The organism is Pseudooceanicola endophyticus (assembly GCF_018760365.1).
In the GTDB taxonomy this organism is placed as follows: Bacteria; Pseudomonadota; Alphaproteobacteria; order Rhodobacterales; family Rhodobacteraceae; genus Pseudooceanicola; species Pseudooceanicola endophyticus.
Genome location: NZ_JAHIAB010000004.1, coordinates 111,428 through 166,652 on the forward strand (window position 1 = coordinate 111,428; position 55,225 = coordinate 166,652).

At 67.2% G+C, this 55,225-nt stretch carries 54 protein-coding genes (2 of these 54 cut by a window edge); 26 read left to right on the top strand and 28 right to left on the bottom strand.

Annotated features, from left to right (window positions below):
* The 3 genes in view from KM176_RS08850 to KM176_RS08860 are tightly spaced (at most 10 nt apart) and all read right to left on the bottom strand, a layout consistent with a single transcriptional unit that may run on beyond the window.
* Positions 1–732, bottom strand: partial view of an enoyl-CoA hydratase/isomerase family protein gene (locus KM176_RS08850; RefSeq protein ID WP_160891147.1) — the 5' portion only. Its footprint begins 78 nt before the window's first position; the window shows 732 of its 810 coding nt (coding positions 1–732); its start codon is at positions 730–732; the stop codon falls past the left edge of the window.
* A 10-nt stretch (positions 733–742) separates the two neighbouring features.
* Positions 743–1,654 (bottom strand): pseudouridine-5'-phosphate glycosidase, encoded by a 912-nt coding sequence (locus KM176_RS08855; RefSeq protein ID WP_160891146.1) that lies wholly within the window; start codon positions 1,652–1,654, stop codon positions 743–745.
* Positions 1,655–1,660: 6 nt separating this feature from the next.
* Positions 1,661–2,794 carry a carbohydrate kinase gene (locus KM176_RS08860; RefSeq protein WP_160891145.1) on the bottom strand — a complete coding sequence of 378 codons (1,134 nt, stop codon included), beginning with the start codon at positions 2,792–2,794 and terminating at the stop codon, positions 1,661–1,663.
* Between the two features lie 160 nt (positions 2,795–2,954).
* On the opposite strand from KM176_RS08860, the gene KM176_RS08865 reads away from it, so the two are divergent.
* The 7 genes from KM176_RS08865 (at position 2,955) to serA (ending at position 10,846) form a co-directional block, all read left to right on the top strand.
* Positions 2,955–3,899: an isopenicillin N synthase family dioxygenase gene (locus KM176_RS08865; RefSeq protein ID WP_202397675.1), complete on the top strand. Its 945-nt coding sequence runs from the start codon at positions 2,955–2,957 to the stop codon at positions 3,897–3,899.
* Between the two features lie 141 nt (positions 3,900–4,040).
* Positions 4,041–5,078: an ABC transporter substrate-binding protein gene (locus KM176_RS08870; RefSeq protein WP_160891144.1), complete on the top strand. Its 1,038-nt coding sequence runs from the start codon at positions 4,041–4,043 to the stop codon at positions 5,076–5,078.
* A gap of 82 nt (positions 5,079–5,160) precedes the next feature.
* The gene (locus KM176_RS08875; protein ID WP_160891143.1) at positions 5,161–6,213 is read left to right on the top strand and encodes an ABC transporter ATP-binding protein; all 1,053 of its coding nucleotides are present in this window, start codon (positions 5,161–5,163) and stop codon (positions 6,211–6,213) included.
* Between the two features lies 1 nt (position 6,214).
* Entirely contained in the window at positions 6,215–7,057 is an 843-nt protein-coding gene (locus KM176_RS08880; protein WP_160891142.1) for an ABC transporter permease, read from the top strand.
* Positions 7,057–7,839: an ABC transporter permease gene (locus KM176_RS08885; RefSeq protein ID WP_160891141.1), complete on the top strand. Its 783-nt coding sequence runs from the start codon at positions 7,057–7,059 to the stop codon at positions 7,837–7,839. Before KM176_RS08880 ends, KM176_RS08885 begins: the two co-directional genes overlap by 1 nt.
* A gap of 184 nt (positions 7,840–8,023) precedes the next feature.
* Positions 8,024–9,178, top strand: a complete 1,155-nt coding sequence (locus KM176_RS08890) for a phosphoserine transaminase (protein ID WP_160891140.1) — start codon at positions 8,024–8,026, stop codon at positions 9,176–9,178.
* Positions 9,179–9,250: 72 nt separating this feature from the next.
* The gene (serA, locus tag KM176_RS08895; RefSeq protein WP_160891139.1) at positions 9,251–10,846 is read left to right on the top strand and encodes a phosphoglycerate dehydrogenase; all 1,596 of its coding nucleotides are present in this window, start codon (positions 9,251–9,253) and stop codon (positions 10,844–10,846) included.
* Between the two features lie 59 nt (positions 10,847–10,905).
* Here serA and KM176_RS08900 read toward each other — a convergent pair whose 3' ends face one another.
* Positions 10,906–11,277, bottom strand: coding sequence for a hypothetical protein (locus KM176_RS08900; RefSeq protein ID WP_160891138.1), 372 nt, complete (start codon positions 11,275–11,277; stop codon positions 10,906–10,908).
* Positions 11,278–11,535: 258 nt separating this feature from the next.
* On the opposite strand from KM176_RS08900, the gene KM176_RS08905 reads away from it, so the two are divergent.
* Positions 11,536–12,291: a metallophosphoesterase family protein gene (locus KM176_RS08905; protein ID WP_160891137.1), complete on the top strand. Its 756-nt coding sequence runs from the start codon at positions 11,536–11,538 to the stop codon at positions 12,289–12,291.
* A 141-nt stretch (positions 12,292–12,432) separates the two neighbouring features.
* Here KM176_RS08905 and KM176_RS08910 read toward each other — a convergent pair whose 3' ends face one another.
* From KM176_RS08910 to puuE, 4 genes are read right to left on the bottom strand one after another with little or no spacing between them, the layout of a single operon-like run.
* Complete coding sequence (locus KM176_RS08910; protein WP_160891136.1) at positions 12,433–13,788, bottom strand: uracil-xanthine permease family protein; 1,356 nt, start codon at positions 13,786–13,788, stop codon at positions 12,433–12,435.
* A gap of 54 nt (positions 13,789–13,842) precedes the next feature.
* Positions 13,843–14,331, bottom strand: a complete 489-nt coding sequence (locus KM176_RS08915) for an ureidoglycolate lyase (RefSeq protein WP_160891135.1) — start codon at positions 14,329–14,331, stop codon at positions 13,843–13,845.
* Entirely contained in the window at positions 14,328–15,158 is an 831-nt protein-coding gene (locus KM176_RS08920) for a bifunctional allantoicase/(S)-ureidoglycine aminohydrolase (RefSeq protein WP_160891134.1), read from the bottom strand. The genes KM176_RS08915 and KM176_RS08920 overlap by 4 nt, the downstream gene beginning before the upstream one ends.
* Positions 15,155–16,570: an allantoinase PuuE gene (gene puuE, locus KM176_RS08925; RefSeq protein WP_160891133.1), complete on the bottom strand. Its 1,416-nt coding sequence runs from the start codon at positions 16,568–16,570 to the stop codon at positions 15,155–15,157. The genes KM176_RS08920 and puuE overlap by 4 nt, the downstream gene beginning before the upstream one ends.
* A gap of 86 nt (positions 16,571–16,656) precedes the next feature.
* Here puuE and uraH point away from each other — a divergent pair, with 86 nt between their 5' ends.
* The gene (gene uraH / locus KM176_RS08930) at positions 16,657–17,016 is read left to right on the top strand and encodes a hydroxyisourate hydrolase (protein ID WP_160891132.1); all 360 of its coding nucleotides are present in this window, start codon (positions 16,657–16,659) and stop codon (positions 17,014–17,016) included.
* Between the two features lie 137 nt (positions 17,017–17,153).
* On the opposite strand, the gene KM176_RS08935 is transcribed toward uraH, so the two are convergent.
* From KM176_RS08935 to KM176_RS08945, 3 genes are all read right to left on the bottom strand, one after another.
* Positions 17,154–17,804 (bottom strand): OmpA family protein, encoded by a 651-nt coding sequence (locus KM176_RS08935; protein ID WP_160891304.1) that lies wholly within the window; start codon positions 17,802–17,804, stop codon positions 17,154–17,156.
* 122 nt (positions 17,805–17,926) lie between these two features.
* Positions 17,927–18,778 (bottom strand): methylated-DNA--[protein]-cysteine S-methyltransferase, encoded by an 852-nt coding sequence (locus KM176_RS08940; protein WP_160891131.1) that lies wholly within the window; start codon positions 18,776–18,778, stop codon positions 17,927–17,929.
* Between the two features lie 86 nt (positions 18,779–18,864).
* Entirely contained in the window at positions 18,865–19,485 is a 621-nt protein-coding gene (locus KM176_RS08945; protein ID WP_160891130.1) for a Hint domain-containing protein, read from the bottom strand.
* A gap of 91 nt (positions 19,486–19,576) precedes the next feature.
* Between KM176_RS08945 and nth the strand changes: the two genes are divergently transcribed.
* Both nth and KM176_RS08955 read left to right on the top strand, forming a co-directional pair.
* Positions 19,577–20,221 (top strand): endonuclease III, encoded by a 645-nt coding sequence (gene nth / locus KM176_RS08950; protein WP_160891129.1) that lies wholly within the window; start codon positions 19,577–19,579, stop codon positions 20,219–20,221.
* A complete protein-coding gene (locus KM176_RS08955; protein WP_160891128.1) occupies positions 20,218–21,204 on the top strand; it encodes an adenosine kinase in 987 nt (328 codons plus the stop codon). Before nth ends, KM176_RS08955 begins: the two co-directional genes overlap by 4 nt.
* Before the next feature lie 103 nt (positions 21,205–21,307).
* Here KM176_RS08955 and lpxK read toward each other — a convergent pair whose 3' ends face one another.
* The 5 genes from lpxK to KM176_RS08980 all read right to left on the bottom strand — a co-directional run bounded on the left by lpxK (position 21,308) and on the right by KM176_RS08980 (position 26,111).
* Positions 21,308–22,300 (bottom strand): tetraacyldisaccharide 4'-kinase, encoded by a 993-nt coding sequence (gene lpxK, locus KM176_RS08960; RefSeq protein WP_202397674.1) that lies wholly within the window; start codon positions 22,298–22,300, stop codon positions 21,308–21,310.
* Positions 22,300–23,463, bottom strand: a complete 1,164-nt coding sequence (locus KM176_RS08965) for a 3-deoxy-D-manno-octulosonic acid transferase (protein ID WP_160891126.1) — start codon at positions 23,461–23,463, stop codon at positions 22,300–22,302. The genes lpxK and KM176_RS08965 overlap by 1 nt, the downstream gene beginning before the upstream one ends.
* A 121-nt stretch (positions 23,464–23,584) precedes the next feature.
* The gene (locus tag KM176_RS08970) at positions 23,585–23,815 is read right to left on the bottom strand and encodes a DUF4170 domain-containing protein (RefSeq protein WP_160891125.1); all 231 of its coding nucleotides are present in this window, start codon (positions 23,813–23,815) and stop codon (positions 23,585–23,587) included.
* 129 nt (positions 23,816–23,944) lie between these two features.
* Positions 23,945–24,766, bottom strand: a complete 822-nt coding sequence (locus KM176_RS08975; protein ID WP_236045234.1) for a 3'(2'),5'-bisphosphate nucleotidase CysQ — start codon at positions 24,764–24,766, stop codon at positions 23,945–23,947.
* On the bottom strand, positions 24,753–26,111 hold the full coding sequence (locus KM176_RS08980; protein WP_160891124.1) for a TldD/PmbA family protein: 1,359 nt from the start codon (positions 26,109–26,111) through the stop codon (positions 24,753–24,755). Before KM176_RS08980 ends, KM176_RS08975 begins: the two co-directional genes overlap by 14 nt.
* Positions 26,112–26,321: 210 nt before the next feature.
* Between KM176_RS08980 and KM176_RS08985 the strand changes: the two genes are divergently transcribed.
* Both KM176_RS08985 and KM176_RS08990 read left to right on the top strand, forming a co-directional pair.
* Entirely contained in the window at positions 26,322–27,071 is a 750-nt protein-coding gene (locus KM176_RS08985) for an SDR family oxidoreductase (RefSeq protein ID WP_160891300.1), read from the top strand.
* A gap of 451 nt (positions 27,072–27,522) precedes the next feature.
* Positions 27,523–28,695 (top strand): TIGR03862 family flavoprotein, encoded by a 1,173-nt coding sequence (locus KM176_RS08990; protein ID WP_160891123.1) that lies wholly within the window; start codon positions 27,523–27,525, stop codon positions 28,693–28,695.
* A gap of 21 nt (positions 28,696–28,716) precedes the next feature.
* Here KM176_RS08990 and holA read toward each other — a convergent pair whose 3' ends face one another.
* From holA to leuS, 3 genes are read right to left on the bottom strand one after another with little or no spacing between them, the layout of a single operon-like run.
* Positions 28,717–29,733: a DNA polymerase III subunit delta gene (gene holA, locus KM176_RS08995; protein WP_160891122.1), complete on the bottom strand. Its 1,017-nt coding sequence runs from the start codon at positions 29,731–29,733 to the stop codon at positions 28,717–28,719.
* Entirely contained in the window at positions 29,730–30,218 is a 489-nt protein-coding gene (locus KM176_RS09000; protein ID WP_160891121.1) for an LPS assembly lipoprotein LptE, read from the bottom strand. Before KM176_RS09000 ends, holA begins: the two co-directional genes overlap by 4 nt.
* On the bottom strand, positions 30,205–32,757 hold the full coding sequence (leuS, locus tag KM176_RS09005) for a leucine--tRNA ligase (protein WP_160891120.1): 2,553 nt from the start codon (positions 32,755–32,757) through the stop codon (positions 30,205–30,207). The genes KM176_RS09000 and leuS overlap by 14 nt, the downstream gene beginning before the upstream one ends.
* Before the next feature lie 170 nt (positions 32,758–32,927).
* Between leuS and KM176_RS09010 the strand changes: the two genes are divergently transcribed.
* Positions 32,928–34,148: a glycosyltransferase gene (locus KM176_RS09010; protein ID WP_160891119.1), complete on the top strand. Its 1,221-nt coding sequence runs from the start codon at positions 32,928–32,930 to the stop codon at positions 34,146–34,148.
* 71 nt (positions 34,149–34,219) lie between these two features.
* Here KM176_RS09010 and KM176_RS09015 read toward each other — a convergent pair whose 3' ends face one another.
* Positions 34,220–34,711: a DUF3576 domain-containing protein gene (locus tag KM176_RS09015; protein WP_160891118.1), complete on the bottom strand. Its 492-nt coding sequence runs from the start codon at positions 34,709–34,711 to the stop codon at positions 34,220–34,222.
* Between the two features lie 297 nt (positions 34,712–35,008).
* On the opposite strand from KM176_RS09015, the gene KM176_RS09020 reads away from it, so the two are divergent.
* Together KM176_RS09020 and KM176_RS09025 are read left to right on the top strand one after the other, a co-directional pair.
* Complete coding sequence (locus KM176_RS09020) at positions 35,009–35,878, top strand: porin (protein ID WP_160891117.1); 870 nt, start codon at positions 35,009–35,011, stop codon at positions 35,876–35,878.
* A gap of 132 nt (positions 35,879–36,010) precedes the next feature.
* Entirely contained in the window at positions 36,011–36,664 is a 654-nt protein-coding gene (locus tag KM176_RS09025; protein ID WP_160891116.1) for a YggS family pyridoxal phosphate-dependent enzyme, read from the top strand.
* Positions 36,665–36,670: 6 nt separating this feature from the next.
* Here KM176_RS09025 and KM176_RS09030 read toward each other — a convergent pair whose 3' ends face one another.
* Positions 36,671–39,256 (bottom strand): ATP-binding protein, encoded by a 2,586-nt coding sequence (locus KM176_RS09030; protein WP_160891115.1) that lies wholly within the window; start codon positions 39,254–39,256, stop codon positions 36,671–36,673.
* Positions 39,257–39,729: 473 nt separating this feature from the next.
* Between KM176_RS09030 and KM176_RS09035 the strand changes: the two genes are divergently transcribed.
* Positions 39,730–40,344 carry a response regulator transcription factor gene (locus KM176_RS09035; RefSeq protein ID WP_160891114.1) on the top strand — a complete coding sequence of 205 codons (615 nt, stop codon included), beginning with the start codon at positions 39,730–39,732 and terminating at the stop codon, positions 40,342–40,344.
* Between the two features lie 12 nt (positions 40,345–40,356).
* On the opposite strand, the gene KM176_RS09040 is transcribed toward KM176_RS09035, so the two are convergent.
* Positions 40,357–41,295 carry a formylglycine-generating enzyme family protein gene (locus tag KM176_RS09040; protein WP_160891113.1) on the bottom strand — a complete coding sequence of 313 codons (939 nt, stop codon included), beginning with the start codon at positions 41,293–41,295 and terminating at the stop codon, positions 40,357–40,359.
* A 108-nt stretch (positions 41,296–41,403) separates the two neighbouring features.
* Positions 41,404–42,078, bottom strand: coding sequence for a TetR/AcrR family transcriptional regulator (locus tag KM176_RS09045; protein WP_160891112.1), 675 nt, complete (start codon positions 42,076–42,078; stop codon positions 41,404–41,406).
* 414 nt (positions 42,079–42,492) lie between these two features.
* Between KM176_RS09045 and KM176_RS09050 the strand changes: the two genes are divergently transcribed.
* From KM176_RS09050 to KM176_RS09065, 4 genes are all read left to right on the top strand, one after another.
* A complete protein-coding gene (locus tag KM176_RS09050; protein WP_160891111.1) occupies positions 42,493–43,596 on the top strand; it encodes an ABC transporter ATP-binding protein in 1,104 nt (367 codons plus the stop codon).
* 118 nt (positions 43,597–43,714) lie between these two features.
* Positions 43,715–44,797 (top strand): extracellular solute-binding protein, encoded by a 1,083-nt coding sequence (locus KM176_RS09055; protein ID WP_160891110.1) that lies wholly within the window; start codon positions 43,715–43,717, stop codon positions 44,795–44,797.
* Between the two features lie 119 nt (positions 44,798–44,916).
* Positions 44,917–46,614: an ABC transporter permease gene (locus KM176_RS09060; protein WP_236045235.1), complete on the top strand. Its 1,698-nt coding sequence runs from the start codon at positions 44,917–44,919 to the stop codon at positions 46,612–46,614.
* Positions 46,615–46,624: 10 nt separating this feature from the next.
* On the top strand, positions 46,625–47,803 hold the full coding sequence (locus tag KM176_RS09065) for an ABC transporter permease (RefSeq protein ID WP_160891109.1): 1,179 nt from the start codon (positions 46,625–46,627) through the stop codon (positions 47,801–47,803).
* A gap of 103 nt (positions 47,804–47,906) precedes the next feature.
* On the opposite strand, the gene KM176_RS09070 is transcribed toward KM176_RS09065, so the two are convergent.
* Genes KM176_RS09070 through KM176_RS09080 form a run of 3 tightly spaced genes read right to left on the bottom strand, consistent with a single transcriptional unit; the run spans position 47,907 to position 49,700 of the window.
* Positions 47,907–48,668 (bottom strand): LamB/YcsF family protein, encoded by a 762-nt coding sequence (locus tag KM176_RS09070; RefSeq protein ID WP_160891108.1) that lies wholly within the window; start codon positions 48,666–48,668, stop codon positions 47,907–47,909.
* Between the two features lie 56 nt (positions 48,669–48,724).
* Positions 48,725–49,426 carry a hypothetical protein gene (locus KM176_RS09075; protein WP_160891107.1) on the bottom strand — a complete coding sequence of 234 codons (702 nt, stop codon included), beginning with the start codon at positions 49,424–49,426 and terminating at the stop codon, positions 48,725–48,727.
* Positions 49,398–49,700, bottom strand: coding sequence for a hypothetical protein (locus KM176_RS09080; RefSeq protein ID WP_160891106.1), 303 nt, complete (start codon positions 49,698–49,700; stop codon positions 49,398–49,400). Before KM176_RS09080 ends, KM176_RS09075 begins: the two co-directional genes overlap by 29 nt.
* A 239-nt stretch (positions 49,701–49,939) precedes the next feature.
* On the opposite strand from KM176_RS09080, the gene KM176_RS09085 reads away from it, so the two are divergent.
* From KM176_RS09085 to KM176_RS09095, 3 genes are all read left to right on the top strand, one after another.
* A complete protein-coding gene (locus KM176_RS09085) occupies positions 49,940–50,350 on the top strand; it encodes a hypothetical protein (RefSeq protein ID WP_160891105.1) in 411 nt (136 codons plus the stop codon).
* A 154-nt stretch (positions 50,351–50,504) separates the two neighbouring features.
* Entirely contained in the window at positions 50,505–51,137 is a 633-nt protein-coding gene (locus KM176_RS09090) for a ribonuclease HII (protein WP_160891104.1), read from the top strand.
* A gap of 103 nt (positions 51,138–51,240) precedes the next feature.
* Positions 51,241–52,341, top strand: coding sequence for a site-specific DNA-methyltransferase (locus KM176_RS09095; RefSeq protein ID WP_202397671.1), 1,101 nt, complete (start codon positions 51,241–51,243; stop codon positions 52,339–52,341).
* A 121-nt stretch (positions 52,342–52,462) separates the two neighbouring features.
* Here KM176_RS09095 and KM176_RS09100 read toward each other — a convergent pair whose 3' ends face one another.
* Entirely contained in the window at positions 52,463–52,771 is a 309-nt protein-coding gene (locus tag KM176_RS09100; RefSeq protein WP_160891103.1) for a darcynin family protein, read from the bottom strand.
* 170 nt (positions 52,772–52,941) lie between these two features.
* Here KM176_RS09100 and KM176_RS09105 point away from each other — a divergent pair, with 170 nt between their 5' ends.
* Entirely contained in the window at positions 52,942–53,463 is a 522-nt protein-coding gene (locus tag KM176_RS09105; RefSeq protein WP_160891102.1) for a TetR/AcrR family transcriptional regulator, read from the top strand.
* A gap of 1 nt (position 53,464) precedes the next feature.
* Here the strand turns inward: KM176_RS09105 and KM176_RS09110 are convergent, their stop codons facing one another.
* Positions 53,465–54,283, bottom strand: a complete 819-nt coding sequence (locus tag KM176_RS09110; RefSeq protein WP_160891294.1) for a sulfotransferase family protein — start codon at positions 54,281–54,283, stop codon at positions 53,465–53,467.
* A 134-nt stretch (positions 54,284–54,417) separates the two neighbouring features.
* Here KM176_RS09110 and KM176_RS09115 point away from each other — a divergent pair, with 134 nt between their 5' ends.
* Positions 54,418–55,225, top strand: partial view of a DUF5928 domain-containing protein gene (locus tag KM176_RS09115; protein WP_160891101.1) — the 5' portion only. 770 nt of this gene lie beyond the right edge of the window; only the first 808 of its 1,578 coding nucleotides appear in the window; the start codon lies at positions 54,418–54,420; its stop codon lies off the right edge, out of view.

The window sequence follows — 55,225 nt, forward strand, 5'->3', positions numbered from 1 at the left end:
TTCCTCGCCCTCGGTCGTGACGTGCAGACCGGCGATCGAGGTGATGTTGTAGTCGAAGGACGCCTGAAGACCGGCCACCAGCTGCTGGTTGTTGATCGACTTCTTGGTGTACTTCAGCGCAGGCGTCGGCATCCGCGCCATCTTGCGCGCCAGGTTTTCCGAACGCAGCTTCAGCTCGTCCGCGGGGACGACCTTGTTCACCAGCCGCATCTTGTCGGCCTCCTGGGCGTCGATGATATCGCCGGTGAACATCAGGTAGCGCACGTCGCGGGTGTGCAGCAGCCAGGGCATCATCAGCGCCGGCGGGCCGGAGTTGTGGCGCACTTCGGGTTCGCCGAACTTGGCGTTGTCGGCGGCGATGGCAAGGTCGCAGGACATCATCAGCTCAAGCGCGCCGGCCAGGCAGTAGCCGTTGACGGCGGCGATCACGGGGATCGGCGCCTTCCAGATGTTCAGCAGCGCAGTGGCGTTCTCGGTCATGTCCTCGACCCAGAAGTCGAAGTCCACGACGAAGTCGCCGCCCTGCAGGTCATAGCCCGAAGAGAACGCCCGGCCCGCGCCGGTGATGATCAGCGCGTTCACGTCCGGGTCGGCGACGGCGGCGGCAACCGCCGCGTCGATTTCCCGGATGCAGTCCTTGTTCATCGCGTTCAGCTTGTCGGGACGGTTCAGCGTGATGGTCGCGAACTTGTCGTGTTCGTCCTTGGTGTAAAGGATCGTCTCGTAGGTCATCTTTCGGTCCTCAGGCGGCCAGCGCGACGGCGATGTCGGCGGCAAGGCGGGCGTTGTTCAGCACCAGCGCGATATTGGCCTTGAGGCTGCGCCCCTCGGAGGCCTGGTTGATCGCCGACAGCAGGAAGGGCGTCAGGGCCTTGCGGCCGATGCCCTTTTCGGCGGCTTCGGCGACGGCGGCGTCGATGATGCCGTCGATCTCGGTCGGGCTCAGCGCGTCGGCCTCGGGGACGGGGTTGGCGACCAGGATGCCGGTGCCGGCCTTGATCTCGGCATGGGCCTTGATCATCGCGGCGATGTCGGCGGCGGCGTCCAGGCGGTGATCGGCCATCATGCCGCTTTCACGGGCGAAGAAGGCGGGGAAGTGGTCGGTGCCGTAGGCGACAACCGGAACCCGCTGGGTTTCCAGCACTTCCAGGGTCTTCGGGATGTCCAGCAGGGATTTCACGCCGGCGCAGACCACGGCGACCTCGGTGCGGCCCAGTTCGGTCAGGTCGGCGGAGATGTCGAAGGTCTCTTCGGCGCCACGGTGCACGCCGCCGACGCCGCCGGTGGCGAAGACGCGGATGCCGGCCAGCTCGGCGATGCGCATGGTGCAGGAAACGGTCGTGCCGGCCCACTGCTTCTTGACCATGGCCACGGCGAGGTCACGGGAGGAGGCCTTCACCACGTCCTTGGCCTGGGCCAGGATGTCCAGCTCTTCGCCGGTCAGGCCCACCTTGATGCGGCCCTCGATGACGGCGATGGTCGCGGGGGTCGCGCCCTTGGCGCGGATCTCGCCCTCGACGGCCTTCGCGGTCTCCAGGTTGGCGGGATAGGGCATCCCGTGGGTGATGATGGTCGACTCCAGCGCGACGATGGCGGTGCCGGCCTTCAGGGCGGCATCGACTTCGGGCGAGAGTTCGAGGAGGAGGGCGGTCATGCAGGTTTACTCCGCTGCTGGGTGCAGCTCTGCCGGGGAAAGGCGGTGCTGGCTGGTTTCGAGAAGCTGCGCGCTGAGGTCGGCGCGCACGGTCGTTGCGGTTTCCACGGTCAGCGCGGCCAAAAGGCTGCCGGTGCGGGCGGCTTCGGCCAGGGGGGCGCCGCCCATCAGGGCGTGGAGGGTTCCGGCGATCATGCCATCGCCCGCGCCGGTCACCTCGACCGGGTGGGAGGGCACGGCGGGGATGAAGGCGCGGGTCTCGTCTTCGGAGACGGCCATGCCGCGCACGCCGACGCTGATCACGCAGCCGCCCGCGCCCCGGGCACGCAGCGCGTCGCATGCCGCCAGCGCGCCCTCGCGGGTGTTGGGCAGGGCGGTGCCGAGGTAGCCGTTGGCCTCGTCCACGTTCATGAAAAGCAGGTCGATGCCGGACAGGTCCTGCGGCAGCTTGCGTGCCTTGTGGGTCGAGACCGGGTCGATCGCCAGGCGGAAGCGGCTGGCCTTACGGCGTTCGATCAGGGCCAGGATCGTCTCCAGCGGCGGGTTGCAGTCCGAGAACACCATCGAGGCGCTGGCGATGTGCGACCAGGCGCGGTCGAGCCGTTCGGGCCCCAGCTCCTCGAAGATCTCCATGTCGGCGATTCCCAGCTCCAGTTCGCCCTCGGGCGAGAGAATCGCACAATATTCCGCCGTCGAGCGCCGGTTGGAGGTGCCGACCTGGCTCACGTCGACGCCGCGGTCGCGCAGGTGGCCCAGCAGGTGGCGGCCGGTCTCGTCCTCTCCGACGACGGAGAGGAAGCTGGTGGAATGGCCCAGCAGGGCGAGGTTTTCGACCACGTTGCGGGCGACGCCGCCGAAGGAATGAAAGCCCTCGACCGGGTTCGAGGTGCCGCGCTGAAGCCCCTGTTTTGCCCGGTATTTCCGGTCCAGGACACCGCCGCCCACGCAGACCACCCGCTTGGCCGCCGGCAGCACGTAGCCGCGGCCCAGGATGTAGCCCTTGCGCGTCAGCGACACGATATGCGCGGCGACGGTCGAACGGGCGATGCCCAGCTGATCGGCCGTTTCCTGCTGCCCTGCAAAGGGATTGTGCGTGATGTGCCTGAGGATTGCTGCCTCAAGCGGCGAAAGCTCGTCCATGCGGCGCCTTTCCTTTCCGGAGATGTGATTTTTCTAGACAACAACAGTTTTGCTCGTCAACAATTGTTTTGTATGGGGCCGCGGGACCGACCTCGGCTCTTGAAAACAAAGAACTTTACGAATTCCGCATGGGGCTTCCCCATGGCTGAGGGGGTGCGCTGTGGCGACTGACACAATCGACATGATCCCGGTGGTGGACATTTCCGCCTTCATTTCGGGCGGTACCGGTGCCGCTGACGTGGTCCGCCAGATCGAGGCCGCGGCGACCCAATCGGGCTTTTTCCTGGTCACCGGCCATGGTGTCGATCCGGCGGTGACCAAGCGCCTCTACGACCTGGCGCATGACTTCTTCGATGAACCGCAGGACTGGAAGGCGACCATCGGGCGCGGACGCGGCGTGACCGGCGGCATCGCCTTCGCACCGATGAAGGAAGAGGCGCTGGCGGGCACGCTGGGCATGAAGACCCCGGGCGATCTGAAGGAAAGCCTGAACTTCGGCCCGCTGCTGGCCGGCGACACCTGGCCCGACCGCCCCGAGGGGATCGAGGCCGCCTTCCGCGCCTATTTTGCCGAGATGGAGACACTGGCGAAGCACCTGCGCGCGATATTCTGCTCGGCCATCGGGCTGGCGCCCGACCATTTCGAACCCGCGTTCGAAAACCACCTCTCGGCGCTGCGGGTCATCAACTACCCCGAACAGCCCGAGGCCCCCGAGCCCGGCCAGCTGCGCGCGGGCGAACATACCGACTACGGCTTCATGACCATCCTGCGCTCCGAGGCTTCGGCGGGCGGGCTTCAGGTGCAGCGCCGCGACGGGGTCTGGCTGGACGCGCCCAATATCGAGGGCGCCTATGTGGTCAATATCGGCGATGCCTTCATGCGCTGGTCCAACGACGAATGGGTCAGCACCCCGCACCGCGTCGCCAACCCGCCCTCGGGCTTCAAGGGCACGGCGCGGCGCCAGTCGATCCCGTTCTTCCTGAACCCTTCGGCGGAAACCATGATCGAATGCCTGCCGCCCTTCGCTGGTGACGGCGCGAAATACGACCCCATCAGCTTTGCCGATTACATCGCGCTGAAGACCAGCCAGGCCTTCGGCGGCTGACCCCTGCGACCGGCCCGAAAGGGCCGGAGCCGCAGTCAAGATCAAGGGCGGCGCAGATCGCCCGTCCTGTCCCGCGCGGGGCAGGGAACCGGGGCCGCAACGACGGTCCGACCCAACGACCCGACCAACTTGGAGAACCAGATGACCATCACCAGACGGCAAGCCCTGGGCGCCATGGGGGCCATGGGCCTCGGCGCCATGCTGCCCCGCTACGCCTTTGCCCAGGATGCCGAAACCCTTGTCGTGCCGACCCTCGGCGGCGTTTGGGAACAGTTCTGGCGCGACAACATCGCCCCCGCCTTCGAGAAGAAGACCGGTGCCAAGGTCACGCTTGATGTCGGCAACGGCCGCGTCTTCGGTGCCAACCTGCGCGCCGCCGGTATCGAGAACCCGCCCTATTCCATCGTGATGACCAACGAGGTCTTCGCCCAGGGCCTGCGCAAGGAGGGCTATTTCGAAAAGCTCGATCTGGCGAAGATCCCGAACTACGCCGACCTCTACCCGATCGCCAAGACCGATGACGGCGCCGCGCTGGTCGCCTGCTATTCGCCCATCGGCATCGGCTACCGCTCTGACATTCTGGCGAAAAAGCCCACCGGCTGGCGCGATTTCTGGGACAACCCGGATGTGAAGGGCCAGATCGGCCTTTACAACTTCGCCAACTCCGCCGGGAAGATGGAGCTGCTGCTGTTCTCCAAGATCTTCGGCAAGGACCAGTACGACACCGACGCGGGCTTTGCCGCGCTGAAGAAGCTGGGCAGCACCATTCAGGTCGACATCAACCTGTCCACCGCGCTTGCCCAGGGCGAGATCGTCATCGCGCCCTTCGACTTTGCCGAGATCGCGCGCCTGAAGAAGCAGGGCCTGCCGGTGGATTACATCATCCCCGAAGAGGGCCTGATCGCCTTCGACCAGACGATGAACATCTGCGCCCATGCCCCCCACAAGGATCTGGCCTATGCCTACATCGATTTCCTGATCTCGCCCGAGATCCAGGAGATGATGATGAAGCAGTTCTACATCTCGCCGACCAACTCCAAGGTCGTGGTGCCGGACGACCTGAAGGAACAGGTCCCCGTGTCGGGCAAGGAGATGGACAAGATCCTGCAATGGGACTGGGCCTTCGTGAACGAGAACCAGGACAAGCTCTCCGAGCAATGGGCCAAGGAAGTGGGCTGAGGCCCGTTCCGGCACCGACCGGGGTCGCGTTCCGCGCGGCCCCGTTTTGCACTTCTGAACGTACCCCAAGGCAGGCAAGCAGATGACCGAAGTTAGGTTGGACGGGCTGACCAAGATCTATTCAGGCCACAAACCGGCGGTAGATGCGATTTCACTGACGATCCCTTCAGGGCAGTTCGTCTCGCTTCTCGGGCCTTCGGGCTGCGGCAAGACCACGACACTGAAGATGCTGGCCGGCTTCGAGGATGTCTCGAGCGGCGCGATCACCTTCGATGGTCAGGACGTGGTGCGCGTGCCCGCCGAGGACCGCGACATCGGCATGGTGTTCCAGAACTATGCGCTGTTCCCGCACATGACGGTGTTCCAGAACCTCGCCTTCGGGCTGGAGATGCGCAAGATCGGCAAGGCCGAGATCAAGCGCCGCGTCCAGGCCACGCTGGAGATGGTGCAGCTGGATCACCTGGCAGACCGTTACCCGGCGCAGCTTTCGGGCGGCCAGCAGCAGCGCGTCGCCATCGGCCGCGCCCTGGTGATCGAGCCCCGCATCCTGCTGCTGGACGAACCGCTTGCCAACCTCGACGCCAAGCTGCGCGAGGAGATGCGGGTCTTCATCCGCGCCCTGCAAAAGCGCGTCGGCATCACCACGGTCTATGTCACCCATGATCAGGCCGAGGCGATGACCATGTCCGATCTGGTGGTGGTGATGTTCGATGGCACCATCGCCCAGGCCGGCGCCCCGAGCGAGATCTACGAACAGCCCCGTTCCGCCACCGTGGCGGGCTTCGTCGGTCAGGTGAACCTGATCCCCGCCGTGGTCGAAGCGCATCGCCCCGATCACGTCGACACGCCGTTCGGAGAGATCCCGCTGCCCTTCCCGGCGCAGCCCGGTGCAAAGGTCACGCTGGTCCTGCGCCCCGAGGCGGTGGACCTGCATCGCGCCGATGCCGGGCAGGGCGTGCCCGCCAAGGTGATCAGCCTGCAATATTCCGGCGCCATCGTGGATTACGTTCTGGAGTTCGCCGACGGCACCCGCATGGACGTCAAGACCATCCCGCGCCATCGCGTCATGGTCGGGGACGAGGTGCGCCTGTCGGTCGACCCGTCGCGGTTCTGGATGCTGGACGGGGAGGGCTGAGATGCGCCAGCGCACCGCCATCCTTCTTCTGCTGCCGGCGGCGATCCTGCTGACGGTCTTCCTGGCCGTGCCCTATGTCACGGTCATCACCTCGGCCTTCCGCACGCCGGGCGAGGGCACCCCCTTCGGTGAGGGTTACACCCTTGGCAACTTCGGGCGCATCTTCTCGCAGTGGTACTACATCGGCCAGGCGCTGAACACGATGCTGATCGGGGCGATCACCACGCTGGTGACGCTGCTGATCGCGCTGCCGGTGGCCTTCCAGCTGGCTCGGCCCAAGCTGTTCCTGCGGGGGCTGGCCTATGGCATCGTGCTCTCGCCGCTGCTGGTGGGCATCGTCATCCGCAGCTACGGCTGGACGATCCTGCTGGGCAACAACGGCGTCATCAACCGGACCCTGCGGGACTGGGGGCTGATCGACCACCCGCTGCCGCTGATGTACAACACGCTGGGCATCATCATCGCGCTGACCCATGTCTTCCTGCCCTTCATGATCCTGCCCATCATGAGCGCGGTGCAGGGCATCGACCCTTCGGTGCCCGCCGCGGCGCGCTCGCTTGGCGCCAAGCGCTTCACGGTGATCCGCCGGGTGCTGCTGCCGCTGGCGATGCCCGGCATCCAGTCCGGCTGCATTCTGGTCTTCGTGCTCTCGCTGTCGTCCTACGTGACGCCCGCCCTGATCGGCGGCTTCCGGGTCAAGACCACCGCCGTCACCGTGGTCGATGCCATGCTCGACACCTTCCAGTGGCCCTTCGGCGCGGCCCTTGCCCTGACCCTTGCGGTGGTCGGCGGCGGCACCGTGCTGATCTTCGCCCGCCTCACCCGGATCAAGTGGAAAACCTGATGTCGCGCTGGACTCTCAATATCTTCTGCCTGCTGGTCTACATCTTCCTGATGGCGCCGATCATCGTCGTCATCGGGGCCTCGCTGAACGCGGGGGCCTTCCTGACCTTCCCGCCGCAGGGCCTGTCGCTGCGCTGGTACGTGACCTTCTTCCACAACGACGTGTTCCTGCGCGCCATCGGCACCTCGCTCTGGGTGGCGGCGATCGCCACCTTCTTCTCGGTGATCATCGGCACCATGGCGGCGCTCTACTACGTGCATTTCGCCGGCAAGCGGAAGGAATGGCTGCGCGTCGCGCTGATCTCTCCGCTGCTGCTGCCCGAGATCCTGACGGCGGTGGCGCTGCTGTTCTTCCTCTACGGGGTGGGAATCGGCACCAAGACCATGTTCGGGATGCTGGTCGGCCACGTGCTGATGACGCTGCCCTTCGTCTTCATGAACGTCTCGGCCAGCCTTGAAAGCTACGATACCGACTGGACCATGGCCGCGCGTTCGCTGGGGGCGAAACCCTGGGTGCGCTTCCGCCGCATCGTGTTGCCGCTGATCAAGCCCGGCCTGATCGGGGGCACGCTGTTCTCCTTCGTGATCTCCTTCGACATCTACACGATCTCGCTGCTGCTCAAGAGCATCGGCACCGCGACGCTGCCGATCCAGCTCTTTGATTACCTCAAGACCAACTACACGCCGGAAGCGGCAGCGGTCTCCTCGGTGTCGATTCTGGCGACCCTGGCGGTGGTGATCTTCGTCGAGAAGGTCGTGGGCCTGAAGGTCCACAAGTTCTGATCCCGCAGACTGTACCCCGGGGCCGTTTTCATCAGGAAAAACAGCGGCACCGGGGCGCAGTGCCCAAAAGCGGCACTTCGCGCGCGGGATGCGAAATTCCTTGCGCGCCCCGGGGGAACCCTCTATAGCCAGCGACGGGACACCCTTCCCCAACGAAGGGCGTATATCTGTAAGGATACCAGAAATGGCTATCGAAGCTCCGGCCACGCGTCCGGCAAATCCGCGTTTCTCCTCTGGCCCCTGTGCCAAGATCCCCTCCTACACGCTCGACATGCTTGCTGACGCCCCGCTGGGCCGCAGTCACCGTGCCGCCATCGGCAAGGAAAAGCTGAAAGCCGCGATCGAAGAGACGCGCGAGATTCTGGGCGTGCCCGCCGACTACAAGATCGGCATCGTTCCCGCTTCCGACACCGGCGCCGTCGAAATGGCGATGTGGTCGCTGCTGGGCGCCCGCAAGGCCACCATGCTGGCCTGGGAATCCTTCGGCGCAGGCTGGGTCACCGATGTCGTCAAGCAGCTGAAGCTGGATGCCGAGGTCAAGACCGCCGACTACGGTCAGATCGTCGACCTGGCGACCGTCGATTTCAACACCGATGTCGTCTTCACCTGGAACGGCACCACCTCGGGCGTGCGCGTGCCGAACGGTGACGCGATCCCCGCCGACCGCGAAGGCCTGACCATCTGCGATGCGACCTCGGCCGCCTTCGCGCAGGACCTGCCCTGGGACAAGCTCGATGTCGTGACCTTCTCCTGGCAGAAGGTGATGGGCGGCGAAGCAGCCCACGGCATGCTGATCCTGTCCCCGCGCGCCGTCGCGCGTCTGGAAAGCTACACCCCCGCATGGCCGATGCCGAAGATCTTCCGCATGACCAAGGGTGGCAAGCTGAACGAAGGCATCTTCAAGGGCGAAACCATCAACACCCCCTCCATGCTGGCGGTCGAGGATTACCTCGTGGCCCTCGCATGGGGTCGTGAGGTGGGCGGCTTCGCAGGTCTGAAGGCCCGCGCCGACGCCAATGCCAAGACCATCTGGGACTTCTGCGAAGCCCGGGACTGGATCGCGAACCTGGCCGAAGATGAGGCCACCCGTTCGAACACCTCGGTCTGCCTGAAGTTCACCGACGATCGCATCAAGGACGGCGCCGCCTTCGCCAAGGCCGTCGCCAAGCGGCTGGAAAAAGAGGGCGTTGCCCTCGACGTGGGGGCCTATCGTGACGCCCCCGCCGGCCTGCGCATCTGGTGCGGTGCCACGGTCGAGCAGGCCGACATTGCCGCCCTGCTGCCCTGGATCGAATACGCCTTCGAGGCCGAGATCGCCGCACAGACCGAAGCGGCCTGATCCCTACATCCTGACGTGAAAGGGGCGCCCCCGGGCGCCCCACAGGACCCTTATATCCAAGGAGCCCCAGACATGGCGCCCAAAGTCCTCATTTCCGACAAGCTGTCCGCCGCTGCCGTCCAGATCTTCAAGGATCGCGGCATCGAGGTCGACTTCCAGCCCGACCTTGGCAAGGACAAGGACAAGCTGGCCGAAGTCATCGGCAACTACGATGGCCTGGCCATCCGTTCGGCCACCAAGGTGACCGAGGCGATCCTTGAAAAGGCCACCAACCTCAAGGTCATCGGCCGCGCCGGCATCGGTGTCGACAACGTCGACAAGGAAGCCGCCTCCAAGAAGGGCGTGATCGTCATGAACACGCCGTTCGGCAACATGATCACGACCGCCGAACATGCGATCGCGATGATGTTCGCCGTCGCCCGCCAGATCCCCGAGGCCTCTGCCTCTACCCACGCCGGCAAGTGGGAAAAGTCCAAGTTCATGGGCGTTGAGCTGACCGGCAAGACCCTGGGCGTGATCGGCGCCGGCAACATCGGCGGCATCGTGTGCAACCGCGCGCAGGGCCTGAAGATGAAGGTCGTGGCCTACGACCCGTTCCTGGGCGAGGAAAAGGCCAAGAAGATGGGCGTCGAGAAGGTCGAGCTGGAAGAGCTGCTGACCCGCGCCGACTTCATCACCCTGCACGTGCCGCTGACCGAGCAGACCAAGAACATCCTGTCGGCCGAGAATCTGGCCAAGACCAAGAAGGGCGTGCGCATCATTAACTGTGCCCGCGGTGGTCTGGTCGATGAAGCGGCCCTGGCCGAGCTGCTGAAATCCGGCCATGTCGCGGGCGCCGCCTTCGACGTGTTCTCGGAAGAGCCCGCCAAGGAAAACCCGCTGTTCAACCTGCCGAACGTGGTCTGCACCCCGCACCTGGGCGCCGCCACCACCGAGGCACAGGAAAACGTCGCCCTCCAGGTTGCCGAGCAGATGTCGAACTACCTGCTGGACGGCGCCGTCGAGAACGCGCTGAACATGCCCTCGATGTCCGCCGAGGAAGCCAAGGTCATGGGGCCCTGGGTCTCTCTGGCCGGCCATATCGGCAACTTCATCGGCCAGCTGACCGACGAGCCGATCAACGCGATCAACATCCTCTACGATGGCACCGCCTCGGGGATGAACCTGGCCGCGCTGAACTGCTCGGTGATCGCCGGCATCCTGAAGAAGGCCAACCCGGACGTGAACCTGGTTTCGGCGCCGGTCGTCGCCAAGGAACGCGGCATCCAGATCTCGACCACCAGCCAGGAGAAATCCGGCACCTTCGACGGCTACATCAAGGTGACGATCTCCACGCCCGAGCGTGAACGCTCCTGCGCCGGCACGGTGTTCTCGGATGGCAAGCCGCGCTTCATCCAGATCAAGGGCATCAACATCGACGCCGAAGTGGGCGAGCACATGCTCTACACCACCAACAACGACGTGCCGGGCATCATCGGCACGCTGGGGGGCGTGCTGGGCAAGCATGGCATGAACATTGCCAACTTCACCCTGGGCCGCGCCGGTGCCGGTGGTCAGGCGATCGCCATCGCCTACCTGGACGAGAAGGCCAATGCCGAAGCCATGGCCGAGCTGCGTGATTCGGGTCTGTTCGAGCAGATCCGCCCGCTGGAATTCACCCTGGCCTGAGGCCCGGTGACTTTGCCGTGACACCGACGGGCCGCCCCTCGGGGCGGCCCGTTCCCAATTCAGCGGGCCCGGCCCCTGGTGAAGACCACGATCACGAAGACCAGCATCGACAGGATGCTCAGCACCGAGCCGATCTTGGCCAGGGCCTCGCCCTGCTGGCCGATGGCCAGGTAGATGCCCGGCACGATGGTGATGACGCCCAGCAGCGCCAGCCCCAGGTGGATCTTGGCCAGCAGCCCCTCGGCGGCCTGCGGGACCAGATGGTAGAACAGGCCGAACAGCGCCAGCGTGACCCAGCCCAGCAGGTTCAGGTGGGCATGGGCCGGGGCCATCGTGTGATCCCCCGAGGCCGACATGTGGATGCCCCAGCCCATACCCAGCAGGGCACAGATCGTGGCGGTGGCGAAAAAGACGAACGCGATGCCTTTCATGGCTTCCCTCCCATGGTTGCGGCGCGTACTCGTTCCGGTGGTGCACGCCCTGATGCCATATTACGTCAGGTCGAAACATTGACCATGTGGAATGTCATGCCGGCTGTCGCCCCGTGCCCGCGCCCGTGAAGGCCCCGTGATCCAGCTGTCATCCTCCCGTCACGGGGCGGGGGCAAAGCGGCAGGGACGGGTTCGCCGCACCGGCTCTGGCCTTCCGGCGCCGGGCGTGGTGATCTCTCGGCAACGCAGGAGGCACCCATGACGATCTATGCAATCGGTGACATTCACGGCCAGCTCGGCATGTTGGAGGCGGCGCTGGCGCGGGTCGCGGCCGATGGTGCCGGCCCCGGGGACGAGGTGATCTTCCTGGGCGACCTGGTCGATCGCGGCCCGCAGTCCCGCGCCGTGCTGGATCTGCTGATCGCGGGGCGTGCGGCGGGGCGCAACTGGACGATCCTGCGCGGCAACCACGATGAGATGTTCCGCGCCGCCCTCGACGAGGGGCAGCTGCACCACCCTGCGATCAAGAGCGGCCGCAGCTGGTTCGACCCGGCGCTCGGCGGTCCGGAAACCCTGAAAAGCTACGGCGTCGACATGTCCGAGGGCCGCAGCATCGCAGAGATTCTGGCCGAGGCCCGCGCCCGCGTGCCCGAGAGCCACCGCACTTTCCTGCGCGCCACCCCGCTCTGGGCCGAACGCGCCGACGTGCTCTTCGTCCATGCCGGGCTGCGCCCCGGCGTCGCGCTGAGCGATCAGGTGATCGCCGACCTGACCTGGATCCGGGAGCCCTTCTATGCCGTCACCGAGCCCTTCCCCTGGCTGATCGTGCACGGCCATACCGTCGTCGATGTCCCCAGCCATTTCGGCAACCGCATCGACCTCGACACCGGCGCCGGCGCCCGCCCGGCGCCGCGCCACCTGACGGTCGCCGCCTTCGAGGGCCGCGACTGCTTCATCCTGACCGACCAGGGCCGCCAGCCCCTGCTGCCCGACCGGGCGCACGAACGGGCGTGACCGGCCTCCCTGTCATCTGGCCCTAAATATCCCCGCCGGAGGCAAAAGGCGCGGCCGAAGCCGCGCCTTTTCCATTTCGCCTTCGGCGAGCATATTTGGGGAAAGATGAAAGACCTTTCTCCGGTCCCTCATCCCTGTCCCTCAGTCCAGGTCTTCCGGCAGCAACAGGTTCAGGATCACCGACAGTGCGGCGGCGGGCAGCAGGCCCGAGGTCAGCAGGATCTTCGCCATCGAGGGCAGGTGCTGCAGCGCCGCGGGTTCCAGCTGCAGGCCAAAGCCCATCGATAGCGAAACCGCGAAGATCACCATGTTGCGGCGGTTCCAGGTGACCTCGGAGAGCATGTTGATCCCCGCCGAGGCGACCATGCCGAACATCACGATCACCGCGCCGCCCAGCACATTGGTGGGTACGGTGGCGACGATGGCGCCGAATTTCGGCACCAGGCCGCAGATGATCAGGAAGATCGCGCCGATGGTCACCACGTGACGGCTCATCACGCCGGTCATCGACACCAGGCCGACGTTCTGGCTGAACGAGGTGTTGGGCAGCCCGCCGAAGACCCCGGCGATGGCGGTGCCAAGGCCATCGGCAAAGGTGGCGCCGGCGATCTCGCGGTCGGTGGCCTCGCGGCCCGCGCCGCCCTTGGTGATCCCCGAGGTGTCGCCCACCGTCTCGATCGCCGAGACCACGGCCATGAAGCACATGCCGACGATGATCGCCGGATCGAAGGCGATCCCCCATTTGAACGGCATCGGCAGGTCGAAGTAGCTGGCCCGGCCGACATTGGCAAAGCTGACCTGGCCCATCAGCAGCGCCACCACGTAGCCCGCGATCAGCCCGATCAGCACCGAGGAGACCGAGACCATGCCCTTGCCGAAGAACGACAGCGCCAGGGCCACGATGACCACCGTCAGCGCCGGCACCCACATGGCAAGCGAGCCGAACTCGGGCTTGCCGATCAGCGGCACGCCACCGGCGGCATACTGGATGCCGGTCTTCAGCAGCGCCAGGCCGATCATCAGCACGATGAGGCCGGTGACCAGCGGCGGCAGGGCATTGCGGATGCGGCGAATGATGAAGCCCAGGCAGAAGTGGAAGCAGCCGCCAAGCGCGATGCCGGTCATCAGGGCGGCCATCCCCTCGGGGCCCTTGCCGGCCACGGCCGGGATCATCACCGGCAGGAAGGCGAAGGAGGTGCCCTGCACGATGGGCAGCTTGGCCCCCACCGGGCCGAAGGTGATGGTCTGGAAGAGCGTCGCGATCCCGGCGAAGAGCATCGCCATCTGGATCATGTAGGTCATGTCCGGGAAGCCGAGCGCCCCCTGGTCGGAGCCATAGCCGAAGCCTGCGGCTCCGGCGATGATGATGGAGGGCGTGATGTTGGATGCGAACATCGCCAGCACATGCTGGATTCCCAGCGGAACCGCATCGGCGATGGGCGGCATGTAGTCGGGATCACGCAGCTGTTCGTGCGTTCCCAGTCGGGCGTGCGCCATGTTTCTGTTCCCCGGTCTTGTTTCTGAACGCGCCCCTCGTTCACGGGGGCGTGTTCAGAGCGTGACGGAAAACGGAACAGGCAGGAAGTGCTCTTCCAGATTCGGGGTGCTTCCGATGCGGTCCACAACGGCAAAAAGTCCCGGAGCTGCCAAGGGGGTAAGCACCCCGTGCCAGGTATTGCGCAGGAAGTTCACACCCTGGCCGGGCTGGCAGAGGAAGGCGCGCGGCGCGCCGGGCACGCCGCCCTCATCCGGCGCCACGATCACCATCCAGGGGGCCTCGGACATCGGCAGGAACGCCTGGGAGCCCTCGGGGTGGCGTTCCAGCAGGTCGCATTCGTAGGGAAGGTCGCGCGGGACGGCCCTGAAGACCGAGATGCCGGCCTGTCCGCCGGGGCCGAAATCCATCCGGGCGCGGTCGTGGTAGCGTTCGCACATGCCGGCATTGATCAGCTTGTCGTAGCTTTCCGTCACCTCCAGCACGTCGCCGAAGGGGGCGAAGGCCTCGGCGGTCAGAGGCTCGGCGCGGATCGTCAGGCTCATGCCAGCACCAGGCTGGGGTGGCGGTTCACGTCCTTGTAGAGCAGGTAGCGGAAGGGCTCATCGCCGATCTGTTCGCAGGCCTGGGGGCAGAAGGCGCGCAGCCACATGAAATCGCCCGGGCCGACCTCGACCCAGTCGGTGTTCAGCAGGTAGCGGGCCCGGCCTTCCAGAACATAGAGGCCGTGCTCCATGATATGCGTCTCGGCGAAGGGGATGCGGCCGCCCTTGCCGAAGGTGACGATGTTCACATGCATGTCGTGGCGCAGGTCCGACGGATCGACGAAGCGGGTCGTGGCCCAGCTGCCGTTGGTGTCGGGCATGGCGTTCGGGGTGACGGCATCGTCATGGCTGACGAAGGCCTCGGGCGCGGGAATGCCGGGGGCGGGTTCGTAGCGCTTGCGGACCCAGTGGAAGGTCGTGGTCGCCTCGGTCGCGTTGGTGACGGACCAGCGCGCGCCCGGCGGCAGGAAGGCATAGCCGCCCGGGGTCAGGGCGTGCTCCGTGCCCTCAAGCGTCAGCGTCAGCGTGCCGTCGACCACGAAAAGGACGCCCTCCGCCCCGGCGTCGGGTTCGGGGGTGGCGGCACCGCCGCCGGGCGCCACCTCGACGATGAGCTGCGCGAAGGTTTCGGCAAAGCCCGAGAGGGGGCGGGCGATGATCCAGGCGCGGGTTTTCTCCCAGCCGGGCAGGAAAGAGGTCACGATGTCGGACATGGTGGCCGCCGGGATCACCGCATAGGCGGTGGTGAAGCGGGCCGGGTCGTAATGGCGTTCGTGCTGCGCGGGCAGGCCGCCGCGGGGCGTGTAGTAGCTGCGGGTTTCGGTCACGGCAGCAGGTCCTTCAGTCGGTGATAGGCGATGCGCTCTACCTGCTGGCAGGCGGCCTTGAATTCGGTGTCGCGGTCATGGGCAAGGCGCGTCTTCATCGCCTCCATGATCGAGGCCTTGGTATTCTCCTTCACGGCGATGATGAAGGGGAAACCGAACTTTTCCGTGTAGCGGGCATTGTGGCCCTCGAAGAAGGTACGCTCGGCATCGGTCAGCGCATCAAGGCCGGCGCTGGCCTGTTCGGCGGTGCTTTCGGCGGTCAGGCGTTTCGCGGCGGCCAGCTTGCCGGCCAGGTCGGGGTGCGCGGTCAGCACGCCCAGGCGTTCCTCGGGCGAGGCGCGGCGGAAGGCGCGGGCGAGGGCCGTCCAGACGCCGACGGCGCTGTCATGGGCGGGGCCCAGCTCCAGCTTCCAGGCGCGCTTGGCGATCCAGGGGGAGTGTTCGAAGATGCCGCCGAAGGTCTCCACGAAGGTCTTCTTGTCCATCTCGCTGGGGATCAGCGCGGGGGTCACGGGCGGATGCTCTGCCGCCCAGTGATCGGCGATGTCGATGCGGCGCGGGCACCATACGCCTTCGAACTGGGCGATGTAGTCGAGGAACTTCTGAAGCCCCGCCATCCGGCCCGGACGGCCCAGCAGCCGGCAGTGCATCCCGATCGAGAACATCTTCGGGCTGCCCGCCTCGCCCTCGGCATAGAGCACGTCGAAGGCGGCCTTGAGGTATTCGTAGAACTCGTCGGTGCCGCCGAAGGTGGCGGGCCCGGCAAAGCGCATGTCGTTGGTGTCCATCGTGTAGGGGATGACCAGGGTGCGGTGGCCCTCGAAGGTCCCCCAGTAGGGCAGGTCGTCGTCGATCGTGTCGGAGACCCATTTCATGCCCAGCTCGGCGGCCAGCTTGACCGTGTTCATCGAGCAGCGCCCGGTGTACCAGCCCTGGGGTTTCTCGCCGGTCAGCTCCTCGTGGAGGGTGATCGCCTCTTCCATCAGGGCGCGTTCCTCGGCCTCGGGCATGTCCTTGTGCTCGACCCATTTCTTGCCGTGGGAGGCGATTTCCCAACCGGCGTCCTGCATCGCCCAGACCTGTTCGGGGCTGCGCGCCAGGGCATCGGTGACGCCGTAGACCGTCAGGGGAATGTTGCGCGAGGTGAACAGACGGTGCAGCCGCCAGAAGCCGGCGCGGGCGCCGTATTCATAGACCGATTCCATGTTCCAGTGGCGCTTGCCCTCCCATGGGGTGGCGCCGATCACTTCGGAGAGGAAGGCTTCGGAGGCGGCATCGCCGTGCAGGATGTTGTTCTCTCCGCCCTCTTCGTAGTTCAGCACGAAGGAGATCGCGATCCTGGCATTGCCGGGCCACCGGGCGTCCGGAGGGGTCGGGCCGTAACCGATCATGTTGCGCGGGTAGCGGTTCATGTGCTTTGACTCCTCGTGAATTGGACCTCGGCATAGGAGGCCGGTCCAAACGCGGTTTCAAGCGGATTTTCCGGAAAGGGCGCAGGATGGCGATGGGTTACCTGACGACGCATGTTCTTGATACGGCACGGGGTCTGCCGGCGGCAGGGCTGGAGATCGTGCTGTACCGGCTGGAGGGGGGCGCGCGGCGCGAGCTGGCGCGGATGGTGACCAATGCCGACGGGCGCACCGACAGCCCGATCCTGCCGAAGGAGGCCTTCGCGATGGGGACCTACGAGCTGGAGTTCCTGGCCGGAGCCTATCTGGATGCCTGCGGTGTGCCCGCCGAAAACCCGCGGTTCCTGGATGTGGTGCCGCTGCGCTTCGGGATCTCGGATGAGCAGGCGCATTACCACGTGCCGCTGCTGCTCTCGCCCTTTGGCTATTCGACCTATCGCGGCAGCTGAGGCCGGGCGGGGTGGGGGCTCTGCCCCCGTCTCCTGCGGAGACTCCCCCGAGGTATTTGGAACAAGAAAATGCGAAAGGCCGCGCCGGTGGGGCGCGGCCTTTCTTTTTTGATCCCGGGTGGGTCAGGTCTGGCCGATCAGTTCTGGCCGGTCGGGATGATGACGATTTCCACGCGGCGGTTCTGCTGGCGGCCCTCGGCGGTCAGGTTCGATGCCTTGGGCTGGTCCTCGCCGCGGCCGAAGGCCGAGATGCGACCGGAGGAGACGCCGTAGTTGATCAGCGTGTTGGCGACCGAGGCGGCGCGGCGCTGCGAGAGCTGCTGGTTGTAGGCCGCGGTGCCGGTGTTGTCGGTATGGCCGACGACCTGGACGCGGGTTGCGGGGTATTCGTTCAGCGACTGCGCGACCTTCTGGAGGTCCGAGGTCAGGTCGGGACGCAGGGTGGCGCTGTCGGTGGCGAAGAGGATGTCCTGCGGCATGGTCAGGATCAGCTGGCTGCCGGTGTTCTGGATCTGGACGTCGTTGCCGAGCGAACCGCGCAGCGAGGCTTCCTGCTTGTCGAGGTAGTTGCCATAGGCCGAGCCGGCGATGCCGCCGACCACGGCGCCGATCGCGGCGCCCTTGCCCTTGTCGTCGCTGAGCAGCGAACCGACGACGGCGCCGAAGCCGGCGCCTGCGGCAGCGCCGGTGCGGGTGTTGCGGTAGCCATCGTTCTGATCGCAGGCGGCCAGCAGCAGCAGCGATGCGCCGGTCAGGCCGAGGATGGATTTCTTCGCGGTGAGTGTCATCAGGGTCATGTCTGCCTCTTGAGTACCGGGCCTCAGCCCTCCCATGGCAGGGAAATAGCGCAAGTCGCGGGGCGGCCCAATGATTTCCCGAAGATGTGCTCGGCGGGTTTCCGCTCTGGGCGTTACGGCGCCGTGAGGGCCTCGTTGCGGGCGCTTTCGCGGGCCAGCATGGCGCGTTTCACCGGCAGGCCCCAGTGGTAGCCGCCAAGCGCGCCGTCGCGGCGCAGCACGCGGTGGCAGGGGATCAGCAGGCTGACCGGGTTGCGCCCGACGGCGGTGCCGACGGCGCGGGCGGCGCGCGGCGCGCCGATCGCCCGGGCGATGTCGGAATAGGTGGTGACCTGGCCCGAGGGGATCGCCAGCAGCGCCTCCCAGACCTTGATCTGGAAGGGGGCCCCGATCATGTGCAGCCGGGTGTCACCCCGGGCTTCGAAGACCGGGGTGACGAGGGGCAGGACGGCGGCGGGATCCTCGATGTAGCGGGCATGGGGCCAGCGGGCGACCAGGTCGGCCATGGCGGCGGCATGGCCGGTCTCGGAGGTGAAGGCCAGGCCGCAGAGGCCGCGCTCGGTCACCATGGCGATGGCCTCTCCGAAGGGTGAGGGCAGGGTGGCGTGGCGGATCGTCAGCCCGGCGCCGCCGCGGGCGACATCGCCGGGGGCCATGGCCTCCCACCGCAGGAAGAGATCATGCAGCCGCGAGGGGCCCGACAGGCCGGTGGCGAGCGCGGTTTCCAGCAGGGAGTGGCGTTCGCTCAGCAGGCGGCGGGCCTGGCCCAGGGTCAGGTACTGCTGGTAGCGCTTCGGGGAGACCCCGGCCCAGGCCGAGAACAGGCGCTGGAAATGCGCCGGGCTGAGGCCGATGCGCTGCGCCAGGTCATCGAGCGGCAGGGTGGCATCGGCGCGGTCGATCTCTTCGATGGCGCGGCGGATCACGCTGAAATGGTAGGGGTCGTCGGTCTGGTCTTTGCGCATGGCATCCTCGTCCGGCAGGCTGTCGGGCCCGGCAAGGATAGGGCGGCGGGGCGCGCGGGCGCGACCCGATTCCTGCGCAAAGCGACTCAGGCCGCCATCAGGTCCAGCAGCGAGAGGTCCCGGGGGCAGCTTTCGCGCACCAGCAGCGCCTCGTCCCGCGTGAGGCAGCGCCGGGCGGTCTTGGTGCCGGGATCGAAAAGCCGGGTGGCCCGGCGCACCGCCGGCGGCAGCTCCAGCCGGGCGGCCATGTCGGCATCGGTGGTCTCGACCCAGAGGGAGCCTGCGGTGATGATCTCGTGTCGCTCCATGATGATCAGGTGGTAGGTCAGCCCGCCCATGGTGGGATCGGGCCGCGCGCGGTTGCGCCGCGAGATGTCCTGGAAGCGCGCCAGCGCCTCCTCTGCGCCGAAGTTCAGCTGGATCTCGGGGCGGCGCAGCAGGCCGCGATGCCCAGGGGCGACGCGCAGCTTCTCCTTCAGCTCGCCCTGGGGGCCGCGTTCGCCGCGATGGAAGGTCATCGGATAGGGCAGGGGATCCCCCTCCGGCGTCTTCCTAAGGCGGGCGATGTGCAGGATCGGCTGGGCGCCGCGATCCCGGGTGATCAGCCGGTCGCCGGGGGCGATCCATTCCACGGGCATCTCGCCCTCAAGGGTCAGGAGCATGGTTCCGGGGCCGAGGCCGGAGAGCGGGGCGGGGGATTCGTTCATGGTCTGACCTCCGGGAGGCAGATTGCGCAGGCCCGGTTTATGCGCCGTTAAATCGGCTTGTTGTATCCGGGGTTTCGAGGCAGAAACCAGCATGGCCCGCCAATTGCCCTATCAGACCCTGCGCGAGATCTTTACCCGCTTCCATGACGCCGAGCCCGAGCCCAAGGGCGAGCTCGACCATGTGAATGCCTATACCCTGCTGGTGGCGGTGGCGCTGTCGGCCCAGGCGACCGATGCCGGGGTGAACCGGGCGACGAAGCACCTGTTCCCGATTGCCGACACGCCGGAAAAGATGCTGGCCCTGGGCGAAGAGGGGCTGATCGAGCATATCAAGACCATCGGCCTGTTCCGCAACAAGGCCCGGAACGTCATCAAGATGGCGAAGATCCTGGTCGAGGACTACGGCGGCGAGGTGCCCAATTCCCGCGCCGCGCTGGAAGGCCTGCCGGGGGTTGGCCGCAAGACCGCCAACGTGGTGCTGAACATGTGGTGGCGCTTCCCGGCGCAGGCCGTGGACACCCATATCTTCCGGCTGGGCAACCGGTCCGGCATCGCGCCGGGCAAGGACGTGGTGGCGGTGGAACGCGCCATCGAGGACAACATACCCGTGGACTTTCAGCTTCACGCGCATCACTGGATGATCCTGCACGGTCGCTATGTCTGCGTCGCGCGCAAGCCCAAGTGCGCCGCCTGCCTGATCCGCGATCTCTGCGACTACGAGGACAAGATTCTATGACGAAATACGACGTGATCGGCATCGGCAACGCGGTGATGGACGTGATCACCCAGAGCGACGATGCCTTCCTGTCCCGCATGGGCATCGAGAAGGGCATCATGCAGCTGATCGAGCAGGAGCGCTCGGAGCTGCTCTACGGCGAGATGGATGCACGTCACCAGGTGCCCGGCGGCTCGGTTGCCAACACCGTGGCGGGGGTTGCGAACCTTGGTCTGAAGACGGCCTTCATCGGCAAGGTGCGCGACGACGATGTCGGCACGACCTATGCCGCCGAGACGGTTGCGGGGGGCACCGATTTCCCGAATGCACCCGTTGCGGGGGGCGATCTGCCTTCCTCGCGCTGCATGATCTTCGTGTCGCCCGATGGCGAGCGGTCGATGAACACCTACCTCGGGATTTCCTCCGAAGTGGGGCCGGACGATGTGCCCGCCGAGGTCTGCAATGCCGCCAAGATCCTGTTCCTGGAGGGCTATCTGTATGACAAGCCGAAGGGCAAGCAGGCCTTCGAGGCGGCGGCGCGGCTGACCCAGGCCGCCGGTGGCCTGGCCGGGATCGCCCTTTCGGACCCGTTCTGCGTGGACCGTCACCGCGCCGATTTCCGCGCGCTGATGAAGCAGCTCGACTTCGTGATCGGCAACGAGCACGAGTGGAAGGCGCTGTTCGAGACCGATGACCTGGGCGCGGCGCTGGAAACCGCCGCCGGGGAGAGCGGCCTGATCGTGTGCACCCGCTCGGGCGGGGATGTGGTGATCGTCAAGGGCGACGAGGAAGTCGTGATCCCGGTGACCCAGGTGGTGCCGGTGGATGCGACCGGCGCGGGCGACCTGTTCGCGGCCGGGTTCCTGTATGGCCTCGCGACGGGCGCGGACCTGGCGACTGCGGGCCGGATGGGCTGCGTGGCGGCGAAAGAGGTGATTTCCCACTTCGGCGCGCGGCCCGAGGCGGATCTGAAGGCGCTGTTCAAGGCGGAAGGCCTGCTCTGAGGGCTGCGGGGGGCGCTGCCCCCCCTCGCGCTGGCGCGCGAGTCCCCCCGAGGTATTTGGAACAAGAAAATGCGGGGGCGTGTCCGGGCGGGCGCGCCCCTTTTCAGGTCGGGAAGAGGCGGTCGAGGGCGGCCTCGAGCGGGTGGTCATCGGTAAAGGCCAGGCGCACCGGCAGGGTCAGCACCTTCTGCTGCCAGTCGCGCGGCAGGCGGACCGCGTCCTTTTCCGTGGTGACGAGCTGGGCGCCGAGGCGCGCGGCGTCATGTTCGAGGCGGGCCATCAGGGCCGGGGTCAGCGGCTGATGATCGCCAAGCGGTTCCTCGTGCAGCACCTCGGCGCCGAGGGCGCGCAGGCTGGCGAAGAACTTGGCCGGATGGCCGATGCCGGCGAAGGCGAGGCTGCGCAGGCCCTGCCAGTCCATGCCGGTGGGCAGCGGCGCGAGGCGGGCCTGCAGGCGGGGCAATGGCAGATCCGGATTGGCGGCGGCGAAGGCCTGCTGGGCGGGGGCCTCTCCGATCGAAAGCAGGAGATCGGCGCGGGCAAGGCCGGTGGTCACGGGTTCGCGCAGCGGACCGGCGGGCAGGCAGCGGCGGTTGCCGAAGCCACGCGCGGCATCGACCACGATGATCGAGAGCGCCTTCTGCAGCGCCGGATCCTGGAAGCCGTCGTCCATGACGATCACATCGGCCCCGGCGGCGCGGGCGGCGTGGGCGCCCTCGGCGCGGTCACGGGCGATCCAGCCGGGGGCGAAGGCTGCCAGCAGCAGCGGTTCATCCCCGGTCTCGGCGGCGGTGTGGATGGCGGGATCGACGCGGGTCGGGCCGGTGAGCGTGCCGCCGTGGCCGCGCGACAGGAAATGCGCGTTCAGGCCGCGGGCGGAGAGCCGCATCAGCAGGTCGATTACCGTCGGGGTCTTGCCGGTGCCCCCGGCATTGAGGTTGCCGACGCAGATCACCGGCAGGCCGGGATCGGCGGGGGTGCCACGGGCAAGCCGGCGGGCGGTCCCCCGGGCATAGAGTGCCCCAAGCGGTGCAAGGGCGCGGGCGCGCCAGCCGGGGTGTCGGGGATCGCGGAACCAGAAGGCCGGGGTCTGCATCACAGCACGCCTTTTTCTTCCAGACGGGCGATCACCCAGCCGGCGACGCGGTCGGTGGTCTCGGCGCCTTCGGTGGCGACCTGCCAGGCGGCGCTGGCCATGGCGGCGGCCTGGTCCGGGGACAGCAGCCGGCCGAGCGCCTGCTGCAGGCTGTCGGCGCTGCGCACCGAGCGGGCGCCGCCGGCCTGGGCCAGCCGGGTATAGGCGGCGAGATGGCCGCGCACATGCGGGCCGTGCAGGATCGCCGCGCCATGGGCCGCCGCGGGGTAGGGATCGGTGCCGGGCTGGCCGCGCACCAGCGACCGGGCCAGGAAGCAGACCGGGGCGACGCGGTACCAAAGGCCCATCTCCGTGCCCGGTTCGGCCAGCAGGACCTGGGTCTCTTCGCCCGGAGAGGCGCCCTCGCGCCAGTCGCACCAGCGCCAGCCCTGATCGCCCAGAAGCCGGGCGGCGGCGGCATGGGCGGCCTCGTCGGCGGGCGAGAGGATCAGCAGCACCCGGTGCGCCAGCCGGGCCATGCCGCGCTGCGCCTCGAGGATCGGATCGACCTCCTCGGCGGTGACCGGGGCGGCCAGCCAGATCGGGCGACCGGTCAGTTCGGTCGCGAGGTCCTCGCGCAGGCGGGCGTCGAAGGGCAGGGCGCCGCAGCCCTCCTGCAGGGGGCCGGTGATCTCAAGCTTCTCGGGGTCGGCGCCCAGCCGGGCGAGGCGGCGCGCGGCATTGCCGGTCGAGGCGCAGAAGGCGTCGAAGGTCGGGATCAGCCGCCGGGTCAGGGAGGCGCGCAGGCGCCATCGGGGTTCCTCCAGAGCGTGGTCCTCGGCCTCGGCCAGCAGCATCGGGATGGCGCGCTGGCGGGCCCCGCTCAGCAGGGTCGGGCGCAGGTAGCCACTGAGCCAGACCAGCGCATCGGGATGCCAGTGATCGAGAAAGCCCGACGGGTCTTCGCCCTCGGGCGGTTCGCTCTGGCAGAAGAGGCCCGGCGCGGGCGTGCAGGGCGCGTCGGAGGGGCCGGTCAGCAGCACCGACAGCAGCCCCTCTTCCTGGGCCAGAAGGCGCAGGGCAAGCTGCTCGGCGGCCTTGCGGCGGGCCGGGTCGGGGCAATGGATCCAGGCCAGCGCGCCGGCGGGGCGCGGCGGCATCTCGGGGGGGCGGTCAGCGGTCATGGCCGGGGCGGCTCCGGGGGCGGCACGGGTCGCCATCCGGGCGCGGGTCGGCGCGACCGGAGCGGACAGGGCCGTTGAAACAGGGCGGCGAAGCACGCTCCGGTGCGGCGGGCAGGCAGGATCAGGCCGCGGTGTCGGCCTGGGTGCCTTCGCGCAGCTGGTGGATGTTGGCGATGAAGTAGCGCATGTGGGCATTGTCCACGGTGCGCTGCGCTTCGGCCTTCCAGGCGTCGTAGGCGGCGTCGTAATCGGGGAACAGACCGACGATGTGCAGGTCGTTCAGATCGCGGAACACGTTCTTCGCAGGATCGACGAGCTCTCCGCCGAAGACGAGGTGCAGGCGTTGCGACATGGGACTATCCTTTCCGGCTGTGCGGTCGGCGGCAAACTGCGCCCAAAGCGGCGCGGGGTCAAGACCGGCAGGGCGGTCCGGCGCCCCGGGATGGCCGGCCTTTGCCGCGCATTTTCGTGAAACGCGGGATCAGGGCAGGACCCGGGGCGCGAAGGCCAGCCGCGACAGCAGCTGCCCGTGCAGGGCGGGGCCGGCGGCGACCACCCCGTTCAGCTTGGGCGCGGGGTTGTTGAAGACCAGCGCCCGCCCCGCCCGGTCCGAGGCGATGGCCCCGGCTTCGCGGGCGATCAGCGTGCCGGCGGCCACGTCCCATTCCCAGGTCGGGCGCAGGGTGATCATGGCGTCGAAGCGGCCCTGGGCCACCAGCGACATCCGATAGGCCAGGGCGGCGCGCTGGTGCACGGCGAAATCGGGCACCGGTCCGGCCCAGTTGATCGGCGCCACCACGGGGCGCGCCGCCAGCACCCTGGCGGCGGTGACGGAGGATTGCGTGGTGCACTGGATCGGCACGCCGTTCAGCACGGCGCCACCGCCCAGCGTCGCGGCATAAAGCCGGTCAAGGCGCGGCATGTAGACCACGGCGGCCACCACCTGTCCCTGCTCGGCAATGGCCAGGGAATGTCCCCAGGCATGGTCGCCGCGCATGAAGGCACGGGTGCCGTCCAGCGGATCGAGGATGAAGACCCTTTCGCGCGACAGGCGCGCGGAATCGTCGGGGCTTTCCTCGGACAGCCAGCCGTATTCGGGCCGCGCCGACAGCAGCCGGGTCTTCAGCATGGTGTTCACGGCCAGGTCGGCCTCGGTCACGGGGCCCTGGTCATCGGGTTTTTCCCAGGATTCGACGCCCTTCTCGGCGAAGTGCACGGCGATCCGCCCGGCCTCCAGCGCGGCCTCCTGCAGCAGGGCCAGGTCCTGGATCCGGTCCCCGGACAGGCGTTCAGTTTCCGGCAAGCGTCATCCCCTCGACGAGGAGCGAAGGCACCACAGTCCCGCGCCAGGGGCGGGCATCGTTGGCGGGGGTGATCCGGCGCAGCATGTCGCGCAGGTTGCCGGCGATGGTGCATTCGTTGACCGGCTTCACGATCTCGCCGTTCTCGATCCAGAACCCGGCGGCGCCGCGGGAAAAATCCCCGGTGTTGGGGTTGATGGTCGAGCCGATGAGCGAAGTGACCAGCAGGCCGGTGCCCATCTGCTTCAGCAGGTCCTCGCGGCTCTGCTCGCCCTGGGTCAGCGCGATGTTCCAGTTCGTCGGGCTGGGCGGAGAGGACAGGCCGCGCCCGGCATTGCCGGTGGGCGCCATGCCCAGTTTCCGGGCGGTGGCCAGGTCCAGCGTCCAGCCGGTCAGCACACCATCCTTCACGATGTCGCGACGCTGCGTCGGCAGCCCCTCGGCATCGAAGGGACGGCTGGCGAAGCCGCGCGGGCGCAGGGGATCTTCCGTCAGGGTCAGGGATTCCGACAGCACCAGCTCTCCCAGCCGGTCCGACAGGAAGGAAGAGCCGCGTGCCACGGCAGCCCCGTTCACCGCGCCGCAAAGATGCCCGATCAGCGTGGCGGCAACGCGTTCGTCGAACAGCACCGGGTAAGCGCCGGTCTTCGGCGCGCTGGCGCCCAGGCGTTCGACAGCGCGTTCCCCGGCGGTGCGGCCGATCTCCGCGGCGTCGCGCAGGTCGGACTGGAAGACCCGGCCGTCGCCGTCATAGTCGCGCTCCATGCCCGCTCCGGTCCCGGCGATCGCCACGCAGGAGACCGAGCGCGAACTGCGCCTGTAGCGGCCCATGAAGCCGTTCGAGGCGGCGATCACCGTGTCGCTGGCCCCATAGCCCGCCGAGGCCCCGGAAACCTGCGTCACGCCCTTGACGGCAAGGGCGGCGGCTTCGGCCCGGGCGGCATCTTCCTGCAGCTGGGCGGGCTCGGGTTCCGGCGTCGGATCGAACCCCTCGAGGCCCTCGGCATCGCGGCGCGCCGACAGCTGCGCGGGGTCCGCCAGGCCGATCCAGCGGTCCTCCGGGGCCTCGCGGGCCATGGCGACGGCGCGCTCGGCCATCAGGCGCAGCGCCTCGGGGCGGATGTCGGATCCCGAGACGCAGGCCTGGCGCTGGCCGATGAAGACCCGGAGGCCGGCCTCTGCGCCATCGGCGCGCTCGGCATGTTCCAGCGTGCCGCCACGCACGTCGATGGAGACCGAGGTGCCCTCGCGGGCGACGGCATCGGCGGCATCGGCGCCGGCGGCCCGGGCGGCCTCGATCAGGGCCTGGGTGACATCGGCGAGCTGGGGGGCATTGTCTCTGGGCATTTGGCTTCTCCTGAACCCTTCTGACCTAGCCTCTGGCACGGGCCGGATCAACCCGCGCCCCTGTCGCGGGGCGGGCGGGATGCATGCAATTCGCGGGAAGTCGCGGGGGGACTGGCCGGATGGGGAGGAGCGGGCTACGACTCAGGCAGGGCCCTCGGTCGGGCAAAGGCAAGGCGGCGCATCCAGGCGCCGGGAAAGGACGAGAGCATGGTGGATCTGACGGGAAAGACGGTGATCGTGACCGGCGCGAGCCGGGGCATCGGCGCGGCAACGGCGAAGGTCTTCGCGGCGGCGGGTGCCCAGGTGGCGCTGCTGGCCCGGGGCCGCGAGGAAATCGCCCAGCTCGCCGGGGAGATCGGCCCGAGCGCCATCGCGATCCCCTGCGACATCACCCGCTACTGGGAGGTCGAGACGGCGGTGAAGGCCGTGGTCGACACGTTCGGCAGCGTCGACATCCTGATCAACAATGCCGGCGCGCTGCAGCCCATAGCGCCAATGACCCAGGTCGACCCGGGCGCCTGGGCCCATGTCATCGACGTGAACCTCAAGGGGGTCTTCAACGGGATGCATGCCGTGATGCCGCTGATGATCGCGGCGGGCGGCGGCACGATTCTGACGATCTCCTCCGGCGCGGCCTCGAAACCCTATGAGGGCTGGAGCGCCTATTGCGCCTCCAAGGCCGGCGCCGCGATGCTGACCCGCTCGGCCCATCTGGAGGCGGGTCCGTCCGGCCTGCGGGTCATGGGGCTGAGCCCGGGCACGGTGGCGACCCAGATGCAGCGTGACATCAAGGCCTCGGGCATCAACCCTGTCAGCACGCTGGACTGGGAGGATCATGTCCCCCCCGAATGGCCCGCGCGCACCCTGCTGTGGATGTGCGGCCCGGAAGCGGATGGCTACCTGGGCAAGGAGATTTCCCTGCGGGACGAAGAGATCCGGGTCAAGGTCGGCCTGGTCTGAAGCCGGGCGGGGGGCGCTGCCCCCGCCGGGCTGACGCCCGACTCCCCCGGGATATTTCGAGCCAGATGATAAAGAGCTCCGCAGGTTCTTTCATCTGGCCCAAAATATCCCCGCCGGAGGCCTGCGCCGCAGGCGCAGTTTCAACGCTTGCAGCGGGGACATCGTGTCTTCGAATGAAAGGTGGCCGGCGGCTTCGATGTTCAGGTGATGTATGTCTCCGCCCGGGGATGGGGGCTCAGCCCGTTCGGCCATCCTGGTCCCGTGCCGGCTCTCGTTGTGACAGTCTGGTGCGGGGCACAGAGGGGTCGTGCCTGCGACCGCTCAGTCGGGGGCAGGTGATGCCGTAAGGAGCCTGCCCCGGGCGGGGTCGGGTGCAGGCAGATCGGATCTTCGGACATGGTGAAATCCCGGGCGATAGGCTAGGCAGGGCGGCAGGCAAAGGCGAGGGGCGATGCAGGTCGAGGCTCTGGTAATTGGCGGTGGTCCGGCGGGGCTGATGGCAGCGGAATCGCTTGGGCGGGCCGGGCGGAGCGTGGTGCTGGCCGAGCGGATGCCGAGCCTCGGGCGCAAGTTCCTGATGGCCGGGAAATCCGGGCTGAACCTCACCAAGGAAGAGCCTTTCGATGCGTTCCTCGGGGCTTATGGTGCCGATGGCGACTGGCTGCGACCGATGCTGGAGAGCTTTGGCCCGCAGGAGACCCGCCTCTGGGCCGAGGGGCTGGGGCAGGAGATGTTCACCGGCTCCACGGGCCGGGTGTTCCCGGTCGGCATGAAGGCTTCGCCGTTGCTCAGGGCCTGGCTGGGCCGGCTGCGGGATCTGGGCGTCGTGGCGCGAACGCGCTGGGACTGGCAGGGCTGGCAGGACGGGGCGGCGGTTTTCGCGACGCCCGAGGGTCTGCAGCATGTGAGCGCGCAGGTCACCCTTCTGGCGATGGGCGGGGCAAGCTGGCCGCGTCTGGGATCGGATGGCGGCTGGGCGCGGCATCTGGACGGGGTGGCGCCCTTCACGCCCGCCAACTGCGGCTTCCACGTCGCCTGGTCGCAGCACATGGCGCCCCAGTTCGGCGTGCCTGTGAAAGCCGTGGCCCTGCGCGCGGGCGCGCAGGAGACCCGCGGCGAATTCGTTCTCAGCCGGGCCGGGGTCGAGGGGGGCGCGATCTACACCCTGTCGAAGGCCCTGCGCGAAGGGGCGCCGCTGGAGCTGGACCTGCTGCCGGATCTCTCCGAAGCCGAGGTCGCAAGGCGGCTGGCCGCCACCCGGCGCGCCGAGAGCCTGTCGAACCGGCTGCGCAAGGCGCTGAAGCTCGACCCGGTGAAACGCGCGCTGCTGCAGGAATGCGGGCGCCCCGTGCCCGAGGCGCCCGAGGCGCTGGCGCGGCGGCTGAAGCGGCTGGCGCTTCCGCTGGGGGCGCCCTTCGACATCGAAACCGCGATCTCGACCGCCGGAGGGCTGACGCGGGCGGCGGTGGATGCGGGGCTGATGCTGCGCGACCGTCCCGGGGTCTTTGCCGCCGGAGAGATGCTGGACTGGGAGGCGCCGACGGGGGGCTACCTGCTGACCGCCTGCCTGGCCACCGGCCTATGGGCCGGGCAACAGGCCGAGGCCTACCTTCGCAAGATGTAGGGCGGGGCGGGTGTCGGGCCCCTAGCGGTTGCGGCCCAGCATCGCCAGGCGCACCAGCATCCGTTCCACCAGCGCCATCTCGGGCGCGGTGCGCCCGGCCGAGCGCAGCACCAGGTCGGTATCGGTGATCACCGTCAGCGCCTGTTCCAGCCGGATCGCGCCCCAGTCCCGGGCCTGGCGCAGCATCCGGTCGCGGCGCGGACCGAACAGCGGCGGACGCAGCGCACCGGCGCCGTCGGGATGGCCCGCGATGGTGTAAAGCGCGCGGAAATGGCGCTGCGCGGCGATGCACAGACCCGTCGGGTTGGCTCCCTGGGCCTCCAGCCGGCGCAGCAGCGGCCCGATCTCTCCGGCGCGGGCCTCGGCCACCACGTGCAGCATGTCGTCCATGTCCGCCTCGGTCGAGGCGGGGGCGCAGAGGGTGATCTCGGCCACGCTCAGCGGCGCGTCGTCGCCAAGCTTGTAGAGCGCGATCTTCTCGACCGTCTGGCGGAAATCGCCCGGGTCGATCGCCAGCGCCAGCGCGGTCAGGGCACGCAGCGCCTCCTCGGGCAGCTGCGTCAGCCCGGCGTCCTTCAGCATCGTCTCGACCTCCTCGCGCGAGGGGGGATCGTCGTAGATGCCGCAGGCATAGGCGTTGGAATGGTTCTCGAAGGCCTTGCGCAGCTTGGACGTGGCCTTCAGCTGCCCGGCGGTGATCACCAGCTGCGCATCGCCCGGCTGCCAGTCTTCCAGCGTCGGCAGGATCGCGGCGGCATGGGCCTCGGTCGCGTCGGACAGGAAGACCACCCGGGGGCCGGGGAAAAAGCTCTGGGCCTTCACCGCGTCCAGAAGGCCGGCGGCATCGCGGCGGATGTCGTTGGCGCTCATCCGGGTCAGGCGCATCTCCTCGTCGCCCCGGGGGCCGACGAGGGCGGCCACAATCTCCTGACGGCGCAGGGCGATGCGCATGGCATCGGGGCCATAGAGCAGGATGCCGGTGCGCCCCGCCTCGGGGCGGCGCGCATAGGTGGCGATCTTGGCTGCCGCCAGCTTCATGCCGGGCCGAGATCGGCGAAGAGCCGCGAGGTCAGGCTGTCCGTCAGGATCACCATCAGGCGTTCATGGGCATCTTCGCGGGCGGATTCGGTCGCGGCGGTGGTGCCGGTCGCGGAGTAGGAGGTGAAGCCCGTCACCGTGCCGGCGCCGACGCGGCTGTCGTCTTCGGTCCGGGTCAGCACGTAGTCGAGCCGCCCCAGCACGTGGAAGCGCGTGGTCACGTCGTCGGAAGAGATCGCCTGCTTGCCCTCGGTCGCCTTCAGCTTCAGCGTCAGCTTGTAATCGGCGCTTCCGGGGCGGCCCAGGCGCTGCTCCAGCTCGCGGATCAGCAGGTAGCTGTCGCGCGAGTTGGGCTCGGGCAGCTCGACCTTGTTGAGCAGCCGCTCGCCCGCGCCCCCCGGTCCGTAGACCGGGGTGAAACCGCAGGCCGCGAGCGGGGTCGCGGCCAGCAGGGCCAGGAATTTGCGTCGATCAGACAACGACATTGACGATGCGCCCGGGGACCACGATGACCTTCTTCGGTGCGACGCCTTCCAGCGTCTTGGCGACATTGTGGTGCGCGAGGGCCAGCTTTTCAACCTCGGCCTTGTCCATGTCCTTGGGCACCGTGATCTCGCCCCGGCGCTTGCCGTTGACCTGGATCGGCAGGGTCACGCTGTCCTCGATCAGCATGGCCTCGTCCGCGACGGGCCAGGCGGCCTGCGCGATCAGGCCCTCGCCGCCCAGGATCTGCCACATCTCTTCCGCCAGGTGCGGCGTCATCGGCGACATCAGCTGTGCGAGGACCTTCAGCGCCTCGGCCTTCACCTTGCCGGAGGCCTGCGATTTCTGCACCGCGTTGGTATAGCCGTAAAGCTTGGCGATGGAGGCGTTGAAACCGAAGCTTTCGATGCCCAGCGTCACGTCCTTGATGGCCTTGTGCATCTCGCGCAGCAGCGCGGTGTCCTCGGCCTCTGCACCCGCAGCGGTCAGGTCCAGTTCGGCGGCCATGCGGTGCACGCGGGCCAGATGCTTGGCGGTGGCTTCGGCACCGGCGGCGGTCCATTCCACGTCACGTTCGGGCGGGCTGTCCGACAGCACGAACCAGCGCGCGGTATCGGCGCCGTACTGGCCGATGATCGCCACCGGATCGACGACGTTGTTCTTGGATTTCGACATCTTGGCCGAGGGGATGATCTCGACCTCGGTGCCGTCCTTGAGGAAGCCCTTGCCGTCACGCAGCTCCACCTCTTCGGGGTAGTGGTAGACCGGGCGGCCCTCGGCGCTGCGGGTCTGATAGATCGCGTGGGTCACCATGCCCTGCGTGAACAGCGCATCGAAGGGTTCCTTCGACTTCTCGGGCAGGTGGCCGCAGATCGCCATCGCGCGGGCGAAGAAGCGCGAATAGAGCAGGTGCAGGATCGCGTGCTCGATGCCGCCGATGTACTGGTCGACGTTCATCCAGTAGGCGGCTTCCTCGGCCTCGATCGGCGTGGTGGCGCGGGGCGAGGTGAAGCGGGCGTAGTACCAGGACGAATCGACGAAGGTGTCCATCGTGTCGGTTTCGCGCTTGGCCGGCTTGCCACAGTTCGGGCAGCTGCAATCGCGCCAGGTCGGGTGACGGTCCAGCGGGTTGCCCGGCACGTCGAAGGTGACGTCATCGGGCAGGGCGATGGGCAGGTTTTCCTTCTTCTCGGGGACCACGCCGCAATCGGGGCAGTGGACGACCGGGATCGGGCAGCCCCAGTAGCGCTGACGCGACAGGCCCCAGTCGCGCAGGCGGAACTTGGTCACGCCTTCGCCAAAGCCCTTGCCCTCGCAGAAGGTGACGGCGGCGTCGATGGCCTCAAGCCCGGTCTGGATCTCCTCACCCGCAATGCCCTTCACGTAGCGGACCTTCTCGGTCTTGGCGGGGACGAAGGGGCCCTTGGCGGGGTAGTCGCCCTCGACTGGCGCGAAGGTCGGGGTGATGGTCAGGCCGTACTTGGTGGCGAATTCGAAGTCGCGCTCGTCATGTGCCGGGCAGCCGAAGATGGCGCCGGTGCCGTAATCCATCAGGATGAAGTTGGCGATGTAGATCGGCAGTTCCCAGCTGGGGTCCAGCGGGTGGGTGCACTTGAGGCCGGTGTCGAAGCCCTTCTTCTCGGCGGTCTCGATGGCCTCTTCGGTGGTGCCACCCTGGCGCGCGTCGGCGCAGAAGGCCGCGACGGTTTCGTCCTTGGTTTCCAGCGCCTTGGCCAGCGGGTGATCCGGAGAGATGCCGACGAAGCTGGCGCCCATCAGCGTATCGGGGCGGGTCGTGTAGCACTCGATCTGCTCGAAGCCCTCGGGGGAGCCGACGGTGTCGAAGCTGAACTGCAGGCCGCGCGACTTGCCGATCCAGTTGGCCTGCATCAGCTTGACCTTGGCGGGCCAGTTGTCGAGGCCGTCCAGCGCGCTCAGCAGCTCATCCGAGAAATCGGAGATCTTGAAGAACCATTGGGTCAGTTCCTTGCGCTCGACCAGCGCGCCCGAGCGCCAGCCGCGGCCGTTCTCGACCTGCTCATTGGCCAGCACGGTCATGTCGACCGGGTCCCAGTTCACCACGGCGTTCTTGCGGTAGACCAGGCCCTTTTCCAGGAAATCGAGGAACATCGCCTGCTGCTGGCCGTAATATTCCACGTCGCAGGTGGCGAACATGCGCGACCAGTCCAGGCCGAAGCCCAGCGGCTTCATCTGCCCGACCATCGTGTCGATGTTGGAATAGGTCCATTCCTTGGGATGGCCGCCATTGGCCATGGCGGCGTTTTCCGCCGGCATCCCGAAGGCGTCAAAGCCCATCGGGTGCAGCACCGAATGGCCGGTGGAAAGCTTGTAGCGCGCGATCACGTCGCCCATCGTGTAGTTGCGCACGTGGCCGATGTGGATCCGCCCCGAGGGGTAGGGGAACATCTCAAGCACGTAGTACTTGGGTTTCGTCGGGTCGTGGCGGGCCTTGAAGACCTCGGCCGCGTCCCAGGCCTGTTGCCACTTGGGTTCGATCTCGGCTGCGGAATAGCGCGACATGGCCGCTCCCTCATACGTGCTGCGTTTCGCAGCGGGTGATAGGGCCGCGCGGGCGAAGGGTCCAGCCCCCTGACGCGCGTGGCGCCCCGGTTGGCAGGTTTTTAACCGCTTCCGGGGCATTCCTGAGGCCCGGCGCCGCCCCGCGCCAGGGGGGGGGCGGCCTGTCGATCATGAAGATCCTGTTCATCCATCAGAACTTCCCGGCCCAGTTCCGTCACCTCGCCCCGGCGCTGGCGGCGCGCGGCGATCAGGTGATGGCGCTGACCCTGCGGGTGGATCGCCCGACCCTCTGGCAGGGGGTGCAGATCCTGCCCTATGCGCTGCCCGGGGGGCGGGCGCAAAGCTGCCATCCCTGGGTGCTGGACCTCGACAGCCAGGTCACCCGGGCCGAGGCCTGCTGGCGCGCCGCCCGCACCCTGCGCGATCAGGGTTATGCGCCCGACGTGATCCTGGCCCACCCCGGCTGGGGGGAATCGCTCTTTCTGGCCGATCTCTGGCCCGCTGCCCGCCTGCTGCTCTATTGCGAGCTTTACCATCGCCCCGAGGCCCCGGACCCCGAAGATCCCGCCACGGATCCGGAGGCCGAGCGGCTGCGCCTGCGGCTGAAGAACCTGCACAACCTCCTCCAGCTGCCCCAGGCCCGGGCCGGGATCAGCCCGACGCGGTTTCAGGCCGATACCTTCCCGCCGCCCTTCCGCGCGCGCATCTCGGTGATCCACGACGGCATCGACACCGATGCGCTCTGCCCCGATGCGGGGGCGCGGCTGACCCTGCCCTCGGGCCTCGTCCTGGACCGCCGGGACGAGGTCGTCAGCTTCGCCAACCGCCGGCTGGAACCCTGCCGCGGCATCGGCATGTTCCTGAAATCCCTGCCGGAACTTCTGCGCGCACGGCCCCGCGCCCAGGTGGTGATCGCCGGGCGGACAGAGGGGGCGGCCTATGGACCGCTGCCCCCCGGCGGCACAAGCTGGAAAGATCACTACTGGCCGCAGATCGCGCCCCTGCTGCCCCCCGGCGCGGCCGCGCGGGTGCATTTCCCGGGGCCGCTGGAGCGCGCGGATTTCACCGCCCTGCTGCGCATCAGCCGGGCCCATGTCTATCTGACGCGGCCCTTCGTGCTCAGCTGGTCGCTGCTGGAGGCGCTCTCGGTCGCCGCCCCGGTGATCGCCTCGGATACCGCCCCGCTGCACGAGGTGCTGACTCCCGACACCGGCCGCCTGGTGCCCTGGGGCGATCCGGCGGCGCTGGCCGCAACCCTCGCCGCCACGCTGGCGGATCCGCAGCGCGCCCGGGCCATGGGGCAGGCGGCGCGCGCCGATATCCGCGCCCGCTACGACCTCACGCGATTGTGCCTGCCGGCACAGCTCGCCTGGCTCGATTCAACGGCGTGAAATTCATCTTTCCGAAAATATGGCGGGGGAATCGGCGCGCCGCGCCGATGGGGGCAGAGCCCCCTCGCACCTCAGCGGCCGCGATCTGCCTTCAGCAGCTGGCGCGCCCGGGTCAGGATGGCATCCTCGACGGCCCGCTGGGTGGCGGCATCGACGGGGCGGCCATTGGCATTCTCCAGCGTCACGTTGAGCGAGCGGGCCTCCAGCGCGGGATCGCTGATCAGCACCGTCGCCCGGTAGCGCGCCGAACCGCCCGGCGGGGTGCCGTAGCCGGTGGAGATCACGCCGGTGAAGGGATCGACCGCCTCGATGGGCAGGAAATCAAGCACGTCGAGCGAGGCGTTCCAAAGGTAGCGGTTCACCGCGACCTTGCTGCCGTCGTCGCGCTGCTTGAACAGGTCCCAGATCTTGCCTTCCGAGCGGCCCTCGCGGATGCGCTGCTTTTCGGCCAGCTGCGCATCGACGTCATTGCCGTTCTTGAACACGTTGTTCTGTCCGCTGCACGCGCCCAGAACGACGAGCGATCCGATGGCCAGAAGCCGAATTGCGCCAGAAGACATCATGCGAAAGCCCCGTTTCCCGTGTTTCCTGAACGATCTACCGGACCCCGGAAAGGGGGGCAAGCGGCTTTCCCGTGATGGGCGGAACCCCCCGGATTTCCGCCGCCGTTTTTGCGCAGCGCCGGGTGGTGAAGCCGAAGCGGGCAAGGACTGTGGCAGAGTTGCACCAATGGCGTGTGCCAATTGGGGGCTGCCGGGCAGCGTGCTTGCCAAGTCGGCGTCAAAAGCGCCAAAGACCATTCATGCCCAATTCGGAGGGTCTTCGAAATTGGGGCAGACTGAGAAACCGAGGGAAACACCATGAAAAAGATTCTCTTTGCGACGACCGCGCTCGCGCTGTCCGCAGGCGCTGCAGCCGCTGACGTCAGCTTCACCGGCTTCGGCCGTTTCGCATATGTCTACGACGATCCCGATGCCGGCGACAGCTCGACCTACCTCGAGCAGCGTCTGCAGCTCGACATCCTCGGCACCACCGAGACCGACGGCGGCCTGACCCTGGGCGGCAAGTTCCGCACCCGTTCCTACGATGACGGTGACGCGAACACCACCACCAACAACGGCATGAACGCAGGTCAGATGTTCGTGTCCGCTGGCGGCCTGAAGGTCGAAGTCGGCAACGTCGACGGCGCTCTGGACAACATGTCCTACATCGGCCTCGGCACCATCGGTATCTCGAACTTCGTGTCGCCGATCAGCTCCTTCGCCTACAGCTCGACCGGCACGACCGTCGACACCGGCGTTGCAGCGATCTACTCGATGGGCGCCTTCGGTGCACACGTGTCCTACGACTCGAACATCGACAAGACCGACGCCGTCCTGTCGTTCACGACCGCAGGCTACACCTTCTCGATCGGTGGTTCGGACTACGACGACGACTCCGAGTGGACCAAGCTGGCAGCATCCGTCGGCGGCGAGCTGGCAGGCGTTGACTTCGGTCTGGGCTATGCCAACAACGGCGACGCAGGTGACTTCTACACCGCATACGGCCAGTTCGGCATCGCAGCCGGCACCACCATCGGCGCGTACCTGATGTACGGCGACCAGGACGACAACACCGGCGTCGGCGCAGACATCAAGTACGATCTGGGCGGCGGCGCAGCTCTGAAAGCTGGCGTCTACAACGACGACGACGGCACCTTCGCCGACGCAGGTGTGCAGTTCAACTTCTGATCCCAGAAGTTCGAACGCCTGATTGCGGAAGGGCAGGTCTTCGGACCTGCCCTTTTTCGTTGCGCCGGGTCGCGCCATATCCTACCCGATCCCCATCCACCCGCCCCGCATCGCCAAGACAGGAGAGGTCCCATGTCCCTCAGCGAGATCCGCAGCCGCATTCAGGCCGCCTGCGAAGAATTCGGCCGCGCCCCCGAAGAGGTGAAGCTGATCGCGGTCTCCAAGGTCCAGCCGGATGAACGTGTCCGCGCGGTCCTGGAAGAGGGGCAGCGCGTCTTCGGCGAGAACCGCGTGCAGGAGGCCGCCGGCAAGTGGCCCGGCTTCCGCGAGGAATTCGACGGCATCGAGCTGCACATCATCGGCCCGCTGCAGACCAACAAGGTGCGTCAGGCGATGGAGCTGGCCCAGGCCATCCATTCCGTCGACCGCCCGAAGCTGGCCCATGCCATTGCCCGCATCGCCGAGGAAACCGGCCAGTGCCCGGACCTGTTCATCCAGGTCAACACCGGAGAAGAACCCCAGAAGGCCGGCATCCTGCCCGCCGAGGCCGATGCCTTCATCGCCGAATGCCGGGATCTGAACCTGCCGGTCATCGGGCTGATGTGCATTCCCCCGGTGGAAGAGGAGGCGGCGCTGCATTTCGCGCTGCTGGCCAAGATCGCCGCGCGCAACGGGCTGAAGGGCCTGTCGATGGGCATGTCGGGCGATTTCGAGAAGGCGATTTCCTTCGGGGCGACCCATGTGCGGGTCGGTTCGGCGATCTTCGGCGCCCGCGATTACGGCTGATCCGGCTCAGGCGGTGTCCTGCGCGGCGGGGGCCCGGGGACAGGCTGCCGTCAGCTCGTGCCGGCTGTCCTGCCAGAGCGACATGATCCTTTCGATGTCGAAGGGATAGAGCGTCTCGCCGCGCTTCAGCCGGGTTTCCAGCATGTCCAGCGCGTCGCGCAGGGCGATCAGTCCGAAGGTCCCGCAGCTGCCGGCCAGGCGATGCGCCAGCGGGGCGATCTCCGGAGAGGTCAGCTCCAGTCGGCGCAGATGCGCCAGCTGCTCGGCGGTTTCATTCAGGAAGCGAGACAGCAGCCCCTCGTGGATCTTCGGCGCCAGATTGGCGCGCAGGGTCTCCAGCTGGGAGGTGTCGACCAGCGGCGCCCGATCCGGGCCTTCCTCGGCATCGGGCAGCTGGGTGACCACCGGCGCCATCGGGCGCAGCGCCTCGGCAAGGGTGCGCATCAGCTCCTCTCGGTCGATCGGCTTGTGGACACAGTGCTTCATGCCGGCGGCCTGGAAGCGCTCGAGCTCTTCGGGCAGGGCATGGGCGGTGACGGCGATGATCGGCACGATGGCGTTCGGACCGCCGCTCTTGCGGATCTGACGGGCGGCCTCGGGTCCGTCCATCACCGGCATGGAAATGTCCATGAGGATGGCGTCGTAGCGGTGCTCCAGCGCCATGTCGACGCCGATCTGGCCGTTCGTCGCCTCCGAGACCCGGTGCCCGGCGGCGCCCAGCATTTCGCGCGCGACGAATCGATTGATCTCGTTGTCCTCGACCAGCAGGAGGTCCAGCGGCGGCAGCTCCTCCGGGGTGGTTTCGGCCTTCGCCTTCGGCGCGGTCTGTTCCTTGCTGGGCGACAGCGCCAACCGGATCCAGAACAGGCTGCCCTCTCCGGGCTCGCTTTCCGCGCCGATCTGGCCGCCCATCAGGCTGATCAGGCGCCGGGTGATCCCCAGCCCCAGCCCCGAGCCCCCGGATTGCCGCGCATAGGAACTGTCGAGCGTCTCGAAATCCTCGAAGATCCGGTCCAGGTCCTCCTGGCGGATGCCGATGCCGGTGTCGATCACGCGGAACTCCACCTCCTGGCCGCCGCCCAGGATCTCGGCCTCCAGGGTGACGCGACCGTTGCGGGTGAATTTCACCGCGTTGCCGACCAGGTTCAGCAGCACCTGGCGCAGACGGCGCGGATCGCCCTCGCCGGTTTCGGCGGGGCTGCCGACCCAGGTCCAGGACAGCTGGTTGCCATTGGCATTGGCCAGCGGCAGCATGGTGTCGATCACCCCGTCCAGCAGCCGCGGGATCGAGAAGGGCCGGACCTCGGCGGTCATCTTGCCGGCCTCGAACTTCTCCAGGTCCAGCACGTCGTTGACCAGCCCCAGCAACAGCCGTCCCGAGGTCCGCATCCGGTCGGTCAGCGCCCGTTGCCAGGCGCTCAGCCGTTCCTCCTCCAGCAGCTGGAGCGTGCCCAGCAGCCCGTTCAGCGGCGTGCGCATCTCGTGGCTCATCATGGCCAGGAACTCGGACTTGGCACGCTGGCCGGCAACGGCGCGGTCGCGGGCAGCGGTCAGCAGCTCTTCGGCGGAGCGCCGGCGCGAGATGTCGCTGATGAAGGCCACGTAGTAGCCGCCGTCCTCGTCCGCTGCGCGCGCGAAGGAGAATTCCGCAGGGAAGTGATGGCCGGTGCTGTCCTGGGCCGTGACCTCGATCAGGCGTTCGGCCGGGGTGGGGGGCAGGCGGCCCTCGCGGTAGCGCCGCCCCATGGCCAGGATCTTCTGCGAATCCTCGGGGGCGAACAGCAGCTCGGGGGCGCGCCGACCCAGCACGTCGTTGCGCTTGAGGCCGAAGATGCGCTCTGCCGAGGCGTTGAACTCCAGGATATGGGCGGCGTCGTCGCAGACCACCACGGCGTCGCGCGAGGTCTCGATGATGGTCTGCATGCGCAGGGCATGGGCGCGCACCTGGCGGGTCTTCAGCGCGGCATCCCGGGCCAGCCGCGACAGCGCGTAGGCCAGCATCCCGAGGCCGACCACGAAGGCCAGCAGCAACAGCCCCATCAGCACCAGGCCGCGCGTCAGCGTGCGGCGGATCTGGTCGCCCGCATGGGTCAGGTTGTTCCGCCCGTTCAGCAGCACGTCGCGCACCTGCGGGGCCATGCCGCCGACGATGCGCGTCAGCCTGTCGACCTGCGCCCCCAGCACCGCATCGCTGGCGTCGATGGTCGGGATCATCTGTTCCAGCTGGTCCGAGATCGCGTGGATGCTGTCGGCATAGTCCGGATCGGTCCGGATCATGTCGCGGAACACTTCGCCCTCCAGCAGCACCTGCACGGCGCTGTAGAAGATGTCGAACCGCTGCCGGAGCTGGTTCAGCGTGTCGGGATCGCTGCTGCCATGCTCGACCGCATGGTAGAGCTTGCCGTATTCGGCATCGATCCGTGCCAGCGACCAGAGCGCGCCGTCCGAACGCGGGCTCGAGACGGCGTCGATCTCTTTCAGCAGGGCCCAGCCCATCCCCACCGCGACGATGGCGCAGGCCGCCAGAACCATCGCGGCGACCTGAGAGCGGATCCAGGCGCGGCGCAGGGTTTGGTCATTGCGGAACGGCATCGGAGGGGCACCTTGTGGACCGGGAGGCACGGCGGGGCCGCGCTTGGGAGGGATCATGGCCGAGCGGCATGCAGAAGGACATCGTGAAGGCCCAAGTTCTTGATATGAGACGTTCTGTCAAAGTCAATTGCCGCTCCGGTCGGCGTCTTGAAGGCGCGGACAAGGTGCGGTTGCAGAGACACGCGGCGGCACGGTCACAACTGCACATCAAGTTGCGCTAGGCCCTTCCCTTGGGAAGACCCTGTGAATATATCCATTGGGAGATACAACACATCCGATCGGGTAGGGTTCGCCGCCAAGCTGTATACCGCCAGGACGCGACCTGCTAAGGGTACCCTTGGGGAAGGCTGCGGGGACAGCCCACCGGGATATCGGGATACAGGTGGCCGTCTTCACGATGAAGCGCGGTTTCGAAAGGTTGAACGGTGGTGGGGGCCAGGGGGCCAACACCCAATATCAGGTGGCGTGAGCGGTTGAGAGTACTACTAGCGGATGATCATGAACTTCTCAGGGACACTCTGAACCTCTTCCTTGAGGGGGAGAAGGGCATCGAGACCCGTGCGGTCGCGACGCTGGATGATGCCCTCGTGCTGGCGGCCGAGCCGCCGGGGTTCAACGTGGTCCTGCTGGATTACCAGATGCCGGGGATGAACGGCCTTGAGGGGCTGCGGCGGATGCTGGACCTGCCGGGGCCACATCGGGTCGCGATCATCTCGGGCGTGGCGAACCGCGAGGTCGCCGAGGAAGCGCTGGCCGCCGGTGCGGCGGGTTTCCTGCCGAAGTCGCTCTCGGCGCGCTCGCTGGTGAATGCCGTGCGGTTCATGGACATGGGCGAGCAGTACGCGCCGCTGGAATTCATGAAGGCGCAGGAGGATGTCTCTCTGCATCCGCTGGCGCAGAAACTCTCGCAACGCGAGCTTGAGGTGCTGCAGGGGCTGAGTGTCGGCAAGTCGAACAAGCAGATCGCCCGCGACCTCGACGTCAGCGAGCCGACGGTGAAACTGCACGTGAAGACGCTCTATCGCAAGATCGGGGCGGCAAACCGCACCCAGGCGGCGCTGATCGCCAAGGAGCAGGGCCTGTTCTAGGCCTGCCGAGGCTCAGATCGGGGCGGAGACGCGAAAGCCCAGATCGCCCCGGGTCGTTGCCGGTATCTCGGCGCCGCGATCATGGACATGGTAGCGGGCGTCATGGCTGAGGTGGCACAGGAAGGAGCCGCCGCGGATCACCTGGCGTTCCGCCCGTTCGGGGCCCTCCGGGTCGCGCAGCGGCTGGCGGCGCGGCTCGGGCCGGGGCGCATAGGGATCGCGGATCCATTCCCAGACATTGCCGGTCATGTTGAAAAGCCCGTAGCCGTTCGGCGGATAGGCGGTGACCGGCGCCGTGCCGACATGGCCGTCGAGCCCGCTGTTGCGCACCGGGAAGTCGCCCTGCCAGGTGTTCATCCGGTGCAGTCCGCCGGGCATCATCGGGTTGCCCCATGGAAAGGCGCGCCGCTTCAGCCCGCCGCGCGCGGCGAATTCCCACTCTGCCTCGGTGGGCAGGCGCAGCCCGGCCCAGCGGCAGTAGGCCAGCGCATCGGCATGGCTGACATGAGTCACCGGGTGGTCGTCGCCGCCCCCGGGCGGGGCGCCGGGGCCATGAGGGTCGCGCCAGCAGGCGCCGGCGACGCAGCGCCACCAGGGCTGGCGCGGCAGGAGGTGGCGATGCCGTTCGGGATGGGACAGGAACAGCTGGAAGACCAGGCTCCAGCCGCGGGTCTCGGCGGTGGTGCGATGGCCGGTTGCGGCGACGAACCGGGCGAATTCGGCCCGGGTCACGGCGGTGGCGGAGATCCGGAAGGGAGACAGGCGGACCCGTTGCAGCGGCGCGTCGGTGGCCCCGCCCTGCGCCGTGACGGCGGCGCCCATGTCGAAGCTTCCGCCCCGCAGGGCAACCAGTGCCGCCCGAAGCTCGGCCCGCTCGCGCTGGCTGGCGAGGGGCTCTGCATCAAGGCAGGACGGCGGGGCAGCCGGGTCCGGAGGCGGGGCATCGTCCATGGGCATTCCGATCAAGAGATGCCGCAAGGGTAGCATGGGCCCGGCAGGCCCGGAAGGCGCGCCCGGGAACTTGGCCGGGGGTGTGGGATTTCGGCCCTGCCGGATGCCCTATCGTTCGGCCTCGAGGCTGCGCAGCGCCTCCTCGGGCGGCAGGTCGGGGCGGGGACGGGCCAGCAGCTCTGCGGCGTCCTGGCGGGACAGGCCGGCCAGGCACAAAAGCCGCAGCGTGGCGGCGGGCAGGCTCTCGGGGGCGGCCCCGGCGCGCAGCGCCGAAAGCGCCACGCCGACGATGGCATGGGTGGTCATCTGCCAGCTCAGCCGGGCATCGCCGGACCAGAACCGGCCCCGCGCCCCGCCGCGCTTCAGCAGGTCGATGGCGAAGGGGCCGATCCGCTGCGCCATGGCATCGGCGACGATCCCCGACCGCTCCAGCAGCTGGCGCCAGCGCGGGTCGGAGATGGCGGTTTCCAGCACGCAGGCCAGCATCATCGCGTAGACCTGTGCCGGGTCGTCGATCTCCTCTCCGGCCTGTTCGACACGCAGCGCCAGATCCTGCATGATCTCCTCCAGCACGGCGACCGCCAGCTCGTCCTTGGAGCGGAAGTAGTTGTAGACGGTCCCGGCGCCCATGTCGGCGCGGTCGGCGATCTCCAGCATGGTCGCGGCGTCGATTCCCTTTTCGGACATGACATCGCTGGCGGCACGAATCAGGGCGGCACGATTGCGCTTCTGGCGGCGCGCGACACGGCCCTCGCGCGTGGGGTCTGCCTTGTCTTCTGTCATGAAAAACTCATCCCTTCATACCTGAACGCTATTCAGGCCCGAGCACACCCGCAAGTGAATTGGCGGAAAGCGACCAGTTTCACGATCCTTGCGAACTGGCCCGCAGCCCGGCGCTTAACGGCTGAGCAGCGATCCCGTAGCAACATGGCTTGGGGAATTTAAGTGAAAAAATGGGGTTTCCATCTGAATGCTGGGATGTGAAGCTACGTCAACAATGATCAAAATCTGATCACGAACCCAGTTCATCGGTGACAGATTGCGACTGTAGGCCATCATATGATTGGCTTCCGCTCGTGAATGCGCAGGCTGAGACGCGAACGAGACGGGCTGAGGCGCCGTAGACGGGCGCCCTGCCGACAAGCCTAACGCGGGGACAACTTTCCGCGAAGAAAAAACGAAAACGGGGAGCCGGAATTGGCAGCAACATCCGAAAGCGAGGCGTTTGTCGCCTTCGAACGCGTGCAGAAAAGCTACGACGGTGAGGCGCTGGTCGTGAAGGACCTCAACCTTTCGATGCCGAAGGGGGAATTCCTGACCATGCTGGGCCCGTCGGGGTCCGGCAAGACGACCTGCCTGATGATGCTCGCGGGGTTCGAGACCGCCACCCATGGCGAGATCAAGCTGGACGGCGTCAGCATCAACAACATCCCGCCGCACAAGCGCGGCATCGGCATGGTGTTCCAGAACTACGCGCTGTTCCCGCACATGACCGTGGCCGAGAACCTCTCGTTCCCGCTGGAAGTGCGCAAGATGGGCAAGTCCGACCGCGAGGCGAAGATCAAGCGCGCGCTCGACATGGTGCAAATGGGGGCCTTCGCGGGGCGCCGTCCGACCCAGCTTTCGGGCGGCCAGCAGCAGCGGATCGCCCTGGCCCGCGCCCTGGTGTTCGAACCCGAGCTGGTGCTGATGGACGAACCGCTCGGCGCGCTCGACAAGCAGCTGCGCGAGCACATGCAGTTCGAGATCACCCGCCTGGCCCATGATCTGGGGATCACCACGGTCTACGTGACCCACGACCAGACCGAGGCGCTGACCATGTCGGACCGGGTCGCCGTGTTCAACGACGGTCGCATCCAGCAGCTGGCGCCGCCCGACATCCTTTACGAAGAGCCGGAAAACAGCTTCGTTGCCCAGTTCATCGGCGAGAACAACACCCTGGAAGGCACCGTGAAAGAGATCACCGGCCCGCGCAGCTGCACCGTGCAGCTGGACGGCGGAGAGATCATCGCGGCGCGCCCCGTCAACGTCTCCGAGCCGGGGCAGCGCACCCGCGTGTCGATCCGCCCCGAGCGGGTCGAGATGAACAAGGACCGTCTTCAGGAGGGCGCACACCTTCTGAAGGCCGAGGTGCTGGAGTTCATCTACATGGGCGACATCTTCCGCACCCGCCTGCGGGTCGCGGGCAACAACGATTTCGTGGTGAAAACCCGGAACGCGCCGGACCAGGTCCGCCTGAAAAAGGGCGAGACGGTCGAGATCGGCTGGCTTCCGGATGACTGCCGGGCGCTTGACGCCTGATCGCCTTTGCTGCGCGCGGCGCCCCGGACAGGCGCGGCGCGCGGCCCAGAGATCCTGAACGTTCCGCCCGTAACGCGGGATCCTATCACCAAGCAACCGGGCGCAAAGGGAGTATGACATGCAACTGACCAAAACGCTGCTCGCAGGGACGGCGCTTGCGCTGCTTGCGGGAGGAGCCAGCGCCATGGACCTGACCTTCGTGTCCTGGGGTGGTGCTTACCAGAACTCGCAGCTGAAGGCCTATGTTGAGCCCTACGTGAAAGAGCATCCCGATGTCTCCGTCACCTGGGATGAATCCTCGGCCGAGGCCGTCGCCAAGCTGCGCGCCATGAACGAAGCCGGCAACATCACCTGGGACCTGGTGGACGTGGTCGCCGCGGACGCCATCCGCCTGTGCGACGAAGGCCTGGCGATGGAATACGATCCCGACGAACTGCTGGCGCCGGCGCCCGATGGCACCCCGGCCTCGGAAGACTTCGGCGACATGATCGTGTCCGACTGCTTCATCCCGCAGATCGTCTACTCGACCGCCGTGGGCTACCGCACCGACATGGTTCCGGAAGGCGAAGATCCGCCCTCCTCGATCTGCGACCTGTTCGACCTGCAGAAGTACCCGGGCAAGCGCGCGCTTGAGAAGCGTCCGATCAACAACATGGAATGGGCGCTCTACTGCGACGGCGTTGCCAAGGATGACATCTACGACGTCCTGGCCACCGACGAGGGGCAGGAACGTGCACTCAAGAAGCTCGACACCATCAAGAGCGATGTCGTCTGGTGGAACGCCGGCGCCGACACGCCGCAGCTGCTGGCCGATGGCGAAGTCTTCATGGGCTCCACCTACAACGGTCGCCTCTACTCGGTGATCGAGGATCAGCATCAGCCCGTGGGTATGCTGTGGGACATGCAGGTCTTCGACCTTGACGGCTGGATCATTCCCGCCGGCCTGCCCGAGGATCGCCTGAAGGCCGTCGAGGACTTCCTGAAGTTCGGCACCGACACCCAGCGTCTGGCCGACCAGGCCAAGTACATCTCCTACGGTCCGGCCCGCAAATCCTCCGCGCCGCTGGTTCCGGAGAACATGAAGCAGCACATGCCGACCGATCCGGAAAACGCCAAGAATACCCTGCTCTACAACTACGAGTTCTGGGCGGACTACCGCGACGACATCGACGCGAAGTTCCAGGCCTGGCTGGCCAAGTGATCCGGTCCTGACCGGCTGACACGGGGGCGGGCCGATCTCTTGGCCCGCCCCGCCAATAGGGGAGGCTTCCGCGCCATGACGGAAGTCCATGACAACAGACAAGAACCGACAGGGACGATATGACCGACACGACCCAGAACGGTCCGATGGGCGGCACCCCGCCCGAGGAGAAGGCCAGTGGCCCGATGCTGGCGGCCGACGGCCGGCCGCTCAAGCGCAGCCTCAACCGGGCGCTGCGGCGCCAGAAGTTGCGGGCGCTGGCGCTGATCGCGCCGCTGCTGATCTTCGTCCTCGTGACCTTCATCGCGCCGATCGCGGACATGCTGTTCCGCTCGGTCGAGAACGACATCGTCTCGAACACGCTGCCCAGCACCACCGCGGAGCTGAAAAGCTGGGACCACACCACCGGACAGCCGCCCTCCGAGGCGGTGTTCGAGGATTTCTACTTCGACATGTTCGCGGCCTCCGAGGCCAAGCAGCATACCCGCCTGGGCACCCGGCTGAACTACGAGGACACCGGCGTTTCCTCGATGTTCCGCTCTTCCGGGCGCAAGCTGGACGATCTGGGCAAGGATTACCTCAAGGCGCTGAAGAAGATCGACAAACGCTGGGATGACGGGGCCTTCGTCTACAGCCTGATGCAGGGCCAGGGTACGCCCGACACCGCCGTCGTCGATCACAGCCGCACCGCGATCCACAAGTTGACCGGCGCCGAAACCGCCGGCGACCTGGGCTTTGCCCCCTCCGAGGCGGTGGCCAAGCTGCTGCCGGACATGACCCGCGCCTATACCGATTTCGCGGTCTATACCGGGCTGGTCGACGGCAAGGATGTCGCCAAGGAAGACCCCTGGGAATCCGTCTACGTGGGCCTGGTGCTGGACCTTCAGAAGGCCGACGTGTCGGGCTATGATGGCCCCGGCGCCGACCTGCTGAAGACCACCAAGGCCGATCTGGGGCAGATCCCGGTGGAAAGCCTGAAGGACTTCTTCGCCAAGATGGACAAGAAGTGGATCGACCCGGACATCTGGGCGACGATCCAGACCTACAGCCCCAAGTACACCTCGGGCTACTTCCTGAACGCCATCGACCTGCAGCTGACCCCTGACGGGATCAAGCAGCGCGACGAGGACCAGCAGATCTACATCATGCTGTTCAAGCGCACGCTGTTCATGTCGCTGGTGATCACCTTCTCCTGCATCGTGCTGGGCTATCCGGTGGCCTGGCTGCTGGCGAACCTGCCGGCCGCCAAGGCCAACCTGCTGATGATCCTGGTGCTGTTGCCGTTCTGGACCTCGCTTCTGGTGCGGACATCGGCCTGGAAGATCATGTTGCAGCAGCAGGGCGTCATCAACGACGTGCTGGTCTGGCTGGGGATGGTCGATGACGGGCATCGCCTGGTGATGATCAACAACCAGTTCGGTACCATCGTGGCCATGACCCACATCCTGCTGCCTTTCATGATCCTGCCGCTCTATTCGGTGATGCAGGGCATCCCGCCCAGCTACCTGCGCGCGGCGAAATCGCTGGGGGCCACCAACTGGACGGCGTTCTGGCGGGTCTACTTCCCGCAGTCGGTGCCGGGCATCGGGGCGGGCTCGATCCTCGTGTTCATCCTGGCCATCGGCTACTACATCACGCCGGAAATCGTCGGCGGCACCACCGGCACCTTCATTTCGAACCGGATCGCCTATCACATCTCGAGTTCGCTGAACTGGGGGCTGGGCGCGGCTTTGGGGGCCATCCTGCTGGTCATCGTGCTGCTGCTCTACTGGGCCTACGACCGCATCGTCGGCATCGACAACGTGAAGCTGGGCTGAGGAGGGCATCATGGCCGTTACCATCGCAAAACCGACCTCTGCCACCTTCGCCGCCGGCTGCGCGGCCGGGTTCGGCGCCTTCTTCGGGCTGTTCATCGGCACCGCCTCTGGCTCGGGCCCGCTGGGCGTGATCGCGGGCGCCGTGCTGATGTTCGTGCTCAGCTTCCTGGCGGTGCAGACCATGCGCGGCCAGGAGAAGACCGCCAAATGGGCCTTCCTGGTTCTGTTCACCGTGGCGGGGGCGCTGTTCAGCGGCATCCCCGGCGCGGTGCTGGGGCTGCTGTTCGGCTACTTCTTCGGGCATGTCACCTTCTGGCTGGCCTCGGGGCGCTACCGCACGGCGCTGCCGCCCTACCTGACCCCCGGCCAGGTGCTGTGGCACTATGCCTTCCGCACCATCGTCGGTGCCATCCTGGTGTTCCTGATCACCCCGATCCTGGTGGTCATCCCGCTGTCCTTCAACGCCGAGAACTTCTTCACCTTCACGCCCGCCATGCTGCATTTCGATCCGGCGGGCTATTCTCTGAAGCACTACCGCGACTTCTTCACCAGCTCCGACTGGCAGGGGGCGCTGTGGAACTCGGTGCGGATCGCGCCGGTGGCGACGATCCTGGCGGTGGGCTTCGGCACGCTGGCGGCGATCGGCCTGTCGCAGCCGCATGTGCCGTTCCGCCAGTGGATCATGGCGATCCTGATCTCTCCGATGATCGTGCCGCTGATCATCTCGGCGGCGGGGATGTATTTCTTCTACTCGCGCATCGGGCTGCAGGGGACCTACTGGGGCGTCGTGCTGGCCCATGCGGCGCTTGGCATTCCCTTCGTGATCATCACCGTGACGGCGACGCTGGTGGGCTTCGACCGCAGCCTGGTGCGGGCGGCGGCGAACATGGGGGCAAACCCGGTCACCACCTTCTTCAAGGTGCAGATGCCGCTGATCCTGCCCGGCGTGATCTCGGGGGCGCTGTTCGCCTTCATCACCTCGTTCGACGAGGTGGTGGTGGTGCTGTTCGTGGGCAGTGCGGGCCAGAAGACGCTGCCCTGGCAGATGTTCACAGGGCTGCGCGAGCAGATCTCTCCGACGATCCTGGCGGTGGCGACGATCCTGGTGGCGATCTCGATCCTGCTGCTGACCACGGTAGAGCTGCTGCGCCGGCGCAGCGAGAAGCTGCGGGGCATGTCGCCGAGCTGAGGGGCGACGCCTTCGGGAAAAGGGAAGGGGGGCCGTCGGCCCCCCTTCTTGCGTCTGGCGACGCAATTCATCCCCCCGAAGGTATTTGGAACAAGAAAATGGCTCAGGCGAAGGCGGTGAGGGAGATGCCGGCGGCGGTGAGGTGCGCGCGCAGGTCCCGGGCCATGGCGACGGCGGTCGTGCTGTCGCCATGCACGCAGATCGAGCGGGCGGCCAGGGGAACGGGATCGCCGCCCACCGTGGGCATCAGGCCGGTGTCGAGGAACTGCAGGATGCGTGCGGCGGCTTCGGCCGGGTCGTGGATCATCGCGCCCGGGGTGCCCCGGGGCACGAGGAGACCTTCGGGCGTGTAGCCGCGGTCGGCGAAGATTTCCGAGAAGGTGGGGATGCCGGCGGCGCGGCCCGCGCTTTCCAGCTCCGTTCCCGAGACCGCGAGCAGCGCCAGGTTGCCGGGCTGGGCGCGGATGGCGGCGGCGATGGCATCGGCGGCGGGGCGATTGACGCAGGCGAAGTTGTTGAGCGCGCCATGGGGTTTCACGTAGCTGACCCGGGCGCCCGCCAGGGCGGCGATGCCGCCGAGCGTGCCGATCTGCGCCGCCGTCATGGCGGTGATCTGCGCCGGCGTCATCGGGATCACCCGGCGCCCGAAGCCCAGCGGATCGGCATAGCCCGGGTGGGCCCCGATGCTGACGCCCTTTTCGACGCAGAGCCGGAGGCTGGCCAGCATCGTGTCGGGATCGCTGGCGTGGCCGCCGCAGGCGATATTGGCGGAATTGACGATATCCAGCATCGCGGCGTCGTCGCCCATGGCCCAGGGGCCGTAGGCCTCGCCCAGGTCGGAGTTGAGATCGATGGTCTTGGTCATGCAGGCCCCCTTTTCGCCGCAGGATCCGTGGGCGGGGCCGGGATGGCAAGCCCCCCTCAGAGCATCCGGATCACGTCCTTGCCGACCGAAAGCACATAGCCGCGCCGGGCGATGTTCTTGACCAGCAGCTCCGAGACGATCTGGTTGCCCAGCGTGTCGCGCAGCCGCTTGATACGGGTGGCGCCGGCAGCTTCCTCGCAATCGGTTTCGGCCTTGCCGGAGATCACGGATTCGATCTGCGCGCCCGAGAGGACCTCATCGTCCAGCCGGGCCTCGGCCAGCACGGACAGGGTTTCCAGCGCCGCATCGGTCAGCTTGAAGCCGAGGTTGTTGAGATAGACGGTCTTTTCCTCGCGCGAGATCATCAGGGAATTCACCTCGATCCCGGCGCGTTCGATCTGCGCCATGCGCCGGTTCAGCATCACCAGCATGACAATCGCGCCGAGGGCGGCCAGCAGCAGCGCCGCCGAGAACACCAGCAGCACGAAGATCACGATCCGGTAGGAGCTGAGGGTTTCCGAAAACGCCGTTCCCGAGAGCGCAAGGATGTTCAGCAGCTTGACCTCGGCCTGGGTGGTCAGGTCGTTGTCGACGAAGATCTGCTCGACCTGGGCATTGAAGGCGCCGGCATCGGGCAGGTTCAGGAACAGGAAGACCGCGGCCAGCGCCAGGATCCCGACCACGGCGGCCAGGCCGATGGCCACCGCCCGGGTGCCCGAGCGGCGCAGGTCAGAAGCGAAGATAATAGGGTCCGGCATTGGCTTTCCTGCTGTCGAGTCCGCTGTCGTCGAAGACGGAGACGATATTGAGCAGGTCGAAGCCCGCCTTCGCAAGGCGCTTGCGCACGTCGCCCTTCACCTGGTCCCTGGAACAGGCAGAGACCTGCATGACGCCGTAGATCAGCTCGTAGGGTTTGTCACGCTTGGCCTTGAAATCGGCATAGCAGGTGGCCTGGGCGCTGGCCGGTACGGCCAGGGCCAGCAGGGTCAGAACCGCGAGGAGCGGCCCTGTGAGGGTACGGATCGGTCTCATGCGGTTACTCTGGAGACAGTGTGGGCGTCAGGCAATAACACGGCGGCTTCCCGCCGGTGATATGCGATAACAGCCATGTAAACAGGGGCTTTTCCGCTCATGTTATCCGATAGCAGGGGGCTGATATTGCCCGGCAGGGGGGTGAGGCACAGGTTGGCCCTCAGTCAAGGCGCCCCCCGGGTCCCGGCAGAATCGCCGCCCCGCCCCCAGGTGCCCCAGCCCCCGAAGAGGACATCTACATGACCCTGAATGCACGCTTCCCCCGCCGCCTCGTGGCCGGCACCGCCGCTGCCGTCCTGGCCCTGGGCATGGCCACCGCCACCCCGGCGGCCGCCCAGCAGAACCCCGACATGGCGAAGGTCATCGTGGGCGCGACCGCCCTGGCGATCATCGGTTCCGCCCTGGTGAACGAGAACAAGCACCGCGACCGCGACCGCCGCGTCTATCGGGTCGAGCCGCCGCGCGCCCATCCCCAGCCGATGGCCGTGCGCCCGCTGCCGCGCGATTTCCGCCCCGATCCGCGCCGGGTGCCGGACCGGTTCCGCGATGACCGCCACGATCCCCGTTACTGGCGCGACGATCACCGCGACAACCGGCGCGACTGGCGCGACGACCATCGCGATGGGCGCCGTGACTGGCATGATCACTGATCCCGTCTTCCGTGCCCGGGCCCGCTGAATCGCCCCTTCGGGCCGGGCGCGGACAGCCCCGCCGGGTCTTCCCGGCCGGGTCGGTGAGGGGGGCGTCCCCAGGCCCTCCTCACCCCTCTTGCGCAGGCTTTCCGGCTCTGCTCAAACCGCTGTCATGACCGACAGACCCGTTCCCGACTTCACCCACGAGACCGCCCTTTTCGCCGAGGGCTACGCCCATGTCGCCGGTGTCGACGAGGTCGGGCGTGGCCCGCTTGCCGGCCCCGTGACCGCCGCCGCCGTGATTCTGGATCCGGCGCGCATCCCCGCCGGGATCGACGATTCCAAGCGCCTGACCGAAAGGCGCCGCGAGGAGATCTACGAACAGCTCTGCGCCGAGCACTGGGTCTCGGTCGCACAGGCCAGCGTGGCCGAGATCGACGAGATCAACATCCTGCAGGCCAGCCATCTGGCGATGTGCCGCGCCATCGAGGGCCTGGCCCGCAAGGCCGATTTCGTGCTGGTGGACGGCAACCGCATCCCGAAGGCGCTGACCCTTCCGGCTCGGGCCATCGTGAAGGGCGATGCGCGGGTCCTGTCGATCGGTGCGGCCTCGATCGTGGCGAAAATCGCCCGGGATCAGGTCATGCGGGACTTGGCGCAACACTATCCCGGCTACGGCTGGGAGCGGAACGCCGGTTACCCGACCCCGACCCACAAGCAGGCGCTACAAGACCTCGGTGTGACCCCACACCATAGGCGATCCTTCGCCCCCGTGCGCAGTATCTTGTGTCGAGAGCAAAACTAAAACCCTCAATCAAATAAACAAATTGACGGCGAATCCGCTTTGACTCATTTTGTGATCTCAAGACGAGCGCATAAAAAACCGCGCCGTAGTCGAGGCAGAGCAGATGATCAGAAAACCTGTAAGGGGGGCTAACATGCTCCCACTGAATAGCATTTTGTCCGGAGACTGCGTGGAGGTGATGAATTCCCTCCCGGAGAATTCGGTCGATCTGATCTTTGCCGACCCGCCCTACAACCTGCAGCTTCGCGGCGATCTGCACCGTCCCGACAACTCCAAGGTCGATGCTGTCGACGACGAGTGGGACCAGTTCGCCAGTTTCGAGGCCTACGACCGCTTCACCCGCGACTGGCTGCGCGCCGCGCGCCGGCTGCTCAAGCCCAACGGGGCGATCTGGGTGATCGGCTCCTACCACAACATCTTCCGTGTCGGCGCCGCTCTGCAGAACGAAGGCTACTGGATCCTGAACGACGTGGTCTGGCGCAAGTCGAACCCGATGCCGAATTTCCGCGGCAAGCGTCTGACCAATGCCCATGAGACGATGATCTGGGCCTCGAAATCCGAGAAGGCGAAGTACACCTTCAACTACGAGGCCCTGAAGGCGCTGAACGAGGGCACGCAGATGCGCTCGGACTGGGTGCTGCCGATCTGCAACGGCGGCGAGCGCCTGAAGGATGAAAACGGCGACAAGGCGCATCCGACGCAGAAGCCGCAATCGCTGCTGCACCGCGTTCTGGTGGGATCGACCAACCCCGGCGATGTCGTGCTGGACCCGTTCTTCGGCACCGGCACCACCGGCGCCGTCGCCAAGATGCTGGGCCGCGACTTCATCGGGATCGAGCGCGAGGAGGCCTATCGCAAGGTCGCCGAAAAGCGCATCGCCCAGGTCCGCAAGTTCGACAACGAGGCGCTGGCCGTCAGCACCGCGAAACGTGCCGAGCCGCGTGTGCCCTTCGGCCAGCTGGTCGAACGCGGCCTGCTGCGCCCCGGCGAGGAACTGTGGTCCATGAACGGGCGCCACAAGGCCAAGGTGCGCGCCGACGGCACGCTGGTCGGCGCCGATGTGAAGGGCTCCATCCACCAGGTGGGTGCCAAGCTTGAGGGCGCGCCCTCCTGCAACGGCTGGACCTACTGGTGCTTCAAGAAGGACGGCAAGCACGTCCCGATCGACCTGCTGCGCCAGCAGATCCGTTCGGAGATGAGCTGAGCCTCCGGCTTTCCTGACATGATCCGCCTGTGCTGCGGTCCCTCCGGGGGACCGCGCTGCACGCCTTGCCCTGCCGGCCTGCCGGCAGGGCCTTTTCTTTGCGCCCTCCTGTCCGAAAGGCTCAGGAGGAACGCATCATCTGGTGGCCATTTTCCAGTGTGACCACCACATCTTCCAGGCGGAACCAGGGCGTGGTGAAGACGGGGCCGTCGCGCAGATGCTCGATGGCGCGATGGAAAGCCTCGGGCGTCATGCCCTCGACCATCATCACGTCGGAACAGCGGGCCGAGAAGGCCTCGGCGTCGAAGAAGCGCACGCCGGTCAGCCCGGAGGCGGCGACGGCCTCCCAGGCGGCGGCGTCGCGGCGCGTGCGGGGGATCGCCAGGAAGGCGGGCAGGGCGGTCAGCAGCAGGAAATAGGTCTGGGTCATTGTGCGGATCCTCTGGGTGGGTCACTCTGGCGCCAAGGGTCGCGCAGGGCGGCCCGGCAGGCCACTCGCATTCCGGGAAGGGGCTGATGGAGCCGCATCCGATACCGCAAGCCGCTGTTACGACTCGGAAAACGCCCCGGCAGGCCCGGGCGAAAGCGACCTGCGACGCGGTGCTGGAAGCCGCCGCTCGCCTTCTGGAACGCGGCGGGCCAGAGGCGGTGACCACCAATGCCGTGGCCGAGCTGGCCGGAGTCTCCATCGGGTCGCTCTACCAGTACTTCCCGGGGCGGGCCGCGATTCTGGCCGAGTTGATCCGCGCCACCCGTGCCGCCCTGCTGACGGATCTGGAACGCACCTGTCTAGAGGTCCGTACCCTGCCGCTGCCGCAGGCGGTGGCACGCCTCCTGGATGTGGTGCTGGCCCATCACCTGGCGCGCCCCGCCCGAATCGCCGCGCTTGAGGCGCTGGAGGCCCCGTTGCCGCTGGCGGCAGAGACCGCGGCGCTGGATCGTCGCATCACCGGGGCCGTGGCCGCGCTGCTTGCGGCGCAGGGCGTTGCCGATCCGCAGACCGCCGCCCGCGATCTGGCCGCGATCACCCGGGCGCTGATCGACACCAGCCTGTCCGCCGGGGATCTGCCCGCTCTGCGCCCCCGGCTGGAGCGCGCATTGCACGGCTATCTCGGGCTCTGAATCAGTCGCCCAGCTTGGCGTGCACCTCGTCCAGATCGATCTCTCCGACGGGCAACTTGTTGGCAGGGTTCTCGAAATCGTAGCGGAACAGCTGAAAGTCGCGCTTGTAGATCTCGTAGACCAGATGCATCGAGAGGTCGTCGAAATAGGCCTCCACCGGGTGGGCGCGCTTCGGGCCGTGGCCCTCGCTTTCGTTGAAGCGGGGGATCTGGGCCAGATCCACCGGCACCGGGGGCGCGATCCGGTCCAGGACGGCCTGCATCCCGGTGTTGAAATCTTCGGTCCAGAAAATCGAATCGTAGCGCCCGCCATTGGCGATGAAGGTGCCGACATGACCCGACATGGCCGACCAGTGGATGTCGGGCTCCATCGGGCGGCGCCAGCGGATGGTATCGCGGACAAACAGCAGGAAGCGGCGGAAGCTGCGTATCTGGTCGAATGCCTCCTTGCCGTCCGGCCCGCCGACCTCGATCCCGTATTTCTGGATCAGCAGCGGCACCAGATTGCCGCGGTAGCGGTTGCCGTTGCGCTGGATGCCGCAGACCTTGTCGAAAAAGCTAGACAGCAGGCGGGTATAGGGGTTGCGGACGCAGGTGAAGGCCGGGGCGCTGCGGTCGCGCACGGCGGCCTCGATCACCGGCTGGCTGGCCGCCTGCGCCCATTTGTGCAGCCCCTCGGTGGCGTCGTGAATATCGCCCTCGTAGAACCGGCCATGGTCGGAATGATACAGGATCTGCCCGATGGTCGAGCAGGCGCATTTCGGGACCACCCGGTAGAGCACGCTGCCGCTTTCCGTCATCCAGGTTCCCGGGAACCCCATCGTCATGCCTCCGAACCGTGATCCCCCGATCCTAGGCGGGAAATCTTTTCCGAAGAGCAAAGATCTGCCCCGCGTTCAGCCTTGGGTAGCATTTTGACGTCAGACCTTGGGGGCCGGGAGGGAAGCCGAGGCACATGGCGAGAATCGCGTTCATACTGCTGTGCCACAAGGATCCGGAGGGGGTCATCGAACAGGCGCGCCGCCTGACGGCGGTCGGCGACTACATGGCGATCCATTTCGATGGCCGCGCCGCGCCCGGCGATTACCGCAGGATCCGTGCGGCGCTGAAGGACAACCCGAACGTCGTCTTCGCCTGGAAACGGGCGAAATGCGGCTGGGGGGAATGGTCGCTGGTGCAGGCGACGCTCTACGCCGTGCAAAGCGCCGTGGCCGCCTTTCCGAAGGCCACGCATTTCTACATGCTCTCGGGCGATTGCATGGCGATCAAGACCGCCGAATATGTTCACGACACCCTCGACCGGGAAGAGGTGGACTATATCGAAAGCTTCGATTTCTTCACGTCCGGCTGGATCAAGACCGGCCTGCGCGAGGAACGGCTGATCTACCGTCACCCGTTCAACGAACGCAGCGCGCGCCGGCTTTTCTATGCCACGCTGGCGCTGCAGCGGCGGCTGGGGCTGACCCGGGCGGTGCCGGCGGATCTGCGGATCATGATCGGTTCCCAGTGGTGGTGCCTCCGGCGCGCCACGATCGAGGCGATCCTGGCCTTCTGCCGCGCCCGCCCCGCGGTGCTGCGCTTCTTCCGCGGCACCTGGATCCCGGACGAAACCTTCTTCCAGACCCTGGTGCCGCACCTGGTCCCCGATGGCGAAATCCGCCGCCGCCCGCTGACCTTCCTGATGTTCAGCGATTACGGGATGCCGGTGACCTTCTACAACGACCATTACGGGCTGCTGCTGAACCAGGATTACCTGTTCGCGC

What these genes read in the sequence shown, in the direction of transcription:
- holA (WP_160891122.1), bottom strand. Translation starts at nt 29,733, where the DNA reads ATGAAGCTGGCGGCAGCCAAGATCGCCACCTATGCGCGCCGCCCCGAG.
- KM176_RS08940 (WP_160891131.1), bottom strand. Translation starts at nt 18,778, where the DNA reads ATGCGCAAAGACCAGACCGACGACCCCTACCATTTCAGCGTGATCCGC.
- KM176_RS08855 (WP_160891146.1), bottom strand. Translation starts at nt 1,654, where the DNA reads ATGACCGCCCTCCTCCTCGAACTCTCGCCCGAAGTCGATGCCGCCCTG.
- KM176_RS09020 (WP_160891117.1), top strand. Translation starts at nt 35,009, where the DNA reads ATGAAAAAGATTCTCTTTGCGACGACCGCGCTCGCGCTGTCCGCAGGC.
- KM176_RS09010 (WP_160891119.1), top strand. Translation starts at nt 32,928, where the DNA reads ATGAAGATCCTGTTCATCCATCAGAACTTCCCGGCCCAGTTCCGTCAC.
- KM176_RS09090 (WP_160891104.1), top strand. Translation starts at nt 50,505, where the DNA reads ATGACCGACAGACCCGTTCCCGACTTCACCCACGAGACCGCCCTTTTC.
- KM176_RS08970 (WP_160891125.1), bottom strand. Translation starts at nt 23,815, where the DNA reads ATGTCGCAACGCCTGCACCTCGTCTTCGGCGGAGAGCTCGTCGATCCT.
- KM176_RS09065 (WP_160891109.1), top strand. Translation starts at nt 46,625, where the DNA reads ATGGCCGTTACCATCGCAAAACCGACCTCTGCCACCTTCGCCGCCGGC.
- KM176_RS09015 (WP_160891118.1), bottom strand. Translation starts at nt 34,711, where the DNA reads ATGATGTCTTCTGGCGCAATTCGGCTTCTGGCCATCGGATCGCTCGTC.
- KM176_RS09075 (WP_160891107.1), bottom strand. Translation starts at nt 49,426, where the DNA reads ATGCCGGACCCTATTATCTTCGCTTCTGACCTGCGCCGCTCGGGCACC.
- KM176_RS08870 (WP_160891144.1), top strand. Translation starts at nt 4,041, where the DNA reads ATGACCATCACCAGACGGCAAGCCCTGGGCGCCATGGGGGCCATGGGC.
- KM176_RS09110 (WP_160891294.1), bottom strand. Translation starts at nt 54,283, where the DNA reads ATGGGGTTCCCGGGAACCTGGATGACGGAAAGCGGCAGCGTGCTCTAC.
- KM176_RS08890 (WP_160891140.1), top strand. Translation starts at nt 8,024, where the DNA reads ATGGCTATCGAAGCTCCGGCCACGCGTCCGGCAAATCCGCGTTTCTCC.
- KM176_RS08910 (WP_160891136.1), bottom strand. Translation starts at nt 13,788, where the DNA reads ATGGCGCACGCCCGACTGGGAACGCACGAACAGCTGCGTGATCCCGAC.
- serA (WP_160891139.1), top strand. Translation starts at nt 9,251, where the DNA reads ATGGCGCCCAAAGTCCTCATTTCCGACAAGCTGTCCGCCGCTGCCGTC.
- lpxK (WP_202397674.1), bottom strand. Translation starts at nt 22,300, where the DNA reads ATGCAGACCCCGGCCTTCTGGTTCCGCGATCCCCGACACCCCGGCTGG.
- KM176_RS09060 (WP_236045235.1), top strand. Translation starts at nt 44,917, where the DNA reads ATGACCGACACGACCCAGAACGGTCCGATGGGCGGCACCCCGCCCGAG.
- KM176_RS08955 (WP_160891128.1), top strand. Translation starts at nt 20,218, where the DNA reads ATGACGAAATACGACGTGATCGGCATCGGCAACGCGGTGATGGACGTG.
- KM176_RS09080 (WP_160891106.1), bottom strand. Translation starts at nt 49,700, where the DNA reads ATGAGACCGATCCGTACCCTCACAGGGCCGCTCCTCGCGGTTCTGACC.
- KM176_RS08905 (WP_160891137.1), top strand. Translation starts at nt 11,536, where the DNA reads ATGACGATCTATGCAATCGGTGACATTCACGGCCAGCTCGGCATGTTG.
- KM176_RS09055 (WP_160891110.1), top strand. Translation starts at nt 43,715, where the DNA reads ATGCAACTGACCAAAACGCTGCTCGCAGGGACGGCGCTTGCGCTGCTT.
- KM176_RS08990 (WP_160891123.1), top strand. Translation starts at nt 27,523, where the DNA reads ATGCAGGTCGAGGCTCTGGTAATTGGCGGTGGTCCGGCGGGGCTGATG.
- KM176_RS09030 (WP_160891115.1), bottom strand. Translation starts at nt 39,256, where the DNA reads ATGCCGTTCCGCAATGACCAAACCCTGCGCCGCGCCTGGATCCGCTCT.
- KM176_RS08885 (WP_160891141.1), top strand. Translation starts at nt 7,057, where the DNA reads ATGTCGCGCTGGACTCTCAATATCTTCTGCCTGCTGGTCTACATCTTC.
- KM176_RS09095 (WP_202397671.1), top strand. Translation starts at nt 51,241, where the DNA reads ATGATCAGAAAACCTGTAAGGGGGGCTAACATGCTCCCACTGAATAGC.
- KM176_RS08945 (WP_160891130.1), bottom strand. Translation starts at nt 19,485, where the DNA reads ATGAACGAATCCCCCGCCCCGCTCTCCGGCCTCGGCCCCGGAACCATG.
- leuS (WP_160891120.1), bottom strand. Translation starts at nt 32,757, where the DNA reads ATGTCGCGCTATTCCGCAGCCGAGATCGAACCCAAGTGGCAACAGGCC.
- KM176_RS08965 (WP_160891126.1), bottom strand. Translation starts at nt 23,463, where the DNA reads ATGACCGCTGACCGCCCCCCCGAGATGCCGCCGCGCCCCGCCGGCGCG.
- KM176_RS08880 (WP_160891142.1), top strand. Translation starts at nt 6,215, where the DNA reads ATGCGCCAGCGCACCGCCATCCTTCTTCTGCTGCCGGCGGCGATCCTG.
- uraH (WP_160891132.1), top strand. Translation starts at nt 16,657, where the DNA reads ATGGCGATGGGTTACCTGACGACGCATGTTCTTGATACGGCACGGGGT.
- KM176_RS08915 (WP_160891135.1), bottom strand. Translation starts at nt 14,331, where the DNA reads ATGAGCCTGACGATCCGCGCCGAGCCTCTGACCGCCGAGGCCTTCGCC.
- KM176_RS08875 (WP_160891143.1), top strand. Translation starts at nt 5,161, where the DNA reads ATGACCGAAGTTAGGTTGGACGGGCTGACCAAGATCTATTCAGGCCAC.
- KM176_RS09045 (WP_160891112.1), bottom strand. Translation starts at nt 42,078, where the DNA reads ATGACAGAAGACAAGGCAGACCCCACGCGCGAGGGCCGTGTCGCGCGC.
- KM176_RS09070 (WP_160891108.1), bottom strand. Translation starts at nt 48,668, where the DNA reads ATGACCAAGACCATCGATCTCAACTCCGACCTGGGCGAGGCCTACGGC.
- KM176_RS08980 (WP_160891124.1), bottom strand. Translation starts at nt 26,111, where the DNA reads ATGCCCAGAGACAATGCCCCCCAGCTCGCCGATGTCACCCAGGCCCTG.
- KM176_RS08935 (WP_160891304.1), bottom strand. Translation starts at nt 17,804, where the DNA reads ATGACACTCACCGCGAAGAAATCCATCCTCGGCCTGACCGGCGCATCG.
- puuE (WP_160891133.1), bottom strand. Translation starts at nt 16,570, where the DNA reads ATGAACCGCTACCCGCGCAACATGATCGGTTACGGCCCGACCCCTCCG.
- KM176_RS09085 (WP_160891105.1), top strand. Translation starts at nt 49,940, where the DNA reads ATGACCCTGAATGCACGCTTCCCCCGCCGCCTCGTGGCCGGCACCGCC.
- KM176_RS09000 (WP_160891121.1), bottom strand. Translation starts at nt 30,218, where the DNA reads ATGTCGTTGTCTGATCGACGCAAATTCCTGGCCCTGCTGGCCGCGACC.
- nth (WP_160891129.1), top strand. Translation starts at nt 19,577, where the DNA reads ATGGCCCGCCAATTGCCCTATCAGACCCTGCGCGAGATCTTTACCCGC.
- KM176_RS09025 (WP_160891116.1), top strand. Translation starts at nt 36,011, where the DNA reads ATGTCCCTCAGCGAGATCCGCAGCCGCATTCAGGCCGCCTGCGAAGAA.
- KM176_RS08860 (WP_160891145.1), bottom strand. Translation starts at nt 2,794, where the DNA reads ATGGACGAGCTTTCGCCGCTTGAGGCAGCAATCCTCAGGCACATCACG.
- KM176_RS09040 (WP_160891113.1), bottom strand. Translation starts at nt 41,295, where the DNA reads ATGGACGATGCCCCGCCTCCGGACCCGGCTGCCCCGCCGTCCTGCCTT.
- KM176_RS08900 (WP_160891138.1), bottom strand. Translation starts at nt 11,277, where the DNA reads ATGAAAGGCATCGCGTTCGTCTTTTTCGCCACCGCCACGATCTGTGCC.
- KM176_RS09100 (WP_160891103.1), bottom strand. Translation starts at nt 52,771, where the DNA reads ATGACCCAGACCTATTTCCTGCTGCTGACCGCCCTGCCCGCCTTCCTG.